Source organism: Stenotrophomonas sp. YJH_SMC_110 (assembly GCF_059369255.1).
Genome location: NZ_JCAFSM010000005.1, coordinates 1 through 57,059, shown reverse-complemented (window position 1 = coordinate 57,059; position 57,059 = coordinate 1). Strand labels below are relative to the sequence as shown.

At 66.9% G+C, this 57,059-nt stretch carries 49 protein-coding genes and 1 pseudogene (1 of these 50 running past the window's edge); 29 read left to right on the top strand and 21 right to left on the bottom strand.

The genetic code is table 11. The features are described from left to right. Positions 1–294 carry the 5' end (the start) of a sigma-70 family RNA polymerase sigma factor gene (locus AC5P6H_RS11160; protein WP_014647131.1) on the bottom strand. It extends 330 nt beyond the left edge of the window, so 294 of the gene's 624 nt are visible here — the first part of the coding sequence; the start codon lies at positions 292–294; its stop codon lies beyond the left edge, outside the window. Positions 295–428: 134 nt separating this feature from the next. Here AC5P6H_RS11160 and AC5P6H_RS11155 point away from each other — a divergent pair, with 134 nt between their 5' ends. From AC5P6H_RS11155 to AC5P6H_RS11100, 12 genes are all read left to right on the top strand, one after another. Next, positions 429–1,196, top strand: a complete 768-nt coding sequence (locus AC5P6H_RS11155) for a hypothetical protein (RefSeq protein WP_049439851.1) — start codon at positions 429–431, stop codon at positions 1,194–1,196. Positions 1,197–1,277: 81 nt separating this feature from the next. Next, the gene (locus AC5P6H_RS11150) at positions 1,278–2,228 is read left to right on the top strand and encodes an acyl-CoA desaturase (protein WP_049439853.1); all 951 of its coding nucleotides are present in this window, start codon (positions 1,278–1,280) and stop codon (positions 2,226–2,228) included. A gap of 1 nt (position 2,229) precedes the next feature. Then, positions 2,230–3,507, top strand: a complete 1,278-nt coding sequence (locus tag AC5P6H_RS11145) for an NAD(P)/FAD-dependent oxidoreductase (protein WP_049439856.1) — start codon at positions 2,230–2,232, stop codon at positions 3,505–3,507. Further along, positions 3,504–4,271 carry a DUF1365 domain-containing protein gene (locus AC5P6H_RS11140; protein ID WP_014647127.1) on the top strand — a complete coding sequence of 256 codons (768 nt, stop codon included), beginning with the start codon at positions 3,504–3,506 and terminating at the stop codon, positions 4,269–4,271. Before AC5P6H_RS11145 ends, AC5P6H_RS11140 begins: the two co-directional genes overlap by 4 nt. After that, positions 4,268–5,527 carry an SAM-dependent methyltransferase gene (locus AC5P6H_RS11135; protein ID WP_049405283.1) on the top strand — a complete coding sequence of 420 codons (1,260 nt, stop codon included), beginning with the start codon at positions 4,268–4,270 and terminating at the stop codon, positions 5,525–5,527. The genes AC5P6H_RS11140 and AC5P6H_RS11135 overlap by 4 nt, the downstream gene beginning before the upstream one ends. Before the next feature lies 1 nt (position 5,528). Continuing rightward, positions 5,529–6,074, top strand: coding sequence for a DUF2878 domain-containing protein (locus AC5P6H_RS11130; RefSeq protein WP_014647125.1), 546 nt, complete (start codon positions 5,529–5,531; stop codon positions 6,072–6,074). Next, positions 6,071–6,856 carry a DUF1295 domain-containing protein gene (locus AC5P6H_RS11125; protein WP_046430504.1) on the top strand — a complete coding sequence of 262 codons (786 nt, stop codon included), beginning with the start codon at positions 6,071–6,073 and terminating at the stop codon, positions 6,854–6,856. The genes AC5P6H_RS11130 and AC5P6H_RS11125 overlap by 4 nt, the downstream gene beginning before the upstream one ends. Continuing rightward, positions 6,853–7,926 (top strand): SAM-dependent methyltransferase, encoded by a 1,074-nt coding sequence (locus AC5P6H_RS11120; RefSeq protein ID WP_100450030.1) that lies wholly within the window; start codon positions 6,853–6,855, stop codon positions 7,924–7,926. The genes AC5P6H_RS11125 and AC5P6H_RS11120 overlap by 4 nt, the downstream gene beginning before the upstream one ends. 8 nt (positions 7,927–7,934) lie before the next feature. Further along, positions 7,935–8,468: a lipocalin family protein gene (locus tag AC5P6H_RS11115; RefSeq protein WP_111206860.1), complete on the top strand. Its 534-nt coding sequence runs from the start codon at positions 7,935–7,937 to the stop codon at positions 8,466–8,468. A 272-nt stretch (positions 8,469–8,740) separates the two neighbouring features. After that, positions 8,741–12,220 carry a DEAD/DEAH box helicase gene (locus AC5P6H_RS11110; RefSeq protein ID WP_495202609.1) on the top strand — a complete coding sequence of 1,160 codons (3,480 nt, stop codon included), beginning with the start codon at positions 8,741–8,743 and terminating at the stop codon, positions 12,218–12,220. Between the two features lie 237 nt (positions 12,221–12,457). Then, on the top strand, positions 12,458–13,108 hold the full coding sequence (locus tag AC5P6H_RS11105) for a response regulator transcription factor (RefSeq protein WP_232503899.1): 651 nt from the start codon (positions 12,458–12,460) through the stop codon (positions 13,106–13,108). Beyond that, complete coding sequence (locus AC5P6H_RS11100; RefSeq protein ID WP_495202608.1) at positions 13,105–15,432, top strand: ATP-binding protein; 2,328 nt, start codon at positions 13,105–13,107, stop codon at positions 15,430–15,432. Before AC5P6H_RS11105 ends, AC5P6H_RS11100 begins: the two co-directional genes overlap by 4 nt. Here AC5P6H_RS11100 and AC5P6H_RS11095 read toward each other — a convergent pair whose 3' ends face one another. The 9 genes from AC5P6H_RS11095 to AC5P6H_RS11055 all read right to left on the bottom strand — a co-directional run bounded on the left by AC5P6H_RS11095 (position 15,433) and on the right by AC5P6H_RS11055 (position 25,545). Beyond that, a complete protein-coding gene (locus tag AC5P6H_RS11095) occupies positions 15,433–16,188 on the bottom strand; it encodes a SapC family protein (protein WP_032961063.1) in 756 nt (251 codons plus the stop codon). A 110-nt stretch (positions 16,189–16,298) separates the two neighbouring features. Continuing rightward, on the bottom strand, positions 16,299–16,571 hold the full coding sequence (locus tag AC5P6H_RS11090) for a hypothetical protein (RefSeq protein WP_005409616.1): 273 nt from the start codon (positions 16,569–16,571) through the stop codon (positions 16,299–16,301). Between the two features lie 252 nt (positions 16,572–16,823). Next, positions 16,824–18,860, bottom strand: a complete 2,037-nt coding sequence (gene fusA / locus AC5P6H_RS11085) for an elongation factor G (RefSeq protein WP_495202607.1) — start codon at positions 18,858–18,860, stop codon at positions 16,824–16,826. A 448-nt stretch (positions 18,861–19,308) separates the two neighbouring features. Then, positions 19,309–20,058, bottom strand: coding sequence for a hypothetical protein (locus AC5P6H_RS11080; RefSeq protein ID WP_495202606.1), 750 nt, complete (start codon positions 20,056–20,058; stop codon positions 19,309–19,311). Between the two features lie 63 nt (positions 20,059–20,121). Then, positions 20,122–20,883, bottom strand: coding sequence for a heme ABC transporter ATP-binding protein (locus AC5P6H_RS11075; RefSeq protein WP_495202605.1), 762 nt, complete (start codon positions 20,881–20,883; stop codon positions 20,122–20,124). Further along, a complete protein-coding gene (locus tag AC5P6H_RS11070) occupies positions 20,880–21,923 on the bottom strand; it encodes a FecCD family ABC transporter permease (RefSeq protein ID WP_046430486.1) in 1,044 nt (347 codons plus the stop codon). Before AC5P6H_RS11070 ends, AC5P6H_RS11075 begins: the two co-directional genes overlap by 4 nt. Further along, complete coding sequence (locus AC5P6H_RS11065) at positions 21,920–22,966, bottom strand: heme/hemin ABC transporter substrate-binding protein (RefSeq protein WP_495202604.1); 1,047 nt, start codon at positions 22,964–22,966, stop codon at positions 21,920–21,922. The genes AC5P6H_RS11070 and AC5P6H_RS11065 overlap by 4 nt, the downstream gene beginning before the upstream one ends. Before the next feature lie 51 nt (positions 22,967–23,017). Continuing rightward, a complete protein-coding gene (locus AC5P6H_RS11060) occupies positions 23,018–24,394 on the bottom strand; it encodes a YncE family protein (RefSeq protein ID WP_197574272.1) in 1,377 nt (458 codons plus the stop codon). A 122-nt stretch (positions 24,395–24,516) separates the two neighbouring features. Further along, entirely contained in the window at positions 24,517–25,545 is a 1,029-nt protein-coding gene (locus tag AC5P6H_RS11055) for an alpha/beta hydrolase (protein WP_032961047.1), read from the bottom strand. Between the two features lie 281 nt (positions 25,546–25,826). Between AC5P6H_RS11055 and AC5P6H_RS11050 the strand changes: the two genes are divergently transcribed. Beyond that, positions 25,827–26,201: a hypothetical protein gene (locus tag AC5P6H_RS11050; protein ID WP_014647092.1), complete on the top strand. Its 375-nt coding sequence runs from the start codon at positions 25,827–25,829 to the stop codon at positions 26,199–26,201. 74 nt (positions 26,202–26,275) lie between these two features. On the opposite strand, the gene AC5P6H_RS11045 is transcribed toward AC5P6H_RS11050, so the two are convergent. Beyond that, positions 26,276–26,647, bottom strand: a complete 372-nt coding sequence (locus AC5P6H_RS11045) for a DUF805 domain-containing protein (protein WP_111206867.1) — start codon at positions 26,645–26,647, stop codon at positions 26,276–26,278. A 189-nt stretch (positions 26,648–26,836) separates the two neighbouring features. After that, on the bottom strand, positions 26,837–28,114 hold the full coding sequence (locus AC5P6H_RS11040) for a replication-associated recombination protein A (RefSeq protein WP_495202603.1): 1,278 nt from the start codon (positions 28,112–28,114) through the stop codon (positions 26,837–26,839). A 449-nt stretch (positions 28,115–28,563) separates the two neighbouring features. Between AC5P6H_RS11040 and AC5P6H_RS11035 the strand changes: the two genes are divergently transcribed. Then, complete coding sequence (locus AC5P6H_RS11035; RefSeq protein WP_495202602.1) at positions 28,564–29,736, top strand: hypothetical protein; 1,173 nt, start codon at positions 28,564–28,566, stop codon at positions 29,734–29,736. Positions 29,737–30,048: 312 nt separating this feature from the next. Here the strand turns inward: AC5P6H_RS11035 and lolA are convergent, their stop codons facing one another. The 3 genes from lolA to AC5P6H_RS11020 all read right to left on the bottom strand — a co-directional run bounded on the left by lolA (position 30,049) and on the right by AC5P6H_RS11020 (position 35,142). Further along, complete coding sequence (gene lolA, locus AC5P6H_RS11030; RefSeq protein ID WP_005413289.1) at positions 30,049–30,687, bottom strand: outer membrane lipoprotein periplasmic chaperone LolA; 639 nt, start codon at positions 30,685–30,687, stop codon at positions 30,049–30,051. Positions 30,688–30,798: 111 nt separating this feature from the next. Beyond that, positions 30,799–32,742 (bottom strand): DUF3857 domain-containing protein, encoded by a 1,944-nt coding sequence (locus AC5P6H_RS11025; RefSeq protein ID WP_478426702.1) that lies wholly within the window; start codon positions 32,740–32,742, stop codon positions 30,799–30,801. Positions 32,743–32,781: 39 nt separating this feature from the next. Further along, the gene (locus AC5P6H_RS11020; protein WP_032961873.1) at positions 32,782–35,142 is read right to left on the bottom strand and encodes a DNA translocase FtsK; all 2,361 of its coding nucleotides are present in this window, start codon (positions 35,140–35,142) and stop codon (positions 32,782–32,784) included. Between the two features lie 233 nt (positions 35,143–35,375). On the opposite strand from AC5P6H_RS11020, the gene trxB reads away from it, so the two are divergent. Next, positions 35,376–36,347, top strand: a complete 972-nt coding sequence (gene trxB, locus AC5P6H_RS11015; protein ID WP_014647087.1) for a thioredoxin-disulfide reductase — start codon at positions 35,376–35,378, stop codon at positions 36,345–36,347. A gap of 117 nt (positions 36,348–36,464) precedes the next feature. On the opposite strand, the gene AC5P6H_RS11010 is transcribed toward trxB, so the two are convergent. Both AC5P6H_RS11010 and AC5P6H_RS11005 read right to left on the bottom strand, forming a co-directional pair. Next, entirely contained in the window at positions 36,465–37,133 is a 669-nt protein-coding gene (locus AC5P6H_RS11010; RefSeq protein ID WP_495202683.1) for an N-acetylmuramoyl-L-alanine amidase family protein, read from the bottom strand. Positions 37,134–37,135: 2 nt separating this feature from the next. Beyond that, positions 37,136–37,987: a hypothetical protein gene (locus AC5P6H_RS11005; RefSeq protein WP_495202601.1), complete on the bottom strand. Its 852-nt coding sequence runs from the start codon at positions 37,985–37,987 to the stop codon at positions 37,136–37,138. Positions 37,988–38,178: 191 nt separating this feature from the next. Here AC5P6H_RS11005 and AC5P6H_RS11000 point away from each other — a divergent pair, with 191 nt between their 5' ends. The 3 genes from AC5P6H_RS11000 to infA all read left to right on the top strand — a co-directional run bounded on the left by AC5P6H_RS11000 (position 38,179) and on the right by infA (position 40,414). After that, the gene (locus tag AC5P6H_RS11000) at positions 38,179–39,303 is read left to right on the top strand and encodes a GNAT family N-acetyltransferase (protein WP_495202600.1); all 1,125 of its coding nucleotides are present in this window, start codon (positions 38,179–38,181) and stop codon (positions 39,301–39,303) included. A gap of 65 nt (positions 39,304–39,368) precedes the next feature. Next, entirely contained in the window at positions 39,369–40,109 is a 741-nt protein-coding gene (gene aat, locus AC5P6H_RS10995; RefSeq protein WP_014647084.1) for a leucyl/phenylalanyl-tRNA--protein transferase, read from the top strand. Positions 40,110–40,195: 86 nt separating this feature from the next. Next, positions 40,196–40,414, top strand: coding sequence for a translation initiation factor IF-1 (gene infA, locus AC5P6H_RS10990; protein ID WP_005409596.1), 219 nt, complete (start codon positions 40,196–40,198; stop codon positions 40,412–40,414). A 55-nt stretch (positions 40,415–40,469) separates the two neighbouring features. Here infA and AC5P6H_RS10985 read toward each other — a convergent pair whose 3' ends face one another. Next, on the bottom strand, positions 40,470–40,631 hold the full coding sequence (locus AC5P6H_RS10985; RefSeq protein WP_160314155.1) for a hypothetical protein: 162 nt from the start codon (positions 40,629–40,631) through the stop codon (positions 40,470–40,472). Between AC5P6H_RS10985 and AC5P6H_RS10980 the strand changes: the two genes are divergently transcribed. Then, a complete protein-coding gene (locus AC5P6H_RS10980) occupies positions 40,624–40,998 on the top strand; it encodes a hypothetical protein (protein WP_229767389.1) in 375 nt (124 codons plus the stop codon). The genes AC5P6H_RS10985 and AC5P6H_RS10980 overlap by 8 nt on opposite strands. A 72-nt stretch (positions 40,999–41,070) precedes the next feature. Here AC5P6H_RS10980 and clpA read toward each other — a convergent pair whose 3' ends face one another. Then, a complete protein-coding gene (gene clpA / locus AC5P6H_RS10975) occupies positions 41,071–43,356 on the bottom strand; it encodes an ATP-dependent Clp protease ATP-binding subunit ClpA (protein ID WP_032961881.1) in 2,286 nt (761 codons plus the stop codon). 138 nt (positions 43,357–43,494) lie between these two features. Between clpA and AC5P6H_RS10970 the strand changes: the two are divergent. Beyond that, a pseudogene (locus tag AC5P6H_RS10970) lies at positions 43,495–44,232 on the top strand (aminoglycoside phosphotransferase family protein). Positions 44,233–44,393: 161 nt separating this feature from the next. On the opposite strand, the gene clpS reads toward AC5P6H_RS10970, so the two are convergent. Then, a complete protein-coding gene (clpS, locus tag AC5P6H_RS10965; protein WP_006444529.1) occupies positions 44,394–44,720 on the bottom strand; it encodes an ATP-dependent Clp protease adapter ClpS in 327 nt (108 codons plus the stop codon). Between the two features lie 112 nt (positions 44,721–44,832). Between clpS and AC5P6H_RS10960 the strand changes: the two genes are divergently transcribed. The 7 genes from AC5P6H_RS10960 (at position 44,833) to AC5P6H_RS10930 (ending at position 49,816) form a co-directional block, all read left to right on the top strand. Further along, the gene (locus AC5P6H_RS10960; protein WP_014647079.1) at positions 44,833–45,306 is read left to right on the top strand and encodes a hypothetical protein; all 474 of its coding nucleotides are present in this window, start codon (positions 44,833–44,835) and stop codon (positions 45,304–45,306) included. 1 nt (position 45,307) lies between these two features. Continuing rightward, positions 45,308–45,769, top strand: a complete 462-nt coding sequence (locus tag AC5P6H_RS10955; RefSeq protein ID WP_495202599.1) for an NUDIX hydrolase — start codon at positions 45,308–45,310, stop codon at positions 45,767–45,769. Beyond that, entirely contained in the window at positions 45,766–46,908 is a 1,143-nt protein-coding gene (gene mnmA / locus AC5P6H_RS10950) for a tRNA 2-thiouridine(34) synthase MnmA (protein ID WP_032961890.1), read from the top strand. The genes AC5P6H_RS10955 and mnmA overlap by 4 nt, the downstream gene beginning before the upstream one ends. Next, entirely contained in the window at positions 46,905–47,519 is a 615-nt protein-coding gene (hflD, locus tag AC5P6H_RS10945; RefSeq protein ID WP_032961893.1) for a high frequency lysogenization protein HflD, read from the top strand. Before mnmA ends, hflD begins: the two co-directional genes overlap by 4 nt. A 218-nt stretch (positions 47,520–47,737) precedes the next feature. Next, positions 47,738–48,928, top strand: coding sequence for a methyl-accepting chemotaxis protein (locus AC5P6H_RS10940; protein WP_005416472.1), 1,191 nt, complete (start codon positions 47,738–47,740; stop codon positions 48,926–48,928). A gap of 98 nt (positions 48,929–49,026) precedes the next feature. Continuing rightward, the gene (locus AC5P6H_RS10935) at positions 49,027–49,242 is read left to right on the top strand and encodes a hypothetical protein (RefSeq protein WP_014647074.1); all 216 of its coding nucleotides are present in this window, start codon (positions 49,027–49,029) and stop codon (positions 49,240–49,242) included. A 67-nt stretch (positions 49,243–49,309) separates the two neighbouring features. Further along, on the top strand, positions 49,310–49,816 hold the full coding sequence (locus AC5P6H_RS10930) for a hypothetical protein (RefSeq protein WP_032961898.1): 507 nt from the start codon (positions 49,310–49,312) through the stop codon (positions 49,814–49,816). A gap of 124 nt (positions 49,817–49,940) precedes the next feature. Here AC5P6H_RS10930 and AC5P6H_RS10925 read toward each other — a convergent pair whose 3' ends face one another. Beyond that, positions 49,941–52,700 (bottom strand): bifunctional diguanylate cyclase/phosphodiesterase, encoded by a 2,760-nt coding sequence (locus tag AC5P6H_RS10925; protein ID WP_495202598.1) that lies wholly within the window; start codon positions 52,698–52,700, stop codon positions 49,941–49,943. Between the two features lie 130 nt (positions 52,701–52,830). Between AC5P6H_RS10925 and AC5P6H_RS10920 the strand changes: the two genes are divergently transcribed. Further along, positions 52,831–54,933 (top strand): sensor histidine kinase, encoded by a 2,103-nt coding sequence (locus AC5P6H_RS10920; RefSeq protein ID WP_032961901.1) that lies wholly within the window; start codon positions 52,831–52,833, stop codon positions 54,931–54,933. A gap of 4 nt (positions 54,934–54,937) precedes the next feature. Beyond that, a complete protein-coding gene (locus AC5P6H_RS10915; RefSeq protein ID WP_014647070.1) occupies positions 54,938–56,710 on the top strand; it encodes an EAL domain-containing protein in 1,773 nt (590 codons plus the stop codon). Positions 56,711–57,059: the final 349 nt, after the last annotated feature.

Here is a 57,059-nt window from a genome sequence, read left to right as displayed (position 1 = left end):
GCTCAGCGCACCCTGCGCGGGATCGAAGTCGGCCGCGCGCAGCCATAGCCGCAGCAGGCTCTCCTGCGCCAGTTCCTCGGCCACCGCGTCAGGCACGCCCAGGCCCCGCAGGTATACGCACAGCCGCGGCATGAAGTAATCATAGATCCGCATGAAACAGTCGCGGTCACGAAGCCGTGCCACGCCGTCCATGTCACCGGCCCAGTTCGTCGGCTCGCTGCTCGGCTGCTGGGAACTGGACACGATGCGTGCGGTATCGAAGTTGAGGGGGTTGCTGGCGGCGTCAGGGTACATCGGCGTTCGCGGCGGGCGGGTGAAGGTCTGTCCTCTTTACGCGCAGGGGCCGTGATTGGATGCAGCCGCTGCAGGCGCATCCAACCGCCCATCCCCGCCGTATGACCTCAGCCCTCCTTTCCCGGATGAACGCGATGCGTACCGCCTGGCTGCTGCTGTGCCTGCCCCATGTTGCGCTGGCCGCGCCCTGGCTGCGAAGCGAGGGAGTAGCAACGTCGTCGCGCGGCGACCTGCTCTACCGCGAGGTGCACTGGCGACGCGATGCGGCCGAGGGTGCCGAGCGCTGGGTGCTGTACCAATGCGCGGACGGGCGGCCTTTCGCCCGCAAGCACCTGCCGGCCAGCGCGGCCCCACAGGCGCGCGGCTATACCCTGGAGGACCGGCGCAGCGGCCAGAAGGCCGAGGTCGAGGCCGCCAGCGGCAGGGTCTCGATCGCGTGGAAGGAGGATGCCGGCAGCCCACCGGTGCAGCGCGAGCTCGACCTGCCGACCGGCGCGGTCATCGACGCAGGGTTCGACGCGGCGGTGCGCCTGCATTGGCAGGCGCTCATGCGCGGCGAGCGTGTGACCCTGCCCTTCCTGGTCCCAGCGCGGCAGCGCTACTTCCCGGTGCAGGTAAGGCGCATCGGCCCGCAGCGCTGGCAGGGGATCGATGCGCAGTCGATCGAGGTCAGCCTGGACACCTGGTACGGCGGCATCGCGCCACGCCTTGCGCTGGTATACGCCAGCGCTGACCAGCGCCTGCTGGAGTTCCGTGGCACCAGCAACCTGCGCGATCAACGCGGTGCCTATCCACAGGTGACGGTGCGCTTCATCGCCGCAGCGGCTGGTCGCCCCGCCAGCGAATGGCAGCAGGCCTGGGCGCAGCCGCTGACAGATCGCTGCACCGTTACGGCCAGGTGAAATCTAAATTTCCTGCCGCGCTCCGCATCCAGTGGGCCTTCTGCCGCGTAGAGGAAGACACGAAACCCGCCGAGATCCGCCATGGCCTCTGTAGCGCCCCTCCCCCGTCAACGCTGGCGCCTGCTGCGCACGCTGCAGCGCTGGTTCGATACCGGCAACGCCGCAGAGGCCACCGACGAGCGGCCGGGGCGGATCGACTGGGTGCGCGCCGTGCCCTTCGCGCTGATGCACCTGGCCTGCATCGCGGTGATCTGGGTGGGCATCTCGTGGACAGCGGTGATCGTGGCTGCAGCACTCTATGCGGTGCGCATGTTCGCCATCACGGCGTTCTACCACCGCTACTTCTCGCATCGCACCTTCCAGGCATCGCGGCCGGTGCAGTTCGTGTTCGCGGTGATAGGCGCCTCCAGCGTACAGCGCGGGCCGCTGTGGTGGGCCGCCCACCATCGCCACCACCACCGTCACGCCGACCAGCCGCTGGACCCGCACTCCCCCCGTGAGGGCGGCTTCTGGCGCAGCCACATGGGCTGGTTCCTGACCCGCGAGGCCTTTGCCACCGACCTGTCGCGGGTGCCCGACCTGGCGCGCTACCCGGAGCTGCGCTGGCTGGACCGCTTCGATACGGCTGTGCCGGTACTGCTGGCCGCAGCGCTGTATGCACTGGGCGCCGGGTTGGAGCGCTGGGCGCCAGGCTTGCATACCTCCGGCTCGCAATTGCTGGTGTGGGGCTTCTTCATCTCCACGATCGTGCTGTTCCACGCCACGGTCACCATCAATTCGCTGGCCCATCGCTTCGGTCGCCGCCGCTTCGAGACCCGCGATGACAGCCGCAACAATCTCTGGCTGGCGCTGCTCACCTTCGGCGAAGGCTGGCACAACAACCACCACTTCTTCCCGGGCACCGTCCGCCAGGGCTTTCGCTGGTGGGAAGTGGACCTGACCTGGTATGGACTGCGCGCGATGGCGGCGCTTGGGCTGGTCAAAGGGCTCAAGCCGATTCCCGAATGGGTGCTGGCCAAGGCGAGGTACTGACATGCGCATCGCGATCATCGGTTCGGGCATTGCAGGACTGGCCAGCGCCTGGTGGCTGGACGGCGAACACGACGTCACGCTGTTCGAGGCCAACGACTATCTGGGCGGCCATACCCACACCCACGACGTGCAGGTGGATGGCGTCCGCATGGCGGTGGACACCGGCTTCATCGTGTTCAATCCCCAGCACTACCCGCTGCTGACCGCACTGTTCGACGAGCTGGGCGTCGCCTCGCAGCCGACCACGATGAGCTTCTCGATGCACAGCGAGCGCAGCGGCGTGGAGTACAACGCCACCTCGCTGGATGGCCTGTTCTGCCAGCGCCGCAACCTGGTGTCGCCGCGGTTCTGGGGCATGCTGGCCGACCTGCGCCGGTTCTACCGCGATGCCCCCCTGTTGCTGGCAGAAGACGAGGGCCCAACGTTGGGGCAGTACCTGCGCAGCCAGCGCTACGGCGATGCCTTCATCGACGAGCACCTGCTGCCGATGGCCTCCGCGCTGTGGTCGTCCCCGACGGCCACGGTGATGGACTTTCCGGCGCGCTATCTGGCCCAGTTCATGGCCAACCACCAGATGCTGCAGATGACCGGGCGTGCACCGTGGCGGGTGGTGAGCGGTGGATCGGCCCGCTATGTCGATGCCCTGCGCGCCCGCTGGCGGGTGCATGAGCGGCTGGAGTGCCCGGTACAGTCGGTCGAGCGCATGCCGTGGGGCGCTCGCGTGCACAGCGCGGCCGGCGTGGAAGGCTTCGATGAGGTCATCCTGGCCTGCCACAGCGACCAGGCCCTGGCGCTGCTGCGTGACGCCGACCCCATCGAACGCGACGTGCTCGGCGCCATCCGCTACCAGGCCAACGAAGCGGTGCTGCACACCGACGCGTCATTGCTGCCGCGCAACCGCAAGGCGTGGGCGGCATGGAATGCCCATGTGCCCCGCGACCCTGCTGCGCCCTGCACGGTCAGCTACTGCATGAACCAGCTGCAGGGCCTGCCCGGCAGCACGCCCCTGGTGGTAACGCTCAACCGCAGCGAGGCAATCGACCCGGGCAAGGTGCTGCGCACCCTGCATTATGCGCACCCGGTGCACGACCATGCCGCAGTGCGCGCGCAACAGCGCTGGGCCGAGCTGCAGGGCCGCCGCCACACCTGGTTCGCAGGCGCCTATTGGGGCTGGGGCTTCCATGAGGACGGCATCCGCAGCGCCCGCCGCGTGGTCGATGCACTGCGCACCTGTGAACCGCACCACGTCATGGCGGCTCCCGGCGAGGTGGCCGCATGAGCGCCAGTGCGCTCTACTTCGGGCAGGTGGCGCACCGCAGGCACCTGCCACACCCGCATGCGTTCCGCTATCCGATCGCACAGCTGCTGCTCGACCTGGATGAACTCGACAGCGTGTTCGCCGGGCGCTGGCTGTGGTCGATCAATCGCCGCAATCTGGCCGAGTTCCGTCGCAGCGATTACTTCGGCGATCCCGCGCGGCCCTTGGCCGATGCAGTGCGCGACCACGCTGCATCAACCCTGGGCTACCGGCCCACCGGCCCGGTCCGCCTGCTCACCCATCTGCGCTTCGCCGGTCACGTGTTCAACCCGGTCAGCTTCTACTACTGCTACCGGGCCGATGGCAGCACGCTGGACTGCATCGTCGCCGAGATCACCAACACACCCTGGAAGGAACGTCACGCCTACGTGCTGCCGGTCGCAACGGCCACGCAGGAAGGCACCTCGCTGCGCTGGCGGTTCGACAAGTGCTTCCATGTCTCGCCCTTCATGCCGATGGATTGTCATTACGACTGGCGGTTCAACTGCCCTGATGAGGACCTGCGCGTGCACATGCAGGTCTGGCGCGACGGCGCGCGCCAGTTTGATGCCACCCAGGTCATGCAACGACACCCCCTGGATGGCCGCGGGCTGGCCCGCGTCCTGGCCTGCTATCCACTGATGACCACCCAGGTGGTGGCCGCCATCCACTGGCATGCGTTGCGGCTGTGGCTGAAACGCAATCCCGTACACGACCACCCTACCCTTGCCGAGAAACCGCGATGAATTCGATGATTCCTTCGGTCGCGCTGCCGCGCCCCGGCGCATTGGATGCCTTCCTGCGCCGCCGCCTGCTGGCCCAGCTCGCCCCGATGCGCGACGGCCGCCTGTGCGTGCGCGACGCGCTGGGCGAAGTCTGGTTGGGCGATGCCCGCGGTGAGCTGCATGTCACCGTCACCATCGAGGACCCGGCGTTCTATCGCAAGGTGGCGGCCCAGGGCAGCGTCGGCGCCGGCGAAAGCTACATCCATGGCGAATGGCGCTGTGACGACCTGGTCGCCCTGATACGGCTGCTGGTGCGCAACCGCGATCTGCTCGACAGCATGGAACACGGCCCGGCGCGCGTGGGGGGCTGGCTGCTGCGCGGCTGGAACCGCCTGCGCCGCAACAGCCGCGAAGGCAGCCGCCGCAACATCGCCGCGCACTACGACCTCGGCAACGACTTCTTCGCCCTGTTCCTGTCACCGGACCTGATGTACTCCTCGGCCCTGTTCGCCGAAGAAGGCGAGTCGCTGGAATCCGCCTCGCGGCGCAAGCTGGACCGCATCTGCCAACAGCTGCAGCTCAAGCCGGGCGACCGCGTGGTGGAGATCGGTACCGGCTGGGGTGGTTTTGCGCTGCACGCGGCGCAGCACTACGGCTGCCACGTCACCACAACCACGATCTCCGCCGAGCAGCATGCACTGGCCAGAGAGCGCGTCCGCGTCGCCGGGCTGCAGGACAAGGTCACGCTGTTGATGCAGGACTACCGCGACCTGCAGGGCCAGTTCGACAAGCTGGTATCGATCGAGATGATCGAAGCCATCGGCGCCGAATACCTGGACACCTACATGGCAACGCTGCAGCGCCTGCTCAAGCCCGATGGTGTCGCCCTGCTGCAGGCCATCACCATCGAAGATCACCGCTACGAGCAGGCACGGCGCAGCGTCGACTACATCAAGCGCTATGTGTTTCCGGGCAGCTTCATTCCGTCGATCAACGCGATCATGGCGGCCAAGACCCGATCCAGTGACCTGCAGCTGGTCGCCCAGCAGGATTTCGGTCACTCCTACGCACTGACCCTGCGCGCCTGGCGCCAACGCTTCCTTGCCCAGCTGCCCGCTGTGCAGGCACAGGGCTTTGATACGCGCTTCTGCCGGATGTGGGAGTTCTACCTGGCCTATTGCGAGGGCGGCTTCCTGGAGCGTTCGATCGGCGTTTCGCATCTGCTGCTGGCGCGCCCCGGGCATCGTCCCGCTGGCGCATCGGGTCAAGGCGGCTGAGGTGCGCCGGTTCTGGGCCAATCTGCTTGGCAACCAGCTGGTCTGGCTGTGCGCCGTGGCCGGCGCCGGGCGCGGCTGGCAATGGCCGGCGCTGCTGGCAGCGTCGCTCTACATCGGCAGCCAGCTGCTGACCTCGCCGCAACCTCGGCTGGATCTTCGGCTGATGCTGTTGGCGCTGGCCTGCGCGTGGCTGGTCGACGCCAGTGCCGCCGCCAGCGGCACCGTACGCTACGCCGCGGCCCCGCTGGGCTGGACGCCACCCCTTTGGATCATGGCGTTGTGGGCCGCGTTTGCGATGACGCTGACCACTTCGATGCGCTTCCTGCTTCGCCACCCTGCCCTGCCAGCCGCGTTCGGCCTGCTGCTGGCCCCGCTGGCCTATCTCTCCGCAGCGCGCGGTTTCGATGCGGTTCGATTCACTACGCCGCTGTGGCAAGGCCTGCTGGTACTGGGGGTGGGCTGGAGCATCGCGCTTTCGCTGCTGTGCATGGCCGCTCGTCGCGGCTCCCGCACCATCCCGCCGCCCTTGGCCGGAGCGCCGTCATGATCAATCTGGTGTGGGTACTGCTGTATGCCGTGCTTGTGATGAGCTGGGGCTGGGCCTGGCAGCGGCGCCACCGCAACATCGGCGTGGTCGATGTGCTCTGGGCCAAGGGCGTGGGTGCTTCGGCCCTGTTGCTGGCTTGGCTCGGCGATGGTGCGGCGGCGCCACGGATTGCACTGGGCGTGCTCGGTGGCCTGTGGGGCAGCCGACTGGCACTGCACCTGTGGCATCGGGTCCGCCATGAACAGGAAGACGGTCGCTACCGTTATCTGCGCGAGTACTGGCAAGGGCATCAAGCCAAGATCTTCGGCTTTTTCATGGCCCAGGCACTGCTGGTCGTGCTGTTCGCCCTGCCCTTCGTCGCGGTGGCTGCCAATCCACAGACCAGCATGACGTTGTGGGTCGTGGCCGCCGCACTCGTCTGGCTGCTGAGCGTCGGCGGCGAGAGCCTGGCCGACCATCAGCTGGCCCGGTTCCGCGCGAATCCGGCAAACCAGGGTCGCACCTGCCGCGCCGGGCTCTGGCGTTACTCCCGCCACCCCAACTACTTCTTCGAGTGGCTGCACTGGTTCAGCTATGTCCTACTCGCGGTCGGCTCGCCGCTGTGGTGGCTGGCGTGGTCCGGCCCGCTGCTGATGTATGTGTTCCTGCGCTACCTGAGCGGCATTCCGTTCACCGAAAAGCAGGCGCTGCGCAGCCGCGGCGACGATTACCGCGCCTACCAGCGCAGCACGCCGATGTTCTTCCCCTGGTTCCCTCGTCCTTCCAAGGAGCATTCCGCATGAGCGCGATTCCGTCACTGACCCCGGCCGACGACGCGGAAACCGGGCTGATCGCCTGGGCCGAACGCGGCCTGGTTCCCGATGCCGCGCTGCGCGCCGGCATCCGTCGCCTGTGCGCGCAACGCCTGCACGAGGAAATGCTGGGCGGTATCGAAGCACAGTCCGCACGCTTCGGCCGTCGCATCGCCGAGCTGGCCGACAGCCCGCTCGCGCTGCATACCGACGCGGCCAACCGCCAGCACTATGAGGTTCCGGCGGCCTTCTTCCAGGCCTGCCTGGGCAGGCGCCTGAAGTACAGCAGCTGCTACTACCCCACCGGGCGCGAAACGCTGGACCAGGCGGAGGACGCCATGCTGGAGCTGTACGGCCAGCGCGCCGGACTGGCCGATGGCCAGCAGATCCTCGAACTGGGCTGCGGCTGGGGTTCGCTGACCCTGTGGATGGCCGAGCGCTATCCCACCGCCGCGATCACCGCCGTGTCCAATTCGCACAGCCAGCGCCAGCACATCATGGCGCAGTGCCAGGCCCGGGGGCTGCACAACGTCGAGGTGATCACCCGCGACGTCAACCAGCTCGAGCTGCCAACCGCACGCTTCGACCGCTGCGTCTCGGTGGAAATGTTCGAGCATGTGCGCAACTACGAGCGCCTGCTGGCGCGCATCAGCCAGTGGCTGAAGCCCGACGGCGCGCTGTTCGTGCACATCTTCGCCCACCGCACGCTGATGTACCCGTTCGAGACCGAGGGCGGCGACAACTGGATGGGCCGCCATTTCTTCACTGGTGGCCTGATGCCGGCGGCCGACACGCTGCTGCATTTCCAGCGCGACCTGCGGCTTGACCAGCGCTGGTTGCTGGACGGCACCCACTACCAGCGCACGGCCGACCACTGGCTGGCCAACCAGGATGCAGCACGCGAGGCGGTGATGCCGGTGCTGGTCGCGACCTACGGCCAGGCCGCCGCGAAGATCTGGTGGCAGCGCTGGCGCATGTTCTGGATGGCATGCGCCGAGCTGTTCGGCTACGACGACGGCCAGCAGTGGCTGGTCGCCCACTATCTGTTCCGCCCCCGTTGAGGTGTGACATGCGCATGCGCTCGCTGCTTCCCCTGCTGGCATTGAGCCTGTTTGGTTCCGGCTGCAGTTCCACCGATACCCGTCCCCTGCCCCGCCCGCCCTCAGTGGACGTGCCACGCTTCATGGGCGACTGGTATGTGATCGCCCACATCCCCTCATGGCCGGAGCGCAAAGCTTTCGACGCGGTGGAGAGCTACGCATTGAAGCCCGACGGGCGCATCCAGACCACCTTCACCTATCGCAAGGGCAGCTTCGACGCCCCCCAGAAGTCGATGCACCCTGTGGGACGGGTCGAGAAGGACGGCAACGGCGCCATCTGGGGCATGCAGTTCATCTGGCCGATCCAGGCCGAGTATGTGATTGCCTGGCTGCGCGATGACTACGGCCAGACCATCGTCGCGCGCAGCAAGCGCGACTACGTGTGGTACATGGCACGCACGCCACAGGTGTCCGAGAGCGACTACCAGCAGGCCGTGCAGCGCATCGCGGCCATGGGTTACGACACCGCAAAGCTGAGGCGCGTGCCGCAGTCGGTGCGCTGAGCCATCGGTCATCCCCACGCAGCACCTGCTGACGGCAGGGCGTGTCGACATCTGCTTGCGCCGGATGTCGCATTCATCGCCGCTGCCGGACCCGTGCGTACAGCGACGCCGCACCTGCCCTGCCTGCAGTAGCTGGCGCTGGGGTCGCGAACACTCAAGACTCGACCGCGGCGGCCGCTAATGGCCAATGCAGGGCTTTGCGCGCCGACCACAATGGCCGACGAAGGGTGCATTCCGGTCGTGGCCGATTTCACAATGGAAGGAACAGGCAGTTGAAGGAAGAACGACGCAACACGTTGCAGGCCAGTCATCGCGCGATCCTCAGCTTCTGGCACAGGGTTGAGTTCTTCATACCCTACGATCTGCAGGGCCAGGTCCTTGAGTCGAAGGACGCGGATGGGAGCGTACGGCAGCTGTCAAGGGATCAGCTCGAGCGATTGGACCCGAAGGATCTGTGGTCCCCACCCCTGCCATTCGGTCGCAGGCTGAGCGGATTCGATGTCTACCTCGGCATATTCGACAAAGCCCAGCTGGCCGATATCACCCAGCGGGTACTGGCTGAGACGCCAAGCGGAGACGAGTCGCTGGAACAGGACGAACGGGCCGAACTGGAAGGCCTGACCTGCGCGGCCAGCCTGCGGGCAAGCGCCGAGGGCGTGCTGCAGCTGGGTGAAATCTCGGTATCGACCGTTCCGTGGGCACTGGGCACGATCTCCAGGCGTGGCTTGCAGGGCCTGGACTTCGACGCCTTCCAGGCAAGCCTTGAAGCACTCAAGCGCGACGTAGCAACGTTCCGCAGCGCCGCTGCCACCCCCGCCGGACAGGGTGAGGGCCCAACGCCCTGCAGCCCCGACGACCTGTTGCGCCTGCTCGACATCCTGTGCAACTGGTCGGGTCATGACCCTTCCGCGGGCGACGCGTCCGCTCCGCTGCTGGTCATCCGGGCGAAAAGCGTTGAAGACAAGCCGAAGCCGGAACGGGCAGCAAAAGCCACACCCCCAGGGCCGGACAACGAGCCAACGGCGGAAGCGGACGACGCCGAGGACGACGAGGCCCAGCCCGAAGAGGACGCGGAGATCAGCATCCTCAACAGTTTCTTCGTCGAGGATATCGCGCGGGCCATCGGCGCACTCGACCAGGGCAAGGCCAGTGCGCCCCTACGCGCCTATCTGAGCCCATTGCCTGAAAGCCGACGCGAAGACCTTTACACCCCAGAAGGCCATGCGCTGATTGCCGACCGGCTGCGCCCGCGCCACATCAATCGGGGCCACTGGCCCGGCGATCCTGCACACACGATGAGCCTGATGCAGCAGTTCGCTGTGAACAGCATCTTCGAGCAGGTGCGCGATTCAGGCATCTTCTCGGTCAATGGCCCACCCGGAACCGGGAAGACCACGCTGTTGCGTGAGGTCTTCGCTGAGAACATCGTGCGGCGTGCACGTGCATTGTCACAGTACGCGACGCCAGCCGCTGCGCTCGGCCCAGCCCGCGAAGTGAACTTCGAAGGTGAGAAGCCGTGCAGGGTCTCGCCACTGAAGGCCGACCTGACCGGCTTCGAGATGGTGGTCGCATCGTCGAACAATGCCGCCGTGGAGAATATTTCGCGTGACCTGCCGAAGAGCCGGTCACTGGGCAAGCCCGGAGGATCGCGCTGGCGCAACAGCACAGGGGACGTGACCTTCGACTACCTGCGGCCACTGGCCCGCAACCTGCTCGAATGGAACGGCAGGGGCGCCTATGAACGACCGGCGGCAGACAGCGATGCCTGGGGGTTGATCAGCTGCGCGCTGGGCAGGAAGGCCAACCGCGAGGCACTTGTGCGGGCCATCAGCAGGAGCGCCCCAAAAGATGGCAAAACCCCCGCACCGAAGGGCTACGACCGCGCCCGCCACCAGTCGCTCTGGGAGTGGCGGGACAACCCAGCAGCCATGAGCTTCCAGCAGGCCAGGGAGGCGTTCGGCAAGGCCGATGCGATCGTCAATGGCCTGGTCGAAAAGCTGGATCGGCTTGCCTCGCTCAGCCGTGAAATCAGCGGCAACGATGAGGAGAGCTTCTGCCGGCAAACGACTTCTCAGCTTCGCGATGCACAGCGCGCGCATGAGGAAGCTGCACAGCAGTGCCGTGCACTCGAGAGCCAGCGCAGCAGATCCGATGAACAGCTCGCCCTGCTCAAGGCGCAACGCATCCTGCTCAGGGAAGAGAAGCCTGGCTGGTGGGCCCGCATCTTTGACCGGCAGCGCGCGCACAGCCATGCGGCCGCAATGGTGCAGAACGCAGATCATCAGCACCGATGGACCCAGCGCGAGCTCGAACTCGGGACGCAATGTGATACGGCGCAACAGCACCTGGGCCAAACCGCGAGCACCCTGGCCGAGGCATCGGCCGCCGCGCAGGCACGGGCGCAGCAATGGGCTGGAATGACGCAACAGCTCGAACAACTGAAAGCCGAACTCGGCACCGCGTCCCATCCCGCCGACGCGGCCGAACTGGAAGATCAGGACTGGCAGATCAAGGGAGTCTGGAACAGCGAGCAGCTCAACGAGCAGCGCGCCAATCTCTTCGTGGCGGCACTGCAGCTTCACCAGGCCTGGCTGCACGAAGTGGTGCAGAAGGGCGGCGGCTTCGCCCAGAACGTCATTGCACTGTGCCACCTGCTGAGTGGCAAGCGGCTGCAGGAGCCACGCGATGCGCTGGCCATCTGGCAGAGCCTGTTCATGATCGTGCCGGTTGTCTCCAGCACGTTCGCCTCGGTCGCACGCCAGTTCCGACATCTGGGGCCGGACTCGATCGGCTGGCTGTTCATCGATGAAGCTGGCCAGGCCGTGCCGCAGGCGGCAGTCGGTGCACTGCTGCGCTCCAGGCGCGCGGTCGTGGTGGGTGATCCGCTGCAGATCGAGCCGGTGTTCACCGTGCCGGTCAAGCTGCTGCAGGCGCTGGGCCGAACCAGCGCACTGCCCGCAGGCGTGAACGTCTCGCCCGACAAGACCTCCGTACAGGTACTGGCCGACGAGGCCAACCCGCTCGGTGCCCGCATGGAGTCCGGCGGCTCGCCGCTCTGGATCGGCAGTCCGCTGCGCGTGCATCGTCGCTGCGTCGAACCGATGTTCTCCATTGCCAACACGATTGCCTACGAGGGGAAGATGATCTTCTCCAACCCCTGGGAACCCAGTGCGGCGCGGCCACCCGCCGACAGCCTGGACATCGGCAGCAGCGCCTGGGTACACGCCCCCGGCCGCACCAGCGACAAGCAGGTCGTGCCGTGCCAGATCGACCTGGTGCAGCAGGCGTTGGCCGCGCTCTACCACAGCACCGGGAGCCTTCCCCCGGTCTACATCATTTCGCCCTTCAAGCGCATCAAGAATGCCCTGCTCGAGCGACTGCGGAGCCAGGACGCCTGGCTTGGCCCGGATGCCCCACCCGGCACGCAGGCGCCACGCACCACCGAACTGCGCACGTGGTGCAGGGAGCGCGTCGGCACCGTGCACACCTTCCAGGGCAAGGAGGAGAGCATTGTCTGGATGGTCCTGGGCTGCGACACGGACACGGTGGGCGCGGCGCACTGGGCCTCCAGCAAGCCCAATCTGCTCAACGTCGCCGTCACCCGTGCCCAGCACCGCTGCTTCCTGATCGGAGACACCGCACTCTGGGGCGGCCTGCGCCACTTCTCAGACGCCCATGCCAAACAGTTGCCCCGCATCACCCCGGCGCAGTTCCTGGGTCGCATGTCGATCCCCCGCGTGCAGACTCGATAGCCCTGCCCTGACGGCGTCAACGACTCAGGTCAGGGGCGCAGGGTCACGCCGGCGTGACGCGTCACATTAATGGTTCCGGCAGCCACGACGGGACGCCTGCAGCACCCCATCCATTTACGTCACGAATGCGTAAGCCCCGGCCGATCAACTGCATCCATCGATCTTTAGGAATAGTCGTAAAAACGCAACGAATTCGATGTTCGACGCGACAGCGGCGCCAGAATGGCGGCCACGCCCATGGGCGCCGACCACCTCCCGCGCATGAATGGATTTCCTGCACCGCGTCGGCTTCGCCTGGCGCTCCTGGACGATCACGAAGTCGTCCGTCGCGGCACCGCCCTGCACCTGTCAGGCGATCTCCGCTTCGACATCGTCGCCAGCCACGGTTGCAGCAACGAACTGCTCTGCAGCCTGCAACGCACACCAGTGGATGTGGCCATCATCGATCTCACGCTTGCCCGTGACGACCTGGGTAGCCTCGAGCTCGTTGCGCTGCTGCGCCGGGAATTCCCGCGCACGCCATTGCTGGCCTTCGCCACGCTCTGCCCCACCACCAACCTCAACAGCCTGATCGATGCCGGACTCAACGGATTCGTCAGCAAGGCCGAACCGCTTGCTGCATTGTCCGACGCCATCGTACGTGTTTCCCAGGGCCTGACCCGGGTTCCACCGGACGTCAGGCTGGCCGGCGACCGCGGCGAGCTCAGCCGCAACGAGCGCGAAGTGCTGGGCCTGCTGCTGGAAGGCTTGACGGTCTCCGAGATCGCATTGCGGCGGCACCGCAGCATCAAGACTGTCAGCACGCAGAAGGTGGCTGTGCTGCGCAAGCTGGGATTGCGCAGCGACGTGGAAATCTACGCACTGCGCGAACGACTGGAGACACCGTGAGGCGCCAGCCGCCGTTGCGCCGCCGCTTCCTGTCCACGGGGCTGCTGGCGCTCCTTCTCCTGCCGGCTGCCTCGGCCGAAGATATCCGCTCGCCACGCTGGCTGCCGGGCAGCACTGTACGGGTCGCCACGACTCCCTCCCTGCGCCCCCTGCCCGCGGCCCTGGCCGATCCGTCATCACCGCCAACGCTCGCCCATGGCTATGCCAACCTGGTGGCGCGGCACGCCCAATTCCGTTTCCTGGAACACCCCTACCCGACAACCGCCGCATCAATCCTCGCTGTATGCCATCACGAGGCTGACCTGGTCATGGTGTTTGGCGGCGCAAGGCACCAGCCGCTGCCCTGCCCCGGCCTTGCCGCGTCCACCCCGTTCCGTGGCGGCGCCACCCTGTTGGCCGGACGCGCCGGCGAGTGGCTGCCACGGGAGATGCGCGAACTCGACGGCCGGGTCATCGCCGTCGTTGAAGGCGGACCCTACGCCAGCTGGCTGCACGCGCATCACCCGCAGGTCCGGCTGCGGCAGCTGCCAGACCGGCATGCAGCACTGGCGGCAGTCGAAACCGGCCTGGCGGACGTGGCGATTGGCCTGGAGCCCACGCTGCGCCCCCTGGTTCGACGCCATTTCAATGGCAGCCTGCGCCTGCAGCCGTTCGATAGCGGCGTCTCCACCGACCTTTACCTGCTGGTTCGCCGGGAAGACCAGCAACTGCTTGGGCGCATCGAACAGGCATTGCGGGAGATCACACTGGAAGAGCACGCAGGCCTGCTCCACCTATGGGCAGGCCAGACCCTGCCTGCCGCGGCCGGGAATGCACTGGACTGGATGCAGGCGTCGCCCCCGCGCGGGTGGCTGCTGCTGGCCCCACTGCTGATTGCCCTGCCGCTGCTGTGGCTCGCAATGCGCCACCTCCGGGCGCGCGGTGACCGAAGCAGCGCGCATGCCATCGGCGTGATCAGCCACGAGATGCGCAACTCGGCGCAGGCCGTGCTGACCTCGATCGAGCTGCTGGGGCAATCGACATTGCCCAAGGGCGAGCGTGACCTGCTCGCCGCTGCCAGCAGCGCCAGCCAATCCCTGCGCAGCCTGTTGAATCGCGCACTGGATTTTTCGCGCCTTGCGAGCGGCGCTTTCAAGCCGCATGCGCAACCCTGCGATGCAACCCAGCTGTGCCGGCAGGCTCTGGAGGCGATCCGGCCACAGGCCCAGCGGAAAGGCCTGCAGCTGCATCTCGATGCCCAGGGCGCATCCCCGTCGAACATCCTGGTGGACGCCGATGCGCTACGCCAGATTGCCAGCAATCTATTGGCGAACGCAGTGAAGTTCAGCGATTCCGGCCGCATCGAGCTGCGCCTGCAACTGATGCCGGCGGCGCGTCCTCGGGCGCTGCTGCTGGAGGTGATCGACAGCGGCATCGGCATCGCGCCGGCGCAGGTAGCCACCCTGTTCCAGCCTTTCCAGCAAGGCAGCAGCGGACAGCGGCGTGGCGGAAGTGGGCTGGGGCTTTCCATCGCGCGCGAGCTGGCCCGCGCAATGGGCGGCGACCTCACCGTGCACAGCGTGCTGGGCCGTGGCAGTCGCTTCATCCTGCGCCTGCCGGTGTGCCCGGCTGGCACCGGCGTGGATGCCCAGGACATGCCCGTGGGCGATACGCCACTGGCCGGACTGCACCTGCTGCTGGTCGAGGACCACGAGCTCAATCGCCACGTGATCGCCGAACAGCTGCGGCGCTGGGGCGCAGAGGTGTGCGCCGTGAAAGATGCGGCCAGTGCCCTGGCCGAACAGGCACGACAGCCCCGCTCCGTTGCTATGATCGACATTGGGTTGCCTGGCGCCGATGGTCACGTGCTGGCGCGCGAGCTACGCGGGTCTGCCGGGCGCACCGTTCGCCTGATCGCATTGTCTGCCCGCACCGGACGGCGTCATCGCGCACGCTGCCACCGCTCGGGCTTCGACGCGGTGCTGGCCAAGCCGCTGCGCGCCGCCCAGCTGCTGCCTGCGCTCGGCATTGCGCGACCAGAGGGCCCGGGCGCAGCCGCGCAGACGATTGACATGGACGCGGCCTACATCGCCGACATCCACGATGAGCTCGGCAACATGGAGCGGGTTATTGATCGAGCGGATGCATCGGCACTGGGCCATCACGCGCACCGATTGCAGGGCACGCTGCAGATGCTGGGCCAATGCGAGCATGCGGCCATCGCGGCGGAGCTGGTCGACCTGGCGCATGACGCCGCGCCGGACTGGGCCGATGCGCGGCGCCTGCTGGACGTGCTGAAGGCCGGACAGGGCTCCCGCCCAGCGGGAACCCTGCCAATGCCTTGATCAGGCGGCCAGGCGCTCGACCTGGCGACGGGTCAGGTCATTGAAGCGACCCAGCGACATCAGGTGCTGGTGGATCAGTGCCAGCCAGCCGCTGCGGTGCCACTCGACCACGGTGGCTTCCGGCAGCGCAACGAACTTCTCGACGTCCACCACCAGGAAGCCATTGAGGTTGAACTCGCGGCCATCCGGGGTACGCACGGTGGCGTTGCGCTCGACCAGCAGGCCGTTGTCGGTCAGGGCCTTGGAGAAGGCCAGGGTCTGTTCGTGCTCGCGGGTGTACTGGCCGCAGAACTCCAGCGCCTGCTGCACCATTTCGGTGGCCTTGCCGTCAACGAACAGCGGCTGGCCTTCCTCGCCGCCCTTGACCACGCGCGGGCTTTCTTCGTCGATGCCCAGCAGGAAGTCATTCTCCGCGCCGGTGTCGATGAAGATGAAGGGGTGGCGGCGCAGGTAGGCCGGAATATAGGCCTCGTCTTCCCACAGGCCGTCCTTGATGAACAGGTTCTGGTCGGACACGCCGACGGCAGCCATCGGAACCGCACCGGGGCCGGCGAACAGGATCGGGAAATGATGCAGCGCCAGCGAGAACTCGCCCAGCACCAGCGGAATGGCGTTGTTGCCGGCGGCGAACTCGAGCTTGCCCGGCAGGATGCGCAGATCGGCGTGCACATCGGCCTGCAGCGGCACCGGACGGGTATAGAACAGGGGAGCGCCGCTCGGCGCCGCTTCGGTGGTGGTGTCGCTGGTGGTGGTCATCTTGGGAACCGTTCGATCATGCGCGCCTGCCATCCCGGGCACGCCAGCGGGAACAACCTGAATCCCGCATTATCAACAAGCTCGATGACAACGGCCACCCCGCCAGCGAACTATTTCAGCTGCAGGGGGTAGCGCTGCCAGAGCACGTGGACCAGGAATCCGGCCAGTTCGGTGTCGCGCGCGCTCACCGCTGCACGGATCTTGTCCAGCAGCACCATGTCGCTGCAGGAGCGCACATCGGCGTGGTTGGCCTGCCCTGCCCGGCGCGCACGATAGCGTGCGGCCCGCTGCGCATCGCTCATCGCATACCCGAACTTGGGCGGACGACCGCGCTTGCGCGGCAGGGTCAGCTCCAGGGTTCCGGGGTCTTTGTCATCACGCATGAGAGGGGTGCGGGCGGCGGCGAGCAACGGGGGGTGCGAAATTTATCGTGAGGCATCACTTTAATCCAGCTTTTTCTGCAGTTTTGTTGCATCGCAATGCAAAAAAACGCATCGCGAGGGCCCCATCCACGCATGGCGTGGATCTAGTGCAGAGTTCGCGACCCGGTCACCCGGTAGATCCACGCCATGCATGGATGCGGAAACCCGAACCCACAAAAAAGGGAGCCCGCGAACGGGCTCCCCTCACCTTCTTCATGCAGCGCGCACCGGCTCGTAGCCATGCAGGTGCGCCTCGCTGCTGGCCCGCCCCTGGCTGAGCGAACGCAGCGAGGTGGTATAGCCCACCAGCTGCGCCAGCGGTGCGAAGCCACTGACCTCGGCGCGACCATCCTGATCGTCGATGCGGGCAATGCGACCATGGCGGCGGTTGAGGTCGCCGACCACATCACCCACCGACGCTGACGGCGAATGCACCGTCACCGCCATCACCGGCTCCAGCAGCTGCGTGCCGCCTTCGGCCAGCGCCGCCTTGATCGCCTCGGCGCCTGCGCGATGGAACGCCATCTCCGAGGAGTCCTTGGCATGGGTCTGGCCATCGACAAGACTGACCTCGATGCCGACCACCGGATGGCCCTGGGGGCCTTCCGACAGCGCAGCACGCACACCTTTCTCCACCGCCGCGATGAAGCTGCGCGGCACCACGCCACCGACGATGCGGTCGTTGAATACGACCTGGTCGTCCTCGCGCGGCGATACATCCAGCACCACGTGCGCGAACTGGCCCTGGCCGCCGGTCTGCTTGACCAGCCGCCCGACGACGCCGGTCATCGCACGCATCGGCGTCTCCTGGTAGGCCACGCGCGGCGCACCTACGCCTACGTCGACCTTCCATTCGCTGCGCAGGCGCTCGACCATCACCTCCAGGTGCAGTTCGCCCATGCCCCAGACCAGGGTCTCCGCCGTGTCGCGATCGGTTTCGACGCGGAACGAGGGATCTTCCTGGGCCAGGCTGGCCAAACCCTGTGCCATCCGGATCAGGTCGGCCGCACGCGCCGGCTCCAACCGCCACGCCAGCACCGGTGCCTGTGCCTGGATGTTCTCCAGGCGCAGCGGCTGCGCACGACCGCTCAGCGTTTCACCACTGACCGCATCCTTCCAGCCCAGCACTGCAACGATGTCACCGGCCACGGCCTGTTCGATGTCGTGGGTCTGGTCGGCCTGCACCCGCACCAGGCGACTGACACGCCGCCCCTGCGGATGCTGCGAACTGGCCACCGCATCACCCACCTTCAAGGTGCCCGAGTACAGCCGCACGAAGCTCAACGCGCCGTGCTGCTGGTGGGTGATCTTGAACAGCAGGCCGGCCAGCGGACCGTCCGGGTCCGGCGGCAGCACGACCTCGCCCTCATCGCTTTCGGCGCTGACGGCAGGGCGATCCAGCGGCGACGGCAGGTAATCGACCACGGCGTCCAGCAGCGTCTCGATACCCTTGTCCTTGAACGCAGCACCGGCCAGCACGGGCACGCCCGCACCCGCCAGCGTCGCCCGGCGGATCGCCGCGCGCAGCTGCCCGGCATCGATCACGCGACCTTCCAGCCAGGCAACGGCCAGTTGCTCATCGTGATCGGCCACGGCCTCGACCAGCGCATCGCGCTGGGCTTGCCACTGGGCCCGCGCCGCTTGGTCCCACGGGGTCACCGTGGTTGCGGCACCATCCTGCCACTGCAGCACGCGCTCATCGACCAGATCGACCCAGCCGTTGAAGCCACTTTCGCTGCCCAACGGCACGCCCAGCGCCCACGGCCGCGCCCGCAGTTTGTCCTGCAGCTGCTCCAGCACGCGCTCGAACGAAGCGCCGACGCGGTCCATCTTGTTGACGAAAGCGATCAGCGGCACGCGGTGGCGACGCGCCTGGCGCCACACGGTTTCGGACTGCGGTTGCACGCCATCCACGGCCGAGAACACGGCCACGGCGCCGTCGAGCACGCGCAGTGAACGCTCGACTTCGATCGCGAAGTCGATGTGGCCGGGGGTGTCGATCAGGGTCAGCCGATGCGGCGGCAGGTCGCGCGGCGCCCACTGCGCCTGCACGGCGGCAGCGCCGATGGTGATGCCGCGTTCGCGTTCGATCGCCGAGAAATCGGTGGTCGCGTTGCCGTCGTGCACTTCACCGACGCGGTGGATCTCGCCGCTTTTCCACAGCAGGCGTTCGGTCAGCGTGGTCTTGCCGGCGTCGATGTGGGCAATGATGCCAAGGTTGCGACGACGGGAAAGGACTTGGGTGTTCATATAGAGATTCCTGCAAAGCCAACTTCAGGGGCCGCGCCCCCCGGTTGGCGGCAGGGTGCGCGGCTAGCGTTCGGTCTCGGCGATCTGGTGCATGGCACGTTCTCCTTTGCGGTACTGGGTAGCGTCGGCTGGGTAGCGTCGACTGGGTAGAGTCGACTGTTAGTCGACTAACAAAAACAAAAAGAGCGCCCGGGGGGCGCTCTGTCGAAGGTCCAGCGATGGCCGCTTCAACGGCCTCGTGGGGCTCCAGGCAGACACGCCCGTTCCGCGTTGGCGCGGGTCAGGGTGAAAAACTTCAGGAGCGGCATCCGATTCATGGGGCGCATTCTAGACCTGCCAATCTGGCGCGCAAGTGAATATTGCAAACATAAATGGAACGATGAGGCCGACAATGATCGGGGTCAGATCCCTTTGACCCTGGGCAAAGGGATCTGCCTCCTCTCAGCCTTTACTTGCAGCCGTGCAGCGTGCGCGCCTCGGCCACGGTCGCCGCCTGGTCATCCCCCATCGAAATCCACCCCTTCAGCGACGTCGCCGGGTCAATGTGCGGCAGCTGCGGGCCACCATCGATCAGCACCTCGGTCCAGCTCCCCACCGGCGCCAGTTCGGACAGGCGTGCCGCCTGGTCATCCTCGGTGCTGAACGTGTCGTCCGGGCTCGCCGGGGGCGTCGTGTTCACGGTCTCGGTCTTGCGGGAATGCACACGCAGCGCGCCGCCCGGCATGCGCTGGGTGGTGACGTCGTAGCGCTCGATACCGTACGCCCAATGGCTTTCACCAATGCTGCGGGTCTCGCTTCCGTCATCCGCCACAGCCACCACCTCGCCCGCCGACCCGACCACGCCCGCGACAGCACCCAGGCCGGACATCAGCGCCTGGTAGACGATCATCTGCCGCTGCTCGGTGCTCAACGCACCGGCCTTGAGCTTGGCAGGGGGAATCTGCAGGTATGCCGCCTCCTTGCAAAGCACCAGCACCTGCTGGTCATCCCAACTCACGGACATTTCCTCGCTGGCGAAGTACTGCGTCCGGATGGACGCAACAGGAGAACCCGCGCCAGCGGAATGCCGTATCTCGATCAGCGAGGCATTCTCCGCCGCATCGGTCAGCGAAACCGGAGAGGTGGAAGCCGCAGTCGCAGCGCCTGCGAAGCCAACCAACACGGCCAGCAGCGTGCCGCGCGAAATGCTACAGATCATTGCATCAGTCCATTGAGGGAATACCGGTCAGACATGATACGCGGCGACGGCAGCAGATCCGGACTACGTCACCACCACCAACGGCACCCCGCGCCGCGGATGCTCCAGCACCACCACATCCTGCTGATAGACCCGCTGCAGGTTGTCTTCGGTGAGCACCTGCAGCGGCGTGCCATCGGCGGCCACCCTGCCCTGTTCCAGCAACACGATGCGGTCGGCATAGCCGGCGGCCAGGTTCAGATCGTGCAGCACCACGATCACGCACGCACCGGCTTCGGCACAGGCACGCACACTGCGCAACGTACGCTCCTGGTGGCGCAGATCCAGCGCCGCGGTCGGTTCATCAAGCAACAGCAGCGGCGTGTCCTGCGCCAGCACGCGCGCGAACGTGGTCCGGGCGGACTCGCCACCGGACAGCTGCTGCACTTCGCGCAGGCGTAGCGCCTGCAGTTCGGCGGCATCGATGGCAGCTTCCACCCGTGCATCGTCCACACGCGGATCCGGCGGATGCGGCAACCGTCCCATCGCCACCACTTCTTCCACGCTGAAGGCGAAGCGCACGCCATGTTCCTGCGGCATCACCGCGCGCTCGCGTGCCAGCGGCCCCGCCTTGTAACTGGCCAACGGCTTGCCCAGCAGGCTCACCTCCCCCGCATCGGCGCGCAGGTCACCGGCCGCCACCGCCAGCAACGTAGACTTGCCCGCGCCGTTCGGGCCAACCAGCGCGGTCACCGTGCCCGGCTCGAACGCCAGCGAGATGCCATGCAGGATCTCGCACTGCTGGCGGCGCACCACCACCTGGTGCAGTTTCAGCAGCACGCTCATGGCGCCGCCTTGCGGCGCTGCTGCAGCACCAGCCACAGGAAGAACGGCGCACCCAGCGCGGCCGAGAACAGGCCCAGCGGAATCTCCGCAGGTGGATCGAGCGTGCGTGCGGCGGTGTCGGCCACCACGATCAGCAGCGCACCGAGCAGCCCGGACAACGGCAGCAGCCAGCGATGACCCGGGCCGACCAGCAGTCGCGCCACGTGCGGCACCACCAGGCCGACGAAGCTGATCGAGCCCGCGAACGCCACCGCTGCGCCCACCAGCAGCGCACTGAACGCGACCAGGCGACGCCGCGTACGGGTCACGTCCAGCCCCAGGTGCTGCGCCTGGCGCTCACCCAGCGCCAGCATGTCCAGCGGCGTGGCCAGTCGCTGCAGCGCAAACACACCGAGCGCAAACAGCGGCACCACCGCGGCCACGTCGGCCCAGTTGGCGCGCGCCAGCGAGCCCATCTGCCAGAACACCAGCGACTGCAGCTCGCTTTCGCTGGCGATGTAAGTAAGGAACCCAATCAGCGCCGAGCAGAACGCGGCCATCGCGATGCCGACCAGCAGCAGCGTGGCATTCCCACTGCCTTTGCCGGGCCGGGCCAGCGCATAGGTCAGGCCGATCGCCAGCGCGCCGCCGACGAAGGCTGCCACCGGCACCAGCCAGCCGGCCGCACCGGCAGCGCCGAGAACAATGGCAGCCACCGCACCCAGCGCAGCACCCTGGCTGACACCGACGATGCCGGGGTCGGCCAGCGGATTGCCAAACAGGCCCTGCAGGCTGGCACCGGCCATCGCCAGCGACGCACCGACCATCGCGCCCAACAGGGCGCGCGGAATGCGCAGCTGCCAGACCACGGCCAGATCACGGCTGCTGACTGCCCCTGGGTCAAGCAGGCCCAGCTTCACCGCAAGCGCCTGCATCACCTCCAGCGGCGGCAACCGCAACGGACCCACGGCGAACGACGCCAGCACTGCCCCCAGCAGCGCCAGCAACGCCACCATCAACATCGTCCGCCCGCGACGGCGGCGCCGATCCGCCGGACTCATGCCTTCGGCAAGGCTGCCAGGGCCTTGGCCAGCGCCAGCGCGCCCGCACCAGAACCCACGCTGGTGTACTTCAGCTGCACATCCGGCATCACCCAGACCCGATTGGCCTGCCCGGCCGGCGTCTGCTTCAGCGTCGGGTACGCCTTCCACAGGCCTTCGGCACCGCCGAACAGCCGCAGGTCATGCTCGGTCACCAGGATCACCTCCGGTGCCGCGGCGACCACCCCCTCGTTGCTCAGCTGCGAGTAGTTCTTCACCCCGGCCTCGGTGCCGATGTTGATGCCGCCGGCCAGCGCGATCAGCTGCGCTGACGCGCTGTCGGCACCGGCAACAGTGGGCGAGCCGCCAGCGCCGGTGGCCGATACGTGGATCAGTCGTGGCGCATGGCCCAGGCCCTTGCCAATCGCTGCAGCCTCGTCGAGCTGGCGCTGCACCTGCGTGGCCAATAATTGCCCCGCTTCGGCCAGCCCTAGTGCGGCGGCGACCTTGCGCACCTTGTCCGGGGCCGGCTGCAGATCATCGATGACCACCGCCGGCTCACCGACTTCGCGCAGCTTTTTGGCCAGCTCGGTGTGGCGGCGCAGGCTGTTGCCGAGGAACAGCGAGCCCTGCAGGCTCAGCACGCCCTCCACGCCGGTGGTGCGGTTGAACAGGAACTGGTGCGGCGCGGCCAGGCCGGCCTGGGTGGTGGTGTTGGTCGGCGCGGCGAATACCTGCGCGCCCAGCCCCAGTGCTTCGATCACCGCGATGACGTCGTCGCCACCGGCAATGATCCGGCTGGTATCGGTCACCTCGATATCGGCGCCGTCATCGGAATGCACCTTGGCCGGCAGCACCGCCTTCTGGTCATGCACGGCCGGCAGCTCGGCACCGGCCACGCGCTGCCAGCCTGCCGGCAACGCGGTTTCGGCAGCGGCCGGTGCGGCGGGCGGCTCGGCGGCCTTCTGGCCATCAGGCGGTGTCGACGCGCCGCCACAGGCGGCCAGTACCAGCGAAACAGCCAACGGAAGCGCACACAGGCGCAGACGGGACGCGATGTTCATGCTCGTTCTCCTTGCTGGCAGGGCGGCGCGCACGCCGCCCCACCGTGTGACTTACTGCTTCGGGGTGATGCGGGTGATGCGGTCACCCTTCGGGTCCTCAGCGCCGCGCGACTTGTTCACCGCGAACACGTTGCCCTTGCCATCGGCGCGGACGTGGTTCGGCAGCGTGCCGCCATCAAGATTGGCGACCACCTTGCCGTCACCATTCACCACGGTGACCGTGCCAGCGCCACGGTTGCTGACATAGGCCAGGCCGGAGGCATCATCGAAGGCGACGTTCAGCGCACCGGCGCCGACCGGCACGTCATGCAGCACCTTGCCGGCAACCACGTCGACGATCAGCAGGTTGTCGGTGCCCTGCGAGGCGACGTACAGGCGGTTGCGTGCCGCATCGAAGGCCACGCCCGAGGCACTGATCGAATTACCCAGATCGATGACCTTCTCGACCTTGCCGCTGGCCACATCGATCACCGCCGCTTCCGGGGTGCCGATGCTGACGGTGAACAGCTTGCCGCCCTTCTCGTCCAGCACCAGGCTCATCGGGGTGAACGTGCCGTCGTCCACGCCGGATTCCAGCGTCACTGCCGGCAGCTCCTTGAAGGTCCTGGCGTCGAACACCGACAGGTGGTCCTCGCCCGTTGCCGAGGCGAACACCTTGCCGCGGGTGCCATCGACCACCACGTCGCGCGCGTGCGGCACAGTGTCGGCCGGGAACTGGTGGACCAGCGACAGGTCCTTCTGCCGGTAGACCGCGATCGAGTTCTGGCGGGTGTTGGTCACCCAGACATTGCCGTTGGTGTCATCCACGCCCACGCCGTAGACCGCGTACACCGCACCATTGGTGCTGCCCGGCACCTGCGCCGGGGTGATCGCCCTGGTCACCTTCAGCGACGTCGGGTCCAGCTTCAGCAGCTGCGACTGGGTCACCGGCGGGCGACCCACCGCCGAGGTCACGAACACTGCGTTGCTGGCGGCACTGTAGGCGGACTGGTACAGGCCCGGCACCAGCTTGCTGGACCGGGTGGCGAACTGCGCCTGGCCGGACAGCGGCAACTGCGGCGACACGCGCAGCTTCAGCACCGTGGCCGCAGCCGGCTGGCTGGCGCGCACCACCACCGGGTGGGTGCCCGGCACCGCGTCGGCCGGAATGCTCAGCTGGGTCTTGAAGTTGCCATCGGCATCGACCACCACCGGCTGTGCGTTGAGCACGCTGTCGCCACGCAGCAGGCTGACCTTCTGGCCCGGCACGAAACCACGGCCGACCACGTCGGCGGTGCTGCCGGGAACCACGTTCTCACCGCGTGAGACGACCTCACCCTTGAAGGTGGCGTTGGCCGGCTGGTCGAACACCGGCTGCGCGGTGGCGGTCACTGCCAGCAGCAGGCCGGCAGCGAGAGAGGTAAGACGGAGAGACGGACGGAACGACATGGCAGGCTCCTTGCACACGTAGGCCGCGCCACGTGGCGCGGGGGTCATCGGTTGCCTGGGCCGCTGCACGTCGGCAGCCTCGCCTGGGTAGTGGGGTCGCACGGCAGCGCGTGCGAAGGGATTCATTCGGCGGCGTTGTCACCGCCATTGGGCGCGCCATCGCCGGCGCTGCGATCGGTCACGCCGTACAGCTCATGCAGCGCCGCATGGAAGGACGCCGGCAGCATCGGGCCGTGGCCAAGGCCGGGGAACTCGCGGTACTGCACGCTCAGGCCCGGCACCTTGCCCAAGCGCTCGGACAGCTGCATCGCCGCATCCGGGGTGGCGCCACCGATGCGGCGCAGGTGCGCGACCACGCGCGGATTGTTCATGTCGCGCTTGCCGCGATCACCGACACGCTCGGCACCGCCCAGCATCAGCCAGAGCCTTGCCGGTTGGCCGTGCACGTTCTGCACGAACTGTTGTTCCGGATCCCCCAGCGCCGCACCCTGGCTCCACCACAGCGACGGGCTGGCGGCCAGATAGGACTGGAAGGCGGCCGGACGCGTGTACAGCGCATTGAGCACGAACAATCCACCCAGCGAGTGGCCCCACAGCGCTTGCTGCTGCGTATCGATGCGTGCGCGACGCTCGACTTCCGGCTTGATGCGGCGTTCGATCACATCCAGGAAGGCCGCAGCACCACCGCCGACCGCCTGGGTCGTACCGCTCTCATCGTCGGCACGGTCGATCCATGCGGTGTAGTCGCGGGTGCGCGCCTTGGAATCGATGCGCAGGTCGTTGTCGTAGCCGATCAGCACCAGCACCGGCGGCGCCTTGCGCGCGGCCAGCTCGGCCAGCAACGGCTGATCCAGGACCATCGCGACGGCGTTGCCGTCCAGCGCGTACAGCACCGGAGAGGGCACCTTGCCGGCCTTGGCCGGGATCGCCAGGTTCACCCGCCAACGGCGCTGCTGGTCCGGACTGTCCACCACGAAATGCTCGAAGCGATAGCTGGCCGCCGGCTCGTCGAGCACGGTGCGGCCGATCTTCTGCAGCGGGTTGCGCTGCTGTGCATGGGCATATGGGGTGACCAGGAGCAGACCCATCATCAAGGCGGCCAGGCCGCGGGCCAGCGGACCACGGCGCGAAGGCGGAACAAAGTGCTTCATCAGCGGCGGCAGAAGCGGCCCAGGGCCGCCGGTTCACAAGGGACCGCAGTCTACCTTAAACGCGAATGATTATCACATCGATCAAACGTCACGCTGTGTATCACGCGCGCGCATGCCCGGGTTGCGCAAGGGGCAGCAATTCCCCTATTTTGCCGCCCATCGGGGCATTGGATCGCCCCGCTTCCAGCGCAGCCATGGATGGCGGGCACTTGCCGCCATCCGGGTCGCGTTCATCTGCACACAACCGGCATGGGATTGGATCCCATGATTGTGAGACTCCCTTGAAGCACACCACCCTGATCGCCCTCTCCCTCGGCCTGCTTGCGCCGCTGGCCGCCCATGCCGCACAGGACCTGCCAACGCTCTACCAGGCCTTTGAAGAAGCCGGCAATTCGTCACTGGGCATGGACCAACTCAACCAGACGGTGACATTCACTGCCGTAGCCCTGAGCGTTTCCAGCAACCTGGCGGGCGAGCCGCTGATCGAGGCCGGCGACGACCAGGGCAATGTCCTGGCCCGACTGACCAGCGACGACGAACAGCAGGCGGCCAAGCTGGGCGCACTGGAAGAAGGCGCGACGTTCACCGCCAGCTGCACGCTGCAGTTCAGTTCCGGCACGGACTACCTGTCCTTCGGCGACTGCACCATCAAGTAAAGACGAAGCCGGCGAAATGCCGGCTTCTTTTCTTTGCCTCTTGTGGAGTCGAGCCATGCCCGACTCGCGGAATGTCACGGCCCCGAAGGCACCGGACCATAAGCATTTTCCTGCGGCGTGCCCGGCAGCAGCGCGAATACGAAGATCACCAGGCCGCCGAACGGAACGAAGGCCAGCAGGTACATCCAGCCCGACTGGTTGCAGTCGTGCAGGCGGCGCACGGTGACGGCGATGACCGGCACGAACGTGGCCAGCCAGAACACGACAAACAGGATGATCGACGCGATGCCCAGGACGTCGGACTGCATCACCAGCCCGGCAACGAGCGGCACCATCAGGACGGCGGAGACGATCAGCATGAACAGCTGGAACATCCAGTACTCACGACGGTTGGCACGCCCCTCGAACTGGGCGTAGCGCTGCAACGGCAGAATCATTTCCTGCACGGCATCAATCCTTGAAAAAGTGGCCGCGCAGTGTGCCAAAGACCGGCGCCGGGAACAATGTGGAGCCGAGCCATGCTCGGCTGCCATTGGCCCTGTAGAGCCGCGCCCATGCTCGGCTGCCGTTGCCGCAGGCGCTGCTGGCCCGGTCCAGAGCGGAGTCGAGCGCGGCTCGACGCTACATAAACCGGGTCAGCGACTCTTTGCCGCCCTCGCCGCTTCGCGCTCGGCACGCAGCCGGTCCAGCTTTTCCTTCAGCTTGATTTCCAGGCCACGCGGCACCGGGTTGTAGTACACCCGTTCGCCCATCGCATCCGGGAAACCCGTCTGGTCCAGCGCGATGCCACCCTCGGCGTCATGGTCGTACTGGTACTCGGCGCCGTAGCCGAGCTCCTTCATCAGCTTGGTCGGTGCATTGCGCAGGTGCAGCGGCACTTCTTCGGTACCACTCTCGCGCACGTCGGCCTTGGCCTGGTTGAAGGCGGCATAGCCGGCGTTCGACTTGGCGGTGCTGGCCAGGTAAAGCACCAGCTGCGCGAACGCCAGCTCGCCTTCCGGGCTGCCCAGCCGCTCGTAGATGTCCCAGGCTTCCAGCGCCATGCTCTGCGCGCGCGGATCGGCCAGGCCGATATCCTCGATGGCCATGCGGGTCAGCCGGCGCGCCAGGTAGGACGGGTCGCAGCCACCATCGAGCATGCGGGTCAGCCAGTACAGCGCGGCATCCGGGTTGGAGCTGCGTACCGACTTGTGCAGCGCCGAGATCTGGTCGTAGAACTGCTCGCCGCCCTTGTCGAAGCGACGGGTGCGATCGGCCAGCACCTGGGTCAGGGTCTGCGGCGTGATGCGCCCTCCCTCCCCGCCCGCCAGTTCCGCGGCGATCTCCAACAGGGTCAGCGCACGGCGCACATCACCATCGGCAGCGGTGGCGATTTCCAGAAGCAGTTCGGGGGCGACCTCGATACCCTCTTCGCCCAGGCCGCGCTCGCGATCACCCAGCGCACGTTCCAGCGCCTCGACGATGTCGGTGGGCGAAACGCCTTCCAGGACATGCACGCGGCAACGCGACAGCAATGCGGAATTCAACTCGAACGACGGATTCTCGGTGGTGGCACCGACGAACAGGATCGTGCCGCGCTCGATGTGCGGCAGGAAGGCGTCCTGCTGCGCCTTGTTGAAGCGATGCACCTCATCCACGAACAGCACGGTGCGCCGGCCCTCCGCGAAGCGTTGCGCGGCTTCGGCCAGCACCTGGCGCACCTCCGGCAGCCCGGACAGCACGGCAGAGATGGCACGGAATTCCGCATCGGCGTACTCGGCCAGCAGCAGCGCCAGCGTGGTCTTGCCGCAGCCCGGCGGCCCCCACAGGATCATTGAATGCACGCGACCGGATTCAACCGCGCGACGCAGCGCGCTGTCCGGCGCCAGCAGGCGCTTCTGCCCAACCATTTCGTCGAGAGTGCGCGGCCGCATGCGCTCGGCCAGCGGGCGCAGGTGTTCCCGATCGACGCTCAGCAGATCGGGACCAGGGAAGGAAGTTGAACGATGTCTTGCCACCCGGTCATTGTACCGCGCCGCCCAACGGTAGCGCCGGGCAGTGCCCGGCAGGCGGGACGCGGTGTCTGGTAGTGCCGGCCGCTGGCCGGCAGATCAAAAGCATGTCAACCAAGGTTGACACCCACCAAGGCGGTCCCGGTTGAAACCCACCAGAGCAGAAAGCGCCGGGCCATGCCGGCGATCAGGCCGCACGGGTGGTAGTGCCGGCCGCTGGCCGGCAGCCCCGCGATGTGTCGGAAATGAACCGAAGCCGGCGCAGCCAATCCACCGGTAAGCCGCTGATTCACATGGAGCATGCTTTCGCGGGGCCCTTGTGTCCTCATCAGTAACCGAGAATTTGGAACTCAACCATTCAGGACCCATTCGTGCGCGATCCCGAATCCAATGTCCTTGAGTTCATTGCTGGCTGCGCGGTCGATGCGGACATCTACTATCTGGCTGCAGCCCTTGGCCCTGGGCATGAATACTACGACCCGGATCCAGGCCCACCCACCCGCATGTTCGTCTTTGGCCGCACCCCCAAAGAGGAGTGGTTCTACCATGACCTGCAGGACTTCCAGGTGATGTCCACAGAGTTTGTCCCAGAGGAAGAAGGCGGTCGCCCCCGTCGTGTGCTTGCCCTGGATTTCCATGGGCAGCTGGAAGATTACTCCCGCGCTGGGGCAACGATCGAGTACGTCCCGGCTGAAGGCGCCGACTTTCCCGGAGGTCTTACCCGTTTGCGACTGCTGGGCGACGTCCTTTTCTGCGCGGGCACAAGAGGACAGATCCATCATCGGGGCGACGGCGGATGGCGGCAGCTTCCAACCCAATTCGCGACTGCCTTCTGCGAGGAGGACGAAGACGAGTCGGATCTGGATGACTTCGTCAGTTGGCTCGAAGATTTCGGCCACCTGCTCGAACTGGGCGATGCTCCCGCACTTCCTCGAGATCCGATGGAACGCGACGCAGAGCTTCGCCGGAGATTCGCCGATTGGCGAGCCCACATGACCCATGTCCGGGAGGATGGAGGATTCAACCAGCTACTCGCTGAGTTCCGCGTGGGCAGCGTGAACGACCTCTGCGGAACGGGCTTTGCTGACCTCTACGCAATCGGCTCCCAAGGCCTGATTGCGCACTGGGATGGCTCGAGCTGGACCGTGCCCGAACAAGTCACTACTGCGGAGCTGCTTCATGCTTGCAGGACCGACCAGGGCCGCCTCGTCCTTGTAGGAATGCACGGCACCATCGTTACGGGCGACATCTCCACTGGATTCGAGTGCCTCCAACACGAAGTCGGCGAAGGCATCAACTTCCACTCTGCGTGCCAGTACAGGCAACAGGTTTACATCGGCTCGGAGAATGGCGGCCTCTACGTCTACAGTCTAGAAACCGGCGTAGTTGAACCGTTGCTGGAAGGCATCCCCGAAGAACTGAGAGATGCAACGATTGTTGATATCAGTTCCGTCGGTAGCGTGCTGTGGGTGCTGACGCCCTGGGACCTGATTCGATTTGATGGCACCGCGTGGCAGGTGATCGTTCACCCGGACAACGGATGAGCTGGCCGAGCGCGTGCCAACCAAGGTTGGCACCCACCAGAGCGGGTCAGGTCGGATTGCGGCAGCGCCGAACCCTGCCCGGCGGATCAGGCCGCAAGGGTCGGTAGTGCCGGCCGCTGGCCGGCAGATCAAGAGCGTGTCAACCAAGGTTGACACCCACCATGACGGTGCCGGTTGACACCCGCCAGAGCAGACAGCACCGAACCCTGCCCGGCAGATCAGGCCACAGGATCGGTAGTGCCGGCCGCTGGCCGGCAGATCAAAGGCATGTCAACCAAGGTTGACACCCACCAAGGCGCCTCCGCCCACAGGTCAATTACCGATGACGTCGGTGCCCTTCGGCGGGGTGAAGCTGAAGGTACCGGCGGCAAAGCCCGGGTTGCGCTTCCAGCCGCTGAAGCTGATCACGGTGCGCTGGCCAACCGCATCGGTGATTTCCATCTTGGCCAGGCCCTGGGCATTGAAGCCCAGCGCGGCGTACTGGAAGCTGGCTTCGGTCTCGCGCTTCGGCGACAGCGACAGCCACTGCAGGCCGTCGCGCTGCGCAGCCTCTTCACTGACGTCGTACTGCTGTTCCAGCAGTGCCGGGTTGATCAGCGCGGTCAGCGGACTGTTCTGCTCTTCCTTGCCCTGCTCGCGCACGGTGGCCTGCTCCAGGTCCGGTTCGTACATCCAGACCTTCTTGCCGTCGGCCACGATCAACTGCTCGTGCGGGCGCACGTATTCCCAGCGGAACAGGCGCGGCGCCGACAGGGCCACGCGGCCACTGGTCGATTCCTTCACCTTGCCGCGGCTGTCGAACACCTGCTGGCTGAACTGGCCATCCAGGCCCTTCAGGCCACTGGTGAAGGTCTTCAGGTCATCGCGGGCGCCTGCCCAGGCGCTGCCGGCGGCGGCGCAGGCCACGGCCAGGGTGGTGGTGGCAAGGAAACGACGGAAGCGGAAGTTCATGCGGGAATCCTGTGGGCGCGGGCGCCAGGAAAGGTGGTTGCCAGTGTGCCCGGGGAAAGATGAATGGGCGATCAGGGCGACATTATGCCGCCCTGAACGTCCATCGGCGATTCAGCCGCCCGAGCCCGGCAGCTTGCCGTACAGCACCTGGCCACGGAAGCCACGCCGCACTTCGCGATACAACGCGCGGAACGCGGTGTAGTCCTGCGGCTGGCACAGCGCCTCCGGGCCACGCACCGCGTTCTGCTGCAAGCGATGGCGCACGATCACGTCCTGCCCCTCGCGGCTCCAGTCCACGCGGTACTCGCCAGCGGCGTTGGTGAAACGCTGGTTGGCCGGGATGGCGATGATCGGCGCATTGGCAGGGAACTGCAGGCGATAGGTTTCCTCGCGCAGGCTGGCATTGCAGTAGAACGGCGTCTCGTTGGCCGGCGCAGAAGCGGTGGCGTACAGGCCACGCACCGACTCGCCGCCCGGCGGATCCGGCACGGCCATGCCGCCGGCCACGCTGAAGTCGGCGTAGTCCTCGGCCTGGAAGGCCATGCGATAGCCGAACGGCCGGGTCAGGTCGACCGGCACGCCCTGGATCTGCAGCTGCCCTCGCCCGTCGAAACCGGACGCGGCCATGATCTGCTCCTCGGCGCGCGCACGGTTCTGCGCGTTGAGCTGGGAGAACTGGGCGCGCATGCCGATCTCGGCGTTCTCGCCCAGCTTCGGAATGGTCTCGCCGCGCAGGTTGCCGTTGGCGTCGAAGGTGAAACGCACCTCCATCGAGGTGGCGTTGCGCTGCGGCGTGTTGGCCGGGGTGCGCGCCAACGAGGCGTCGCGGGTACGCATCACCGGTGCGCCGAGGTCGCCTTCCGGCAGCTGCCCGAAGCGCGCCCACGCGGTGGTCGAATCCAGATACAGATCGAACTCGGGGATGTAGGTGATGGCGTGGTTGAAGCGGCCCAGCACCGGAATCTTCGGCAGCGTGGGGCCGCCGCCGGCACCGATCAGCACCGGCGAGCTGGCGATGCCCTTGGCCGCCAGCAGCGCCTCCAGGATCGTCACATGGTCCTTGCAGTCACCGTAGTGGTTGTCGAGGATGCTCTGCGCGCTGTTCGGCTCCAGGCCGCCATTGCCCAGGTACACCGCCACATAGCGGATGTTCTGCGCCACCCAGCGGTAAAGCGCATCGGCCTGCTCGCGCCGGTCGCTGATGCCAGCGGTGATCTCATCAGCCAGCGCCTGCAGCGCCGGGGTCACGTCGGCCGCCGGGCCGGCCTTGAGCTGGTAGGCGCGTCCCATCTGCGACCAGTCACGATAGGTGCTGGCCATGATGTTCGGGCCGAACTCCCAGCCCGCCGCCGACCAGTTCTGTGCCGGCATGGCTTCGCGCCGCTGGTAGCGCCAGCGCCACTGTGCCTGGCCGTTCTTCACCGTCGGGCGATCGCTGCCCTGCACGCCGCGGCTGTCGACGAACATCGGCAGGTTGGCCGGCGCAGTCAGGGTGACCTCGGCGTCTTCGTACTCGGTGAAGACGTTGAAGGTCTCCCACAGGCCGAAATAGCCCGGGAAGTACGGCGTGGCCTGGGTGCGGCGCACCTGGTAGTACAGGCGCGTGCCCGGGGCCAGGTTCGGGAACACGATCACCCGCACCTTGCGGTCGGCATACATCGCCGCCGAGGCGCTGGAGTAGCTCTCCTGGGTGTAGATGCGATCGGCCGGCACGTCGCGGCGCTGGCCGTCGGCGGTGATGGTGTAGGCGCCAAGCACCTCCAGGGTTTCCATCTTCTCGCTGTAGCTCAGCCGCACCTGGCTGAACTGCTCGACCGAGGCCTTGGTCTTGAGCAGGACTTCGTAGGTTTCGGTCTGCACATTGCCCGCATCCGGCCGCACCTGGTAGTCGGCGCGGTAACGGACAATGCTGAAATTATTGCTGGCTTCGGTATCGCCGCTGGTGGAAGGCGGCGCCGTGGCGGGCGCGGAGGTGGCGGTTTCTGCCAGTGCCGGGCCGGCAGCCAGGAAGGCTGCCAGCGCCAGCGCCAGCGCGCTTGGTACGGGGTGAAGCATGCGTCGGTTCCTTGGACGTCGTGGGGGATACGTCGGGCCTTACTTCGGCGGCGGCGGTGCCAGCACCGTGCGGTCGCCGTTGTGCTCGGGCGGGCTGACCACGCCGGCCGCTTCCATGGCCTCGATCAGTCGCGCTGCACGGTTGTAGCCGATCTTCAGCCGGCGCTGCACGCCGGAAATCGAGGCGCGGCGGGTCTCGGTGACCACCCGCAGCGCTTCGTCATACAGCGGGTCGGACTCGTCGCCGGCCGCACTGGTCTCGGGCAGGCCGGTGGCACCGACGACCACGCCGTCGCCCATCGTCTGCACCTCGTCCAACACCCCGTCGACATAGTCGGCCGGGCCCATCGCCTTGAGGTGCTCGACCACGCGATGCACTTCGTCATCGGACACGAACGCACCATGCACGCGCTCGGGCAGCGCGGTGCCCGGCGGCAGGTACAGCATGTCGCCGTGGCCCAGCAGGGTTTCCGCGCCGGACTGGTCGAGGATGGTGCGCGAGTCGATCTTGGAGCTGACCTGGAAGGCGATACGGGTCGGGATGTTGGCCTTGATCAGGCCCGTGATCACGTCCACCGACGGGCGCTGCGTGGCCAGGATCAGGTGGATGCCGGCCGCACGCGCCTTCTGTGCCAGGCGCGCGATCAGCTCTTCCACCTTCTTGCCGACGATCATCATCATGTCGGCGAATTCGTCGATGAAGATGACGATGAACGGCAGCGTCTCCAATGGACGCGGCGCCTCGCCCAGCTCCGGGTTCGGCTTGAACAGCGGGTCCATCAGCGGCTGGCCGGCATCCTGCGCTTCCTTCACCTTCTTGTTGAAGCCGGCCAGGTTGCGCACGCCCACCGCGCTCATCAGCTTGTAGCGGCGCTCCATCTCGGCCACGCACCAGCGCAGGCCGTTGGCGGCCTCCTTCATGTCGGTGACCACCGGTGCCAGCAGGTGCGGAATGCCCTGGTAGACGCTCAGCTCGAGCATCTTCGGGTCGATCATCAGCATCCGCAGGTCTTTCGGCGAGGCCTTGAACAGCAGGCTCAGCACCATCGCGTTGACCGCCACCGACTTGCCCGAACCGGTGGTACCGGCCACCAGCAGGTGCGGCATGCGCGCCAGATCGGCCACGGTCGAGCGCCCGGCAATGTCCTTGCCCAGCGCCAGGGTCAGCACGCTGGCCGACTTGTCGTATTCCTTCGAGCGCAACAGCTCGGACAGGTAGATCATCTCGCGGGTGACGTTGGGAATTTCCAGGCCGATCACCGACTTGCCCGGAATCACGTCGACCACGCGCACCGACTTCACCGACAGGCCGCGCGCGATGTCCTTGTCCAGCGAACTGATCTGGCTGACCTTGATGCCCGGCGCGGGCTCGATCTCGAAGCGGGTGATGACCGGCCCGGGGTTGGCGCCGACCACCTGGGCGTCGATGCGGAAATCCTTCAGCTTGAACTCGATCTGCCGTGACAGCGCGTCCAGGGTTTCCTTGTCGTAGCCCACCGGCTGCGGCTTGGGGTCGTCCAGCAGGGCCAACGGCGGCAGGTCCGAGCCGTCGCCGTTTACGCCACGGAACATCGGGATCTGCGTGTCGCGCTTGGCCCGGTCACTCTTCTCGATCACCGGTTCCGGGCGCGGCTCGATCTTCACCGGCTCGCGCTTGGCGCGGACCTCGGCATCGGCCTTGCGCACCTCCTGGCGCTCCTCGCGCATCACCCGGGTCTGCTGCCACTCGGTGACTTCTTCCTTCTTGCGCGCCAGCAACGGTGCCAGCGACATCACGCCGCGGCCGATCTTTTCCATCACCGTGAACCAGGACAGCCCGGTGGCCAAGGTGATCGAGGCCAGCAGCAACACCAGCACGAACAGGTTCGCGCCCAGCGCACCGAAGCCCACCGTGAGCGAATTGCCAACCAGCTTGCCGAGAATGCCGCCGGCGCTGGAGACATCGCCGCTGAACAGGCGTACATGCAGGAAGCCGGTGCCGGCGATAAGGAATCCGACCAGGCCGACCAGGCGCAGCGCCGGGTCCAGGTCGTTCTCGCCCTTGCTCTCGCGCTTGAGGCCGAACATGGCAATCCACGACAGCGCACCGAGCACCACCGGCAGCAGGAAGGCGATGTAGCCGAACAACTGCAGCAGCACGTCGGCGATCCAGGCGCCCGCGCGACCACCGAGGTTGTGCACCGGCGCGACCACGCTGCCGGTGTGCGACCAGCCCGGATCCGTCGCTGAATAGGTGAAAAGACTCGCCGCCAGATAGAGCAGGGCCGGCGCGATCGCGATCAGGCCCAGGTCGCGCCAGAGGCGCTGGCGGCGTGGATTGTCGGTCGTCGCCGCCGCGGCCGTGCGACGTGACGCCTTGCTGTCGTCCGACTTGGAGCGTTCAGGGACCTGCTTCGCCACCTTAGACCATACCTTTGGAATGCGCTGTTAGTGATTGATAATAAATGAGACGGCGTCAGTTTTCAGTTATGCGACTTCTGACCGGGCCCGGACAGGGGTGAAACCACCGCTGGATGACGGCGTTCTGTTCATCGGCTTGAATCGCCCTGCCCCAGCCGCCACTCTATGACCAGCCACGGATGCTGCGCAAACATCGCCAGCGCCTTGTCCCATCTACCTTTTCGCGAGTCTACATGAGCACCAGCCTGCCCTCCCGCCACCAGCGCCTCGTCATCCTCGGTTCCGGACCGGCCGGCTGGACCGCCGCCGTCTACGCCGCCCGTGCCAACCTGAAGCCGGTCGTCATCACTGGCCTGCAGCAGGGCGGCCAGCTGATGACCACCACCGAGGTGGACAACTGGCCGGGTGACGCCCACGGCCTGATGGGCCCGGACCTGATGGCGCGCATGCAGGCCCACGCCGAGCGCTTCGAGACCGAGGTCATCTTCGACCACATCCACACCGCCGACCTGTCGCAGCGCCCGTTCAAGCTGATCGGCGACAGCCACGAGTACACCTGCGACGCGCTGATCATCGCCACCGGCGCCACCGCCAAGTACCTGGGCATCCCGACCGAAGACGAGTTCAAGGGCCGCGGCGTGTCCGCCTGTGCCACCTGTGACGGCTTCTTCTACCGCGACCAGGACGTGGTCGTGGTCGGCGGCGGCAACACCGCGGTGGAAGAGGCCCTGTACCTGTCCAACATCGCCCGCAAGGTCTACCTGGTCCACCGCCGCGACACCCTGAAGGCGGAGAAGATCATGCAGGACAAGCTGTTCAGGAAGGTGGCCGAAGGCAAGATCGAGACCGTCTGGCACCACCAGGTGGAGGAAGTGCTGGGCAACGACGCCGGCGTGACCGGCGTGCGCGTGAAGTCCACCCTGGACGGCGGCACCCGCGACATCGATGCCCACGGCTTCTTCGTGGCCATCGGCCACCACCCGAACACCACCCTGTTCGACGGCCAGCTGGCGATGAACAACGGCTACCTGGAAATCCGTTCGGGCCTGGGCGGCAACGCTACCCAGACCTCGGTGGAAGGCGTGTTCGCCGCCGGCGACGTGGCCGACCAGCACTACCGCCAGGCGATCACCTCGGCCGGCTTCGGCTGCATGGCCGCTCTGGACGCCGAGCGCTATCTGGACGCGCAGGGCAAGGCCAGCTGAAGCGCTGATTATGCTCTGTAGAGTCGAGCCATGCTCGACTCAGGAGAAAGGCCGACGCGAAAGCGTCGGCCTTTCTCGTTACATCCCTGCGGCAGCCGTATTCTCAGGCAAGCCATTTCAATCAGGGCCGGCCGCATCGGGAACACAACGAACGGTGTGAGGCACGGGCTGCGACTTGACCCCATCCGCATCCAACACATGCGTCTCCCAGCCGAGCGTCCCCACGCTGTCGCGACCGCAGCTGAGTTGCATCCTGCTGGGCTGGTCAGGCGAATCGATGACCACCGTCCGTCCGCTGCAGTTCCACCCTGATGGGCACAGCGTATTGCGGGTGATCAGGCTGATCGGGAATTGCGGATGGCCCGCAAACGCCACGTCCACCTCGCGCGAGTCGCCGGATGGAACGTCGACATCTGCGATCGGCTGCCCGGACAGCGGCTCACACGTCTTTCCTGTTGCCCACAGGCGATAGCCCTTCTCCACCCCTTTCATCGACGCCGAGCGGAAGACGGGGTCCTGCAGCGCCTTGGCATCATCCGGATTCGTGTGAAACGCCGTCTCTACGATGATCGATGGCATGTGCGCCTCTCGGTTCTCCCCCTTGTTCAGCGCGTGCGGAGCGGGAGCCACGGTGAATGCCGCATACTCAGGTAGCGAGTGAATCAGCTCCTTCATCGAGCACAGGACACTCTCTGCAAGAGCAGCATCCATCGGCCTACCAGGTTGCACGATCACACGAGTACCGCGCGCGGCCCCCGAGGGTTCTCCATTGCTGTGCAGATGAATCGCTACCTCAGCTCCGTGGTGGTTTGCGAGAAGCGGCCGACTGTTGATGTCTTCACGCTCCTCCCGATCCCAAAGCGTACTGCCTGCGTACGTGTTCCATATCTTGTCTCGGCCGGATACTGCTCGGCAATCGCGTAGCGCGCAGCTATGGTCCACCACTCCTCACCACTCGGAGGATGAGTCGTTCCCGTGATCTGAACGCGCGGACGGACGACAGGCATTTGGCTCCTTTGCTCGATCATCGCCTTCAGCTCCGCAGCGTACGACGGAGTCAACAACCCCTCGGAGACGCCATTCCATTCATCCCTTGAGGTCACCCACCGGTTGTCCTTGTAGCTGTAGAAATACCCATGGCCGGCTGCGACAAATGCCATCCCGGACCCAGGCGTTCCACGCATCCGCCTCAGCGCATCCCCCGCTTTCCGCGCCGCATCGTCCGCAGCCTTTATCTCAGGAAAGTAGTATTCGATCTCTTTCCCGTCATACAGAAAAACGACACGACTGAACGGCGCCACCTGCTCGGCCCAATGCAGTAGTCCAAAACTGATCTCGCTTCGCTGATCCTCGAACGACGGTCCGTAATCGGCAGGAACGAAGTCACGATCCAGCGCCACGGTCACTACACCGTTGGCGATATCTGCTGATACGTCAACCCGGCGACTACGTGCCTGGCCATCCACGAGACGAACGCGCTCCAGAATGTCGCGCGCCTTCTGGGTCAAGAGGATGTCGAGCCCAGTGTCCTGCTCCACCGCAGGAGGAGCGTCAACGGCCTGCGCGGGGCTTATCAACAGTCCGCCACCCAGAAGAGACAGCAGGACAGAAAGGGATCCAAGGCGAAATTTCTGGTTCATTTTGGCTACTCCATGCAAAGAGTGAATGCACCGCTCCAGCGGCGCAGCTCACTCTGCCCCTGTGCATTCAGGCATTCCGCAACCAAGCGCACACGGATGGACAATTCAAACTTTCCTCACCCCCAACCGGAACAAACCAACCCAGCCTCGCCAACACCGTTCGTGATCCACCTGGCCTATCCTTGCCAACCATGCCCTCCGCCCGCTTCCTCGACTCCCTGCAGTCCATTCCCGCCACCGACTGGGATGCCCTGCACGACGGCCAGAATCCGTTCGTCAGCCACGCCTTCCTCTCAGGCCTGGAACAGCACGGCTGCCTGCGCGAGGATTGGGGCTGGCAACCCCGGCACTTCACGCTGTGGGAGGGCGAGCGCCTGATCGGCGCAATTCCGGGCTACCTGAAGTCCAACTCCCACGGCGAATTCGTGTTTGACCATGCCTGGGCGAACGCCTACGCCCGCCATGGCCGCGACTACTACCCGAAGTGGCTGGGCGCGGTGCCGTACTCGCCGGTCACCGGGCCGCGCCTGCTGGCCCGTCACGATTCAGAGCGCACCACGCTGCTGTCGGCGTTGCGCGATGCACTGCCGGCACTGGCCGTGTCATCGGCCCATATCAACTTCCACGCCGCAGCGGACGAGGCGCTGTTCGGCGATGACTGGCTGCTGCGCGAGGACGTGCAGTTCCAGTGGCAGAACCCGGGTGACTGGGCGACATTCGACCAGCTCCTCGGCGCGATGAACCACAAGCACCGCAAGAACATCCGCCAGGAACGGGCCAAGGTCACCCGCCAGGGCATCAGCTTCCGCGTGGTGCACGGCGACGAGGCCAGTCGCGCCGACCTGCAGGCGATGTACCGCTTCTACCTGCAGACCTTCCTGGAATACGGCAATGCCCCGGCGCTGACCGAGCCCTTCCTGCGCCATCTGGCCATTTCATTGGGACGCGGGCTGGTGCTGTTCCTGGCCGAGCAGGAAGGCCAGCCGATTGCCGGCGCGCTCTGCCTGCGCGGCGGTGACACGCTGTACGGCCGCTACTGGGGCGGCGCCACCCTGCCCGGCCTGCACTTCGAAGCCTGTTACTACCAGGGCATCGAGTACTGCCTGCGCGAAGGCCTGAGTCGTTTCGAACCCGGCGCACAGGGCGAGCACAAGCTGGCGCGCGGCTTCCTGCCTACACTGGTGCGCAGCCGGCACTGGGTAGCCGATCCGGATTTCGCCGAGGCGTTGCAGGAGTGGTGCCGGCAGGAGCGACGGGATGCGCGGCGCTACCAACAGGAGCTGCTGGGGCACAGCCCATTTCGCGCGGACGGGTGACCTGCCAACCAAGGTTGGCATCTACCGCGGCATTCACGCGGGGCCGAGACGAATACAATGCCGGCATGACCCGCCAGCTGCCCTGGCGCCTGGCCGACGCGCCGGACGCCCCCTTCCCGCCGGCCGAGACCGCCCTGCGCCAGCCCGACGGCCTGCTCGCCGTGGGCGGCGACCTGCACCCGGCGCGCCTGCTCAACGCGTATGCGGGCGGCATCTTTCCATGGTTCAGCGAGGGCGAGCCGATCCTGTGGTGGTCGCCCGACCCGCGCATGGTGTTCCGTACCGATGGCGTGCATCTGTCCAGCCGCTTCCGGCGCCAGTTGCGCGGCAGCACATGGGAGGTCACCGCCGACACCGCCTTCAGCCGGGTGATGCGCGCCTGTGCGGCGGCACCGCGGCCCGGCCAAGACGGCACCTGGATCAGCCCCGACATGGTCGAGGCCTACAGCCAGCTGCATGACCTCGGCTTTGCCCACTCCTTCGAGGTCTGGGACCGGCAGACGCTGGTCGGCGGCATCTACGGGGTGGCGATCGGGACGATGTTCTTCGGCGAGAGCATGTTCAGTGGCGCCAGCGGCGGCTCCAAAATCGCCCTGGCCGCGCTGGCATCCACGCTTCACGGCTGGGGCTGGGCGCTGATCGATGCCCAGGTGGAGAATCCGCACTTGCTGCGGATGGGCGCCGAGCACCTGCCGCGCGCGGCGTTCCTGCAGCACGTGCGCCACGCGGTGCGCCATGACGGCCGTGAAGGCCCCTGGACGCAGGCGGTCGGACGCCTGCCGGCACAGCGTTTGGCCGGGGGTTAACACAAACTTTGCAAGCTGGGCCGGTCACGCGTAAAATACTGCGCCTTAGGCCCAGCGTGGCCGTTTTCTGAACCGCACAGGACTACATGTCGAAAGACGATTCCATCGAGTTCGAGGGCACCGTCAGCGAGACGCTGCCGAACACCACTTTCCGCGTTCGCCTGGAAAATGGGCACGAAATCATCGCCCACATTTCCGGCCGCATGCGCAAGAACTACATCCGCATCCTCACCGGTGACCGGGTCAAGGTTGAAATGACCCCGTACGACCTGACCAAGGGTCGTATCACCTACCGCATGAAGTAAGCGGTCGGCGCGTTGCGCCACTGCGACAAGGCCAGCCCTGGTTGCTGGCCTTTTGTCATGCCTGCAATCCGGCCCTGCCGGAGGTCATCGTGACCGAACGCACCGTGGCGTCGGTCAGCCCTGCTTGCGGCAGATTCGCATCTTCATCCGTGGCCGCATCGTGGGGCCCGATCCAGTCCGGATCGCCATTCCCCTGCCCCGCCATGAACATGCTCACGTTGACCGCCCTGCTCGTCGCCGTTGCCGCGTCCGCCAGCGCATCGCCTGTGCGCGCCGCCGAGCCCCCCTCCACGGCCAGTGACTGCATCCAGCTGGGCAGCGACCAGCAGATCGTGCGCGCCGGCGTTTCGCGAAACATCCTGCTGCGCAATGGCCAGGACCACTATGTCGTGCACTTCCAGAACGACTGCTCCACTGCCGGCTACTCGCGGAAACTGAGCTTCATCACCGAAGGCCAGCAGGGCCTGCTGTGCAGCGCCGGCCGCAGCCAGCTGCGCACCGATGCCGACCACTGCCGGGTGGCGCAGATCGAACCGATCGACGAAGCCACCTTCCAGAAGAAGGCCCGCCAGCGCGGCCGTTGATGGCGCATATGACAAGGGCGGCCGAAGCCGCCCTTGTCATTTCAGGTGTACCGGGCCAGGCCCGGCGTCAGCTCACTCCACCGTGACCGGCAGCAGGCGCTCCGGCTCGGCCTGGGTCTCGACGACCAGCTCGTCGTCGCGGACATCGATGTTCACCTTGCCGCCGTTGACCAGCTTGCCGAACAGCAGCTCGTCGGCCAGAGGACGCTTGATCTTGTCCTGGATCACGCGGGCCATCGGGCGCGCACCCATCAGCGGGTCGAAGCCGTGGTGGGCCAGCCAGTCGCGCGCGGTCGGCGTGGCCGACAGGCTGACGTGCTTGTCCTGCAGCAGCATCTCCAGCTCGATCAGGAACTTGTCGACCACGCGCAGGATGTGCTCGAAGCCCAGCGCCTGGAACTGCACCACCGCATCGAGGCGGTTGCGGAATTCCGGGGTGAAGCTGCGGCGGATGGTCTCCATCGCGTCGGTGGCATGGTCCTGCTTGGTGAAGCCGATCGAGCGCCGCGAGGCCTGCGCCGCGCCGGCATTGGTGGTCATCACCAGCACCACGTTCTTGAAGTTGGCCTCACGCCCGTTGGTATCGGTCAGCACGCCGCGGTCCATCACCTGCAACAGGATGTTGAAGATATCCGGGTGCGCCTTTTCGATTTCGTCCAGCAGCAGCACGCAGTGCGGCGTCTTGACGATCTTTTCGGTCAGCAGGCCGCCCTGGTCGAAGCCGACATAGCCCGGAGGGGCACCGATCAGGCGGCTGATCGAATGGGGCTCCATGTACTCGGACATGTCGAAGCGGACCAGCTCGATGCCCAGCTGCAGCGCCAGCTGCTTGGTCACCTCGGTCTTGCCGACACCGGTCGGGCCGGCGAACAGGAAGTTGCCGATCGGCTTTTCCGGATTGCCCAGGCCCGAGCGGGCCAGCTTGATCGCCGAGGACAGCGTCTCGATGGCCGGGTCCTGGCCGAAGATCACCATCTTCAGGTTGCGCTCCAGGTGCTGCAGCACATCCTTGTCGGTGGCACTGACCTGCTTGGTCGGGATGCGCGCCATCTTGGCCACGATCGCCTCCACTTCCTCGACGTCGATCAGCTCCTTGCGCTGGCCTTCCGGCAGCAGCCGCTGGCGGGCACCGGCCTCGTCGATCACGTCGATGGCCTTGTCCGGAAGCAGGCGGTCGCCGATGTGCTTCACCGACAGATCCACCGCCGCCTGCAGCGCTTCGTCCGAATAGGTCACGCCGTGGTGCAGCTCGTACTTGGACTTCAGGCCCTGCAGGATCTCGTAGGTCTCGCCCACGGTCGGCTCGACGATGTCGATCTTCTGGAAGCGGCGGGCCAGCGCCCGGTCCTTCTCGAAGATGCCGCGGTACTCCTGGAAGGTGGTCGAGCCGATGCAGCGCAGCTCGCCGGAGGCCAGCGCCGGCTTGATCAGGTTGGACGCATCCATGGTGCCACCCGAGGCCGAACCGGCACCGATGATGGTATGGATCTCGTCGATGAACAGCACCGCATTGGGGACCTTCTTCAGTGCGGTCAGCACGCTCTTCAGGCGCTTCTCGAAGTCGCCGCGGTACTTGGTGCCAGCCACCAGCGCGCCCAGGTCGAGCGAGTAGATCACCGCGTCGGCCAGCACGTCGGGCACCGAGCCCTCGACGATGCGGCGGGCCAGGCCCTCGGCAATCGCGGTCTTGCCCACGCCGGCCTCGCCCACGTACAGCGGGTTGTTCTTGCGGCGGCGGCACAGGACCTGGATGGTGCGCTCGATCTCGTCGGCACGGCCGACCAGCGGATCGATGCGGCCCGACCGCGCCTGTTCGTTGAGGTTGCTGGCGAACTCGGTCAGGGCATCACCCTTCGGCTCGCCCTCCCCGCCTTCGATGCGGCCTTCGCCCTCGGAGGAGGAGGACGGCTGCTCGCCTTCCTCGCCCAGCTTGGCGATGCCATGGGACAGGTAATTGACCACGTCCAGACGGGTCACGTCCTGCTGGTTGAGGTAATAGACGGCATGGGAGTCCTTTTCGCCGAAGATGGCGACCAGCACGTTGGCGCCGGTGACCTCCTTCTTGCCCGAGGACTGCACGTGGTACACGGCCCGCTGCAGCACGCGCTGGAAGCCCAGGGTCGGCTGGGTATCACGGCCGTCATCTTCGGCCAGGCGGGACACGGAAGCCTCGATGGCCTGCTCCAGCTCCTGGCGCAGGCGTTCGGCGTCGGCACCACAGGCCTTCAGTACGGCCTGGGCGGACGGGTTGTCGAGCAGTGCCAACAGCAGGTGTTCGACCGTCATGAATTCATGCCGGGCCTCACGGGCGCGCTTGTAGCACTGGCCGATGGTGTGTTCGAGGTCTTTGCTGAACATGGATTACTCCGGCGGCAGATGGGGACAATATGCGGCCTGACTACGCGATTTCCATCACCCTAGCGGATTGCTGCGTTCAGATGGCGTTAGCAGTGCAGATCGCTTGATCTTCATTCACTCCAGGACAGCCCACCCAGCATGAGCGAACCCTACCTGAGCCGCTGGCGATTGCGGCGTGATGGCGCGGCCATCGAGACGCCCCACGCCCAGCTCTGGCCGGTGCTGACCGCCGACGGCGAACCGGCGATGCTGAAGGTCAGCAGCGAAACCGAGGAGCAGAACGGCCATCGCCTGCTGCGCTGGTGGGCGGCGATGGTGCCGCCCGCCTGCTGGCCCACGAGGGGCCGGCGATCCTGATCGAGCGTGCAGACGGCGATTCGCTGCGGCAACGTTCGATCGAGGGCGACGATGATGCCTGTACCACGATCCTGTGCCAGGTCCTGCGGCAGCTGCACCGGCCACGGAGCGCGCCGCCAGCGGAACTGGTCTGCCTGCGTACATGGTTCGCCGACCTGCTGCAGCCAAGGGCCGCGCTGCCGCCACTGCTGGAACAGTGCAGATCACTGGCGGAGCGGGTGTTGCGGGAAGAACACGAGATCCGGCCGCTGCACGGCGACCCGCACCACGACAACGTGCTGGATTTCGGCGCGCGTGGCTGGCTGGCGATCGACCCGAAGCGGCTGCTGGGCGACCGCGCGTTCGACTACACGACAATGTTCAGCAACCCGGACCGCTGGGCTGGAACGGGCGCGCCTGCTGCGCTGGATCGCCGCCAGCGCGGCACTGTCGGCCGTGTGGTTCCGGGACGATGGCGACCCCGCCGACATCGACGAAGCGGTGGCGCGGATGGCGCTGGAGGCGTTGGCGGAGGCGTGACCTCCGCGCGTGGTGGGCGCACTCCATCCGGGATCATTGCGCCGGGACGAAAAGCAGCCGAGCATGGGCTCGGCTCTACAGGTTTCTGCCTTGGTAGGTGCCCACCTTGGTGGGCACGCCGTGTTCGGAGTCGATGTACCCGGACGAGGATCGGCAGCCGGTCAGGCCTTTTCCATCGTGCACAGCAGCGGGTGCTGGTTCATCCGCGAATACTCGTTGACCTGGGCAACCTTGGTCTCGGCGACCTCGCGGGTGAACACGCCGCAGACCCCGCGGCCGCGGGTATGGACGTGCAGCATCACCTGCGTGGCCTTGTCCAGGTCCATGCTGAAGAACTGCTGCAGTACATCCACCACGAAATCCATCGGGGTGTAGTCGTCGTTGAGCAGCATCACCTGGTAGAACGGCGGCGGCGCCACTTCCGGGCGCGCGGGCTCCACGGCAACGCCGTGCTCGTGATGGGAATCGGGGGAGGACTCATGGGGCATCCATCCATTATAGAGGTTGCACCGCGCCTGCGTCGGCCCGCCGCAGATTGGACGGCACGCACGCCCAACGTCACAATTGCAGCTTCTTTCAACACTGCTTCACAGGATCTTCATGAAAAGGACCCTTCTGCCCGCCCTGCTGATCACCCTGGCCGCTGCCGGTGCTGCCACCGCCGCGCCCCAGGCCGACAAGTCCGTGGCCCGCCACCTGGACAAGCTGGGTTACACCTACGAGGTCGACGAGGATGGCGACTACCGCATGGTCTTCGACGTCGAGGGTGACCGCACCCAGATGGTCTACGTGCGCTCGGCGGTGGAAGACTTCGGCAGCCACAACATCCGCGAGATCTGGTCGCCGGCCTACAGCGCCAAGACCAAGCAGTTCCCGGTGGCCGTGGCCAACCGCCTGCTGGAAGATTCGCAGGACGCCAAGATGGGCGGCTGGGTAAAGCAGGACACCACCGCCATGTTCGTGGTGAAGATCGACGCCGATGCCACTGCCGACCAGCTCAGCGACGCCATCGATGCGGCCATCCGCACCGCCGACGCGATGGAGCTGGAACTGACCAAGAAGGACGAGTTCTGAGTTGAACGCCACGCCGGACCCGCGCTGGGCACCGCACGCCACCGTTGCCACCGTGGTGATCGACGGCGGCCGCGTGCTGCTGGTCGAAGAGACCATTGACGGCCGCCAGGTGCTGAACCAGCCGGCCGGCCACCTCGAGCCGGGCGAAAGCCTGGCCAAGGCCGCCCTGCGCGAGACCCGCGAGGAAACCGGCTGGACGGTGCAGCTGACCCACTTCATCGGCTGCTACCAGTGGACTGCCGGCGACGGCACGGCCTTCCTGCGCTTCTGCTACGCGGCGCACCCGGTTTCGCACGATCCGGCGCAGCCGCTGGACACCGGCATCGACCGCGCGCTGTGGCTGACCCCGGCCGAGCTGCAGGCCGCCGGCGAGCGCCAGCGCAGCCCGCTGGTGTGGCAGGTGGTGGCGGATTACCTGGGTGGCCAGCGCCACCCGCTTTCGCTGGTCCGGGAGGTCGCATGAGCACTCCGCGTGTGATGGTGGGCGTCTCCGGCGGCGTCGATTCCTCGGTCGCCGCCTGGCGCCTGGTACAGCAGGGCGAGGCCGTGGCCGGCCTGTTCATGCAGAACTGGGCCGACGATGGCAGCGGTGATTGCCGTGCCGAGGATGACCGTCGCGACGCGGTGGCCGTGTGCGGCCTGCTGGGCATCCCGTTCCACTTCCGGGACTTCTCCAGCGAGTACTGGCAGGGCGTGTTCGAGCACTTCCTGGCCGAGTACGCGGCCGGCCGCACCCCGAACCCGGACGTGCTGTGCAACCGTGAAGTGAAGTTCAAGCATTTCCTGGACGCCGCCCGCGAGCTGGGCGCCGAGCGCATCGCCACCGGCCATTACGCACGGGTGGCCCAGCGCGGCCACCAGTGGCTGCTGCTGCGCGGCGCCGATCGATCCAAGGACCAGAGCTACTTCCTGCATCAACTGGGCCAGGAACAGCTGGCAGCCACCCTGTTCCCGATCGGCGACCTGGAAAAGAGCGACCTGCGCCGGATCGCGCGCGACGTCGGCCTGCCGACCCACGCCAAGAAGGACTCCACCGGCATCTGTTTCATCGGCGAGCGCGACTTCCGCGAATTCCTCGGCCGCTACCTGCCGGCCAAGCCCGGCCAGATCCTCGACCCGGCCGACGGCAGCGTGATTGCCGAACACCCGGGCGTGTTTTATTTCACCCTGGGCCAGCGCGAGGGCCTGAACATCGGCGGCGTGCGTGGCCGCCCGGCCGCGCCGTGGTACGTGGTTGGCAAGGATGTGGCCAGCAACGTGCTGTACGTGGACCAGGACCGCGACAGCAAGTGGATGCTGTCCGACCGCCTGCGTTCGGAAACCGCGCACTGGATCGCCGGCTCACCGCCGGCACGGCGCTTCGAATGCACCGCCCAGACCCGCTACCGCCAGCCCGACGAGCCGTGTACGGTCCAGGTCCTGGACGATGGCAGCGTGCTGGTCACCTTTGCGCGCCCGCAGCGTGCCGTTACCCCCGGTCAATCGCTGGTGCTGTATGACGGTGATGTGTGCCTGGGCGGCGCGGTGATCGCCGCCACCGATGCGCCGCTGGAACAACGCCTGCGCACCACCCCCTCCCCTTTTGAGGTAATCGCTGCATGAGTTTCACTGTCGACGACCGCGTCCTGGCCTTGGCCGGCATTGCCCAGGCCCTGCAGCAGGTGCGCCGCATCGCCGATACCGGCCATTCCGACGCCGCCGCCGTGCGCACCGCCGTGGACAGCGTGTTCCGCGTCGATGCGTCCTCGCCGCAGGCGGTGTTCGGTGACCGTCATGCACTGAAGTCCGGCCTGCGCCTGCTGCACAACTACTTCCGCAGCCAGGGCCAGGACCCGATCCTGCCCAAGCTGGCCCTGTCGGTGCTGCAGCTGGAGCGCCGCTTCGTGCAGGATGGGGCGACCGTGAACAAGGTCGCCTCGGGCATCGAGCGCGCCCAGCGCCAGGCCACCGAACTGGGCGACAGTGGCCACCCGGACGTACTGGCCAACCTCGGCGGCCTGTATGCCGACACCATCAGCCACCTGAAACCGCGGGTGATGGTGCAGGGCAACCCGCACTACCTGGGCCAGGCCGGCGTGGTGGCGGAGATCCGTGCCCTGCTGCTGGCCGCGGTGCGTTCGGCGGTGTTGTGGCGCCAGCTGGGCGGCAGCTACTGGGACTTCCTGTTCAGCCGCAAGGCGATGATCGAGGCCGTGGACCGCCTGCTGGCCTGAGGGTGTGGGGTCAGAGCCCTTTTCCATGGAAAAGGGATCCGACCCCGTTGCGCCTGCCCAAGGGGTCGGATCCCTTTCCGGCACGGAAAGGGCTCTGACCCCGAGGCCGCCAAGGCGCCGGAAAACCGGCGCATTCAGAATGCACTTCGAGGCACATCGACGTTAAAGAGAAAGGGGGTACGGCCGATACATCCTCCGTGCACCTCCCGAGAACGTCCATGTACTCACGCATTTTCATCCGTCTGGCCGCCCCCCTGGCTCTGACCCTGCTGCTCCCCTTCGCCATCGGTTTCGAATGGCCGGCCGCCCTGCGCTGGGCGATCCTGACCACGATGACGCTGAGCTGGCTCGGCTTTGCGTGGTGGACCACCCGCGCACAGGCACATCGTTCCCCCGAGCACGCCCGTGTCCTGCGCGAACAGGACCAGCTGCTGACCGAGCTGCGCAACTTCGTCGGCAACGAGATCGACGGTTCGCGTGGCGAAGTGGAACGCGCCCGTGACCTGATCCGCCAGGCCGTCTCCAGCCTGGGCGGCAGCTTCGATGCCATGAACCGCAAGTCGCGCCAGCAGAGCCAGGCCCTGTCGCGCATCGTCGACCGCGCCGGTGATGAAGGCAATGCCGGCCTCGACGTCGCCCGTTTCGCCCAGCACGCCAGCCATCGCATGGAACAGCTGGTGGAAGCGCTGGAACAGGTGAGCGGCCAGAGCAGCACCACCGTGCAGCACATCGACCAGATGGCGCAGCACCTGGATGGCATCTTCGCGCTGCTGGAAGACGTCAAGTCGATCGCCGACCAGACCAACCTTCTGGCGCTGAACGCGGCCATCGAAGCGGCGCGCGCCGGTGAAGCCGGTCGTGGCTTCGCCGTGGTCGCCGACGAAGTGCGCAACCTGTCCGAGCGCTCGACCACCTTCAACGAGCAGATCCGCAAGCTGGCGCACAGCTCCAAGGACGCCATCGCCAAGGTGCGCGAGACGGTTTCGCACATGGCCTCGCGCGACATGGACCGCTCCCGCGAAGCCCGCCAGGAAGCAGCAGCGATGCTCGACAACGTCGCGCAGATCAACGCCTCGCTGGGCGACGGCATGCGCGAAGTGTCCGAGTGCGCCCGTGCGATCGATGGCAGCGTGGCCGAAGCCGTGCGTGCCCTGCAGTTCGAAGACATCGCCACCCAGGCGCTGGGCGGCGTGCACACCCACCTGGACCGCCTGACCGCGATCAACCGCGAAGCGGTGGCCCTGCAGGAACTGCTGCACCGCAATGGCGGCGTGTTCGACGAAGAGATCGCCACCGCGCTGCAGCGCACCGGCAACCGCCTGCGCGAGCTGCGCAGCGAATGGGAACGCCCGCCGCACAAGCCCGTCGCCCAGCAGAGCATGGGCGCCGGCACCGTCGAGCTGTTCTGATCCTGATGTCCGCTGCCCTCGCAGGCAGCCCGCAAGGCCCCGGTTCGTCCGGGGCCTTTGCCTGTAACCTGCCATTGGATGCATCCTGTACGCGCACCATGACCCTGATCCGCGCCCTGCCCGCCCTCACCGACACCGAGCGCCCGCGCAATGCGAGCGTGCGTGAGCAGCTGCAGCGGCTGGAAGACGTGGCCCGCGAGGAACTGCTCGAACTGCAGCAGCTGGCCGATGCGCGCCCCACCCCCTCCCGAGCCGACGATGAACTGCTGGGCCTGGCATGGGACCTGGGCCTGGATGGCGAAGCCCTGAAGTAGATCCACGTCCTGCGTGGATCGGCCGTCCCGCATGGCATGATCCACCGGTCCCGTTCATGGAAGACCGATGGCCATCGCCCTGATCGCAGTGCTCCTGATCGAAGCCGTCCTTCTGATGGCCTGGGTGGCCGGCTATTTCAGCTGGGGCATCACCCTGTTCAACGAACGCATTGCGGCGTCACCGGCCATGCAGGCCCGGCTCTCGCTGGGCAGCCTGGAACGTGACCTGCCGCAGGACAGATGGCTGCAACTGGCCTTCCATGCGCTGCCCGATGGCAGCATGGCGTTCCGCGAGAGCTTCGCACCGAGCTTCGGCCTGCGCTACTTCCCGGTGATGCGTGGACGCATCGTTCTCAACGCGCGACGGCACGAGGTGCGGGTGATCGGCCTGTGCAGCTGGTTCGTGGCAATCCTGTCACTGCTGCTGTTGCCACTGGTGGCGATGCGCCCGATGGTGGCACCGATGCTGCTGGTGCTGCCGCTGTTCCTGGCCAGCTACCTGGTCCAGAAGCGGCGCTATGCGGCCATCGTCGAGGCCCTGCGCATGCAGTTGAAGGCGGAGTTTCCCAGGTAGTTCCACGCCATGCGTGGATGATCGCGAGCGCCAGGGCATCCGTGCCGGCCAACGGTCGGCACCCACCAGAGCTGGGCGCACCAGAGTCAGGCCACACCGCGCCGGCATCCGCCAGCGCAGACCCTCAGCGCACCAGCACCGCTTCGCCGCTGGCGTCGGTGCGCATTGGCGCCGGGCGCTGCTGGCGCAGCCACTGCGCCAGATCACGCGGGCTGAGCGGGCGCGAGTACAGGTAGCCCTGGATCTCGTCGCAGCCCTGGCGGCGCAGCATGTCTTCTTCCTGGTGGGTTTCCACGCCTTCGGCCACCACCTTCATGCCCAGCGCGTGGCCCAGGTGGACGATGGCCTGGGTGACTTCGGCCGTGCCCGAATCATGCAGCATGCCCTGCACGAAACTGCGGTCGATCTTCAGGCGCCCCACCGGGAAGCGGTTGAGGTAATTGAGGTTGGAGAAGCCAGTGCCGAAGTCATCCACCGCCAGCGGCACGCCGTGCCGTTCCAGCACGTCGAAGCAATGGCGCAGGATGTCGGTATCACGGATCAGCGCCGACTCGGTCAGCTCCAGTTCCAGCCGTTGCGGCGGCCAGCCATGGGCATGGCAGATCTCGATCACGCGCTCGGCGAAGCCGCGATCACGCAGCTGCACCGCCGACACGTTGACCGCGATGCGATCAAAGTGCAGTCCGGCACGGTCCCAGGCGGTCGCCTGGCGGCAGGCCTCGTTCAGCACCCAGTCGCCGATGCGCACGATCTCGCCGCACTTTTCGGCAATGGGAATGAACTCGGCCGGGCTGCAGTAGCCGATGCCGGGGCGGTGCCAGCGCAACAGTGCCTCGATCGCCGGTGGCTCGCCGCGGTGGGCGTGCAGCAGCGGCTGGTAGGCCAGGCTGAACTCGTCGCGCTCGATCGCCCCATGCAGGGCATGCTCGACGTCCAGCCGGCGCTGGATGCGGGCCAGGGCGTCCTGGCTGTAGTACTGGTAGGTGTTGCGCCCGGCTTCCTTGGCCGCATACATCGCGGCGTCGGCCGCGCGCAGCAGTGAGTCGAAATCGGTCTGCGCATCGCCCAGCATCGCGATGCCGACGCTGGCGCCGACTTTCAACGTGGTCTCGCCACGGCGCAGCGGCTCAGCCAGCGAGGCAATCAGCTTGCGGGCGACATGACCGGCATCTTCCGGCTCGGCCAGGTCGCGCAGCACCACGATGAACTCATCGCCACTGAAGCGGCCGAACAGGTCGTTGTTGCGCAGGTTCTGGTGCAGGCGGGTGGCTGCGGCCTTCAGCAGCGCATCGCCGGTGGCGTGGCCGAAGCTGTCGTTGATGGTCTTGAAGCCGTCCAGGTCGATGAACAGCATGGCCAGCGAGGTACCGCGGTCGCGTGCTTCCTCGATGGCTTCGGCGGTCTGTTCGCCGAGCAGTACGCGATTGGGCAGGCCGGTCAGCAGGTCGTAGTGGGCCAGCAGTTCGATGCGCTCGTTGGCTTCGCGCTCGCGGGTGATGTCACGGAACAGGACAACGAACCGCGGCGGCAGGCCGTCACGGCGGTCCAGTTCGATCAGCACCTGCACCCAGACGCGCAGGCCGGACTGGCGGTAGAAGCACAGGTCCAGCTGCTCGGGCAGGCCGCCGTTGGCGATACGGGCGAGCGCCGCCTCGAACGCGTTGCGCGAGTCCTCCGTGTACAGCGCCAGCGCCTGGTCGAGGGTGATCGGTTCCTTGCGCAGGCCATGGATGCGGTAGCACTCCTCGGTCCATTGCATGCTGCGGGTCTGCACTTCGATCTCGCAGCCGCCGATGCGGCCCAGCGCGGAGACCCGGTTCAGCAGTTCGGTGCGCCAGCGGATCAACGCATCGGTCTGGTGCTGTTCGGTGATGTTCTGTACCTGGCCGAGCAGGCGCTTGGGTTGCCCGTCCATGTCCAGCAGCGGCTGCATCCATAGCCGCAGGTGCTGCGAAGGCTCATGGCCGCGGGTCAGCTCCAGCTCGAGGTTGGCAGCGCGGCCATCGCGCCACAACCGCCGCCATGCCGCGCGCAGCGCGCCGCGGGAGCGTGGATGCAGCTGCTTCAGCCACCGCCGCTGGCCCGGAACGGCGCCCTGCTCCAGTGCCAGAAGCGAACGCAGTTCCGGCGACCACCAGAAATGCCCGCTGTTGGGATCAAACGACCAGCTGCCCATGCTGGCGATGCGCTGGGCCTCGCTCAGGTGCAGCTGCTGTTCCTGCAGCAGCGATTCGAGCTGCTTCTGCTGCTCGATATCGGTATGCGTGCCAACCATGCGCAGGGGCTGGCCATCGGCGGTGCGAGCGACCACGCGGCCGCGATCGAGCACCCAACGCCACTGGCCATCGGCCTGGCGGAAACGGAACTGTGCGCTGTACTGCTCGCTGTGCCCGCGCAGGTGCTCGTCGAGCGCGGCGCGCACCTGGGCGATGTCCTCGCCGTGCACGCGAGACAGCAATTCAGTGGCGGTCTCGTCGCCCAGCGCCGGCGTGCGCGCCACCCGGTCACTGGGGATGTCCCAGTCCCACAGGCTGTGGCCGGCGCTGTCCAGTGCCAGCTCCCAGCGCCCGCCCGCATCGACCGGCACCGGCTCGGGAATGCTCAGGGTGAACGCCAGCAGGTTGCCGGCACCGTCGTGCACCGCACGCAGGTGACCGTCGTAGTGCCCCCGCGGGCCGCCCGGCAGCGTGCAGGCAACGATGCCACCATCGGCGGCCATCAGGCGCAGATCTTCCAGCATCGGCGCATAGGTCGCCACGGTGGCCGGCAGGCCATGCTCGCGCGCGGCCGGATTGGCCGCCAGCGGGCGCCCGGCACGGTCGACGATGACCAGCGCCGACGCAAGCGGGTGCTGCAGCAGGCTGGCGATGATCCCTTGGTCCACGCGATCTTGCTCCGGATGACACGCCCGTCAGCGGGGCACGCAGTGGTTAACGGCGCCTGCGGCGGATAATTGAGTGGTCACGGCACGCTGCGGGGTAAGATGACCGGCGCCCCTGTCACCCGCCCCGTCCATGCCCGCAGAACCGACCGGCAACGCCCCAGTTCCCGACCCGCGGATGGCGCAGGCGCTGAGCCGTGACCGGCGCCGGGTGGTGCTGAGCTACCTGGTGATGGCGCTGGCCTGGATGATCTCCACCGACAGCGTGGTGCAGGCGCTGGTGCCCGATCCGCAGCAGGCGGCCCTGTGGCAGGGCCTGAAGGGCTCGTTCTTCGCGCTGGCCAGCGCGGGCCTGCTCTATCTGCTGCTGCGCCCGCTGGCCGAACACGTGCTGCATACCCATGCGCGCCAGCAGGCCTCCGAGCTGCGCCTGCGGCAGATGTTCGAGGGCAACCCCGGGCCGATCCTCGTCTACGACCTGGACACGCTGGCGATCCTCGATGCCAACCCCGCCGCCTGCAGCGCCTTCGGCTGGGACCGCGACGAGCTGCTGGAACAGACCATCGACGCCTTGTGGCCGCCGGGCCAGGACCAGGCCCTGCAGACCAAGCTGGAGGCGATCCGCGAGGCGCCCGAGGAGCTGTGCATCCTGCGCGCTCAGCTGCAGCTGCGCGATGGCGCGCTGCGGCAGATGGAGCTGCGCTCCAACGCCATCAGCTACGACGGCCACAACGCCCGCCTGCTGATCGCCATCGACCGCACCGCCGAGGATCTGGCCCAGCTGCGCCGCGACCAGGCATTGGCCCGGGTGGAGGAAGCCCATGAGCTGGCCCGCATCGGCGCCTGGGAACTGGACCCGTCCACCGGGCTGGGCCGCTATTCCAACCAGGTCTATCGCCTGCTCGGCCGCCGCCCGCCCGAGGCCCGGCGCTGGCACCGCTTCGATGAGCTGCTGGTGCCGGCCGACCCGGCCACCGCCACCCAGACCGAACAGCTGCTGGCCGAACTGTGCTCCGGCGAGCCGGTACAGGTGGACGTGCTGCTGCCGCTGCTGTCGATGGACGGCCGTGCATTGATGGTGCACCTGCGGGCGGCCAGCGGTATCGACGAAGCCGGCCGCAGCCGCGTGCTGGGGACGCTGCAGGACGTGACCGAGCGCGAGCAGTCGCGGCGCCTGCTGCGCGAGCGCGAGGAACAGTTCCGCGAGCTGGTGCGGGTACTGCCCGACGGCGTGGTGATCCTCTCCGACGAGCACGTGCTGTACGCCAACGCCTGGGCCGCCGGCCTGTTCGGCTACGGCAGCCACACCCTGCTGGGCGAGCCGCTGTCGGCACTGGTCGCTGCCGCCGACCTGCCACGGGTGCGCAGCCAGCTGCGCGCCGGCCAGCCCCACCTGGGGCCGGGCCACAGCAGCGTGGTGGCCATGCAGCGTGCGGACGGCCGCAGCTTCCATGCCGGCCTGGCGGTGGGCGAAGTGCGCTACGGCGGTCGTGACTGCAAGCTGCTGATCGTACGCGACCTGAGCGATTCCGAACGCACCCGCAGGGCGCTGGAAACCAGCAATCGCGAGCTGCAGGCGATGGCCGGGCGGCTGTTCTCGCTGCAGGAGGACGAGCGTCGCGCGATCTCGCGCGACCTGCACGATGACATCGGCCAGGCCATTACCGCGATCAAGCTGTCGGCGCATGCGGCGCAGGATGAGGACGATCCGAAGCGTCGTGGCGAGGACCTGGCGCAGATCGTCAGCCTGGCCGACACCACCGTGGCCAAGCTGCGCGACATCTCCACCCTGCTGCGCCCGCCGCAGCTGGATGCACTGGGCCTGGAGGCGGCGCTGAGCTGGCAGGCGCGGGTGCTGTTCCGCTCTTCGCCGGTGGAGCTGCTGGCCGAGATCGAGCCGCTGCCGCACCGCCCCGACAACAGCATCGAACAAGCCTGCTTCCGCATCGCACAGGAAAGCCTGACCAATGCGCTGCGCCATGCGCGCGCCAGCCAGGTCCTGCTGCAGCTGCGCGACGTCAGCCAGCGTGGCCTGCACCTGCAGATCCGCGATGATGGTGAAGGCTTCGATCCGGACGGCCCGCGCGGCCTCGGCCTGATCGTGATGCGCGAGCGCGCGCAGAGCGTCGGTGGCCACGTGCGGATCGAATCCGCGCATGGCGAGGGCACCCTGATCGACGTCCACCTCCCCTACCAGGCGACCAGCATGGCCGCCGTCGATTCACCGGAATACTGAGCCTATGTGGAATCCCAACCTGCCCCCGGTCAGCATCGATGATGCCCCCGACCGCCTTGGCGCCGGCAACCCCGAGCTGCAGGCGATGGTTGCCGAGGCGGCCTCCGGCGGCATTGCGCTGATGCTGATGCACGTGGACATCGACCACTTCGCATCGGTCAACGAGAACATGAGTGCCGAAGTGGGCGATCAGGCGCTGGTACTGGTGGCGCAGCGCCTGCAGTCCTACCTGCGCGGGCGTGGCAAGCTGTGGCGGCATGGCAGCGACGAGTTCCTGATCGCGGTGCCCCGCACCGCGGACCTGCCGCTGCCGGAGGACTTCGCTGAAGAGATCCGCCAGCAGATGGAACTGCCGCTGTCGGTGCTTCCATACACGCTGTTCATGACCGGCAAGCTGGGCGTGAGCCTGTGCCCGGAACATGCCAGCAGCGCCTCGCGCCTGCTCGACCATGCCGAAGATGCGCTGTACCAGGCCGCCCGCGAAGGCGGCAATGCCGTGCGCATCCATGCCGTGGATACCCCGCCGAGCGCGCACAGCGAGAGCATCATCGCGCGCCAGATCGTCGATGCCATTCCCAATGGCGAGCTGAAGCTGCGTTACCAGCCGCTGGTGAGCGCCCGCGACGGCCACGTGGTCGGCATGGAAGCGCTGCTGCGCTGGCAGTCGCCGACCCTGGGCATGCTGGTGCCGGAGCGCTTCATGCGCACCGCCGAGCGCCTGGGCATCATCGTGCAGATCGGCACCTGGGTGCTGGAAGGCGCATTGAAGCAGGCGCGGTTGTGGCGCGACCAGGGCTTTGATGACTTCACCATCGCGGTGAACGTGTCCACCCTGCAGCTGCTGCGGCCGAACTTCTTCGCCGAGGTGATGTCCCTGCTGCAGGCCGCGGGCGTGCCGGCGCACATGCTGACGCTGGAGATCAACGAGAGCGCGCTGACCAACAACGTCAATTTCGTCCATGAAACGCTGGCCAACCTGCGCAACGAAGGCATCAGCCTGAGCCTGGACAACTTCGGCACCGGTGATTCCAGCCTCAGCGCGCTGGTGCGCTACCCGGTGGACAAGCTGAAGATCGACCGCAGCTTCATCAAGAGCGCACCGGCTGGCAATCGCGAAGCAGCCATTGCCCGCGCGATCATTGCCATGGGCCACCAGCTGGGCATGACCGTGATTGCCAACGGCGTGGAATCGCAGGCCCAGCTGGGCTTCCTGCGCCGCAACGACTGCGATGTGTTCCAGGGCTACCTGTTCGGCGAGCCGATGTCGGCCGATGCCGCCGGCATGACCCTGCGCCGCCGCTACCTGCGCCCGGAAGCCTTCGCCGAAACGCGCCCGGACCGCACGTTGCTGCTGCTGGATGACGAGGAGAACGTGCTGCGCTCGCTGGTGCGCCTGTTCCGCCGCGACGGCTACCGCATCCTGGCCGCTGGCAACGTGCGTGACGCCTTTGATCTGCTGGCGATCAACGACGTGCAGGTGATCCTGTCCGACCAGCGCATGAGCGATATGAGCGGCACCGAGTTCCTGGGCCGGGTGAAGATGCTGTACCCGGATACGATCCGCCTGGTGCTGTCGGGCTACACCGATCTGAACACGGTGACCGATGCGATCAACCGCGGCGCGATCTATCGCTTCCTGACCAAGCCATGGAACGACGACGAGCTGCGCAAGCACATCCACCAGGCGTTCCGCACGTACGAAGAACAGCGCCGCAGCAATGCCGGTCCGGCACCGGTGGAAACCGGGGATGGTGGCGAGGATCGGCCGCTGCGGTGACGATCGGGTAGAGCCGGCCGCTGGCCGGCTGCCTTGGGTGCCCGGCTTCAATGAGGTTGCCGGCCAGCGGCCGGCACTACCGTCGATAGGCCCCGGTAGAGCCGGCCGCTGGCCGGCTGCTCTGGGTGGCCGGGTTCAATGAGGTTGCCGGCCAGCGGCCGGCACTACCATCGATAGGCCCCGGTAGAGCCGGCCGCTGGCTGGCTGCCCTGGGTGTCCGGTTTCAATGAGGTTGCCGGCCAGCGGCCGGCACTACCATCGATAGGCCCCGGTAGAGCCGGCCGCTGGCCGGCTGCTCTGGGTGTCCGGTTTCAATGAGGTTGCCGGCCAGCGGCCGGCACTACCATCG

What these genes read in the sequence shown, in the direction of transcription:
- AC5P6H_RS11155 (WP_049439851.1), top strand. Translation starts at nt 429, where the DNA reads ATGCGTACCGCCTGGCTGCTGCTGTGCCTGCCCCATGTTGCGCTGGCC.
- AC5P6H_RS11150 (WP_049439853.1), top strand. Translation starts at nt 1,278, where the DNA reads ATGGCCTCTGTAGCGCCCCTCCCCCGTCAACGCTGGCGCCTGCTGCGC.
- AC5P6H_RS11145 (WP_049439856.1), top strand. Translation starts at nt 2,230, where the DNA reads ATGCGCATCGCGATCATCGGTTCGGGCATTGCAGGACTGGCCAGCGCC.
- AC5P6H_RS11140 (WP_014647127.1), top strand. Translation starts at nt 3,504, where the DNA reads ATGAGCGCCAGTGCGCTCTACTTCGGGCAGGTGGCGCACCGCAGGCAC.
- AC5P6H_RS11135 (WP_049405283.1), top strand. Translation starts at nt 4,268, where the DNA reads ATGAATTCGATGATTCCTTCGGTCGCGCTGCCGCGCCCCGGCGCATTG.
- AC5P6H_RS11125 (WP_046430504.1), top strand. Translation starts at nt 6,071, where the DNA reads ATGATCAATCTGGTGTGGGTACTGCTGTATGCCGTGCTTGTGATGAGC.
- AC5P6H_RS11120 (WP_100450030.1), top strand. Translation starts at nt 6,853, where the DNA reads ATGAGCGCGATTCCGTCACTGACCCCGGCCGACGACGCGGAAACCGGG.
- AC5P6H_RS11115 (WP_111206860.1), top strand. Translation starts at nt 7,935, where the DNA reads ATGCGCATGCGCTCGCTGCTTCCCCTGCTGGCATTGAGCCTGTTTGGT.
- AC5P6H_RS11105 (WP_232503899.1), top strand. Translation starts at nt 12,458, where the DNA reads ATGGGCGCCGACCACCTCCCGCGCATGAATGGATTTCCTGCACCGCGT.
- AC5P6H_RS11095 (WP_032961063.1), bottom strand. Translation starts at nt 16,188, where the DNA reads ATGACCACCACCAGCGACACCACCACCGAAGCGGCGCCGAGCGGCGCT.
- AC5P6H_RS11090 (WP_005409616.1), bottom strand. Translation starts at nt 16,571, where the DNA reads ATGCGTGATGACAAAGACCCCGGAACCCTGGAGCTGACCCTGCCGCGC.
- fusA (WP_495202607.1), bottom strand. Translation starts at nt 18,860, where the DNA reads ATGAACACCCAAGTCCTTTCCCGTCGTCGCAACCTTGGCATCATTGCC.
- AC5P6H_RS11080 (WP_495202606.1), bottom strand. Translation starts at nt 20,058, where the DNA reads ATGATCTGTAGCATTTCGCGCGGCACGCTGCTGGCCGTGTTGGTTGGC.
- AC5P6H_RS11075 (WP_495202605.1), bottom strand. Translation starts at nt 20,883, where the DNA reads ATGAGCGTGCTGCTGAAACTGCACCAGGTGGTGGTGCGCCGCCAGCAG.
- AC5P6H_RS11070 (WP_046430486.1), bottom strand. Translation starts at nt 21,923, where the DNA reads ATGAGTCCGGCGGATCGGCGCCGCCGTCGCGGGCGGACGATGTTGATG.
- AC5P6H_RS11065 (WP_495202604.1), bottom strand. Translation starts at nt 22,966, where the DNA reads ATGAACATCGCGTCCCGTCTGCGCCTGTGTGCGCTTCCGTTGGCTGTT.
- AC5P6H_RS11060 (WP_197574272.1), bottom strand. Translation starts at nt 24,394, where the DNA reads ATGTCGTTCCGTCCGTCTCTCCGTCTTACCTCTCTCGCTGCCGGCCTG.
- AC5P6H_RS11055 (WP_032961047.1), bottom strand. Translation starts at nt 25,545, where the DNA reads ATGAAGCACTTTGTTCCGCCTTCGCGCCGTGGTCCGCTGGCCCGCGGC.
- AC5P6H_RS11040 (WP_495202603.1), bottom strand. Translation starts at nt 28,114, where the DNA reads ATGCGGCCGCGCACTCTCGACGAAATGGTTGGGCAGAAGCGCCTGCTG.
- lolA (WP_005413289.1), bottom strand. Translation starts at nt 30,687, where the DNA reads ATGAACTTCCGCTTCCGTCGTTTCCTTGCCACCACCACCCTGGCCGTG.
- AC5P6H_RS11025 (WP_478426702.1), bottom strand. Translation starts at nt 32,742, where the DNA reads ATGCTTCACCCCGTACCAAGCGCGCTGGCGCTGGCGCTGGCAGCCTTC.
- trxB (WP_014647087.1), top strand. Translation starts at nt 35,376, where the DNA reads ATGAGCACCAGCCTGCCCTCCCGCCACCAGCGCCTCGTCATCCTCGGT.
- AC5P6H_RS11005 (WP_495202601.1), bottom strand. Translation starts at nt 37,987, where the DNA reads ATGAACCAGAAATTTCGCCTTGGATCCCTTTCTGTCCTGCTGTCTCTT.
- AC5P6H_RS11000 (WP_495202600.1), top strand. Translation starts at nt 38,179, where the DNA reads ATGCCCTCCGCCCGCTTCCTCGACTCCCTGCAGTCCATTCCCGCCACC.
- aat (WP_014647084.1), top strand. Translation starts at nt 39,369, where the DNA reads ATGACCCGCCAGCTGCCCTGGCGCCTGGCCGACGCGCCGGACGCCCCC.
- infA (WP_005409596.1), top strand. Translation starts at nt 40,196, where the DNA reads ATGTCGAAAGACGATTCCATCGAGTTCGAGGGCACCGTCAGCGAGACG.
- AC5P6H_RS10980 (WP_229767389.1), top strand. Translation starts at nt 40,624, where the DNA reads ATGCTCACGTTGACCGCCCTGCTCGTCGCCGTTGCCGCGTCCGCCAGC.
- clpA (WP_032961881.1), bottom strand. Translation starts at nt 43,356, where the DNA reads ATGTTCAGCAAAGACCTCGAACACACCATCGGCCAGTGCTACAAGCGC.
- clpS (WP_006444529.1), bottom strand. Translation starts at nt 44,720, where the DNA reads ATGCCCCATGAGTCCTCCCCCGATTCCCATCACGAGCACGGCGTTGCC.
- AC5P6H_RS10960 (WP_014647079.1), top strand. Translation starts at nt 44,833, where the DNA reads ATGAAAAGGACCCTTCTGCCCGCCCTGCTGATCACCCTGGCCGCTGCC.
- mnmA (WP_032961890.1), top strand. Translation starts at nt 45,766, where the DNA reads ATGAGCACTCCGCGTGTGATGGTGGGCGTCTCCGGCGGCGTCGATTCC.
- hflD (WP_032961893.1), top strand. Translation starts at nt 46,905, where the DNA reads ATGAGTTTCACTGTCGACGACCGCGTCCTGGCCTTGGCCGGCATTGCC.
- AC5P6H_RS10940 (WP_005416472.1), top strand. Translation starts at nt 47,738, where the DNA reads ATGTACTCACGCATTTTCATCCGTCTGGCCGCCCCCCTGGCTCTGACC.
- AC5P6H_RS10935 (WP_014647074.1), top strand. Translation starts at nt 49,027, where the DNA reads ATGACCCTGATCCGCGCCCTGCCCGCCCTCACCGACACCGAGCGCCCG.
- AC5P6H_RS10930 (WP_032961898.1), top strand. Translation starts at nt 49,310, where the DNA reads ATGGCCATCGCCCTGATCGCAGTGCTCCTGATCGAAGCCGTCCTTCTG.
- AC5P6H_RS10920 (WP_032961901.1), top strand. Translation starts at nt 52,831, where the DNA reads ATGCCCGCAGAACCGACCGGCAACGCCCCAGTTCCCGACCCGCGGATG.
- AC5P6H_RS10915 (WP_014647070.1), top strand. Translation starts at nt 54,938, where the DNA reads ATGTGGAATCCCAACCTGCCCCCGGTCAGCATCGATGATGCCCCCGAC.